Source organism: Pseudobutyrivibrio ruminis HUN009 (genome assembly GCF_000703005.1).
Classification (GTDB): Bacteria; Bacillota; Clostridia; order Lachnospirales; family Lachnospiraceae; genus Pseudobutyrivibrio; species Pseudobutyrivibrio ruminis_A.
In genome coordinates this window covers 1,410,344-1,468,014 of record NZ_JNLH01000001.1, presented here as the reverse complement: position 1 = coordinate 1,468,014, position 57,671 = coordinate 1,410,344, and the positions used below count along the sequence as shown (strand labels likewise).

General features: G+C 40.0%; 47 protein-coding genes (2 of these 47 running past the window's edge). 9 read left to right on the top strand and 38 right to left on the bottom strand.

The window, feature by feature from the left end:
- The 15 genes from chvE to BO15_RS0106605 form a co-directional block, all read right to left on the bottom strand.
- Positions 1-790: the 5' portion of a multiple monosaccharide ABC transporter substrate-binding protein gene (gene chvE, locus BO15_RS0106675; RefSeq protein WP_033153469.1), read on the bottom strand. It extends 344 nt beyond the left edge of the window; the window shows 790 of its 1,134 coding nt (coding positions 1-790); the start codon lies at positions 788-790; its stop codon lies off the left edge, out of view.
- Between the two features lie 171 nt (positions 791-961).
- A complete protein-coding gene (locus tag BO15_RS0106670) occupies positions 962-1,999 on the bottom strand; it encodes a sugar ABC transporter substrate-binding protein (protein ID WP_033154744.1) in 1,038 nt (345 codons plus the stop codon).
- 33 nt (positions 2,000-2,032) lie between these two features.
- Positions 2,033-3,625: a response regulator gene (locus BO15_RS0106665; RefSeq protein WP_033153467.1), complete on the bottom strand. Its 1,593-nt coding sequence runs from the start codon at positions 3,623-3,625 to the stop codon at positions 2,033-2,035.
- A gap of 5 nt (positions 3,626-3,630) precedes the next feature.
- The gene (locus tag BO15_RS0106660; protein ID WP_033153465.1) at positions 3,631-5,121 is read right to left on the bottom strand and encodes a sensor histidine kinase; all 1,491 of its coding nucleotides are present in this window, start codon (positions 5,119-5,121) and stop codon (positions 3,631-3,633) included.
- Positions 5,114-6,160, bottom strand: a complete 1,047-nt coding sequence (locus tag BO15_RS0106655; protein WP_033153462.1) for a sugar ABC transporter substrate-binding protein — start codon at positions 6,158-6,160, stop codon at positions 5,114-5,116. Before BO15_RS0106655 ends, BO15_RS0106660 begins: the two co-directional genes overlap by 8 nt.
- A gap of 42 nt (positions 6,161-6,202) precedes the next feature.
- Positions 6,203-7,213: a hypothetical protein gene (locus BO15_RS13145; RefSeq protein WP_052169811.1), complete on the bottom strand. Its 1,011-nt coding sequence runs from the start codon at positions 7,211-7,213 to the stop codon at positions 6,203-6,205.
- A 129-nt stretch (positions 7,214-7,342) separates the two neighbouring features.
- Positions 7,343-8,212, bottom strand: coding sequence for a CPBP family intramembrane glutamic endopeptidase (locus BO15_RS13140; RefSeq protein WP_052169810.1), 870 nt, complete (start codon positions 8,210-8,212; stop codon positions 7,343-7,345).
- A 26-nt stretch (positions 8,213-8,238) separates the two neighbouring features.
- A complete protein-coding gene (locus BO15_RS0106640; protein ID WP_033153459.1) occupies positions 8,239-10,695 on the bottom strand; it encodes a glycogen/starch/alpha-glucan phosphorylase in 2,457 nt (818 codons plus the stop codon).
- Between the two features lie 312 nt (positions 10,696-11,007).
- Positions 11,008-14,163, bottom strand: a complete 3,156-nt coding sequence (ileS, locus tag BO15_RS0106635) for an isoleucine--tRNA ligase (protein ID WP_033153457.1) — start codon at positions 14,161-14,163, stop codon at positions 11,008-11,010.
- A gap of 98 nt (positions 14,164-14,261) precedes the next feature.
- Entirely contained in the window at positions 14,262-14,825 is a 564-nt protein-coding gene (locus BO15_RS13135; protein WP_052169809.1) for a DUF4190 domain-containing protein, read from the bottom strand.
- A 123-nt stretch (positions 14,826-14,948) separates the two neighbouring features.
- Complete coding sequence (locus BO15_RS0106625; protein WP_033153455.1) at positions 14,949-15,752, bottom strand: enoyl-CoA hydratase-related protein; 804 nt, start codon at positions 15,750-15,752, stop codon at positions 14,949-14,951.
- A 79-nt stretch (positions 15,753-15,831) separates the two neighbouring features.
- Positions 15,832-18,414 carry an EAL domain-containing protein gene (locus tag BO15_RS0106620; RefSeq protein WP_033153453.1) on the bottom strand — a complete coding sequence of 861 codons (2,583 nt, stop codon included), beginning with the start codon at positions 18,412-18,414 and terminating at the stop codon, positions 15,832-15,834.
- Positions 18,414-19,085, bottom strand: coding sequence for a DUF6320 domain-containing protein (locus BO15_RS0106615; RefSeq protein WP_033153451.1), 672 nt, complete (start codon positions 19,083-19,085; stop codon positions 18,414-18,416). Before BO15_RS0106615 ends, BO15_RS0106620 begins: the two co-directional genes overlap by 1 nt.
- Positions 19,085-20,332 carry a hypothetical protein gene (locus BO15_RS0106610; protein ID WP_033153450.1) on the bottom strand — a complete coding sequence of 416 codons (1,248 nt, stop codon included), beginning with the start codon at positions 20,330-20,332 and terminating at the stop codon, positions 19,085-19,087. Before BO15_RS0106610 ends, BO15_RS0106615 begins: the two co-directional genes overlap by 1 nt.
- A gap of 67 nt (positions 20,333-20,399) precedes the next feature.
- Positions 20,400-21,314: an alpha/beta hydrolase gene (locus tag BO15_RS0106605; protein WP_033153448.1), complete on the bottom strand. Its 915-nt coding sequence runs from the start codon at positions 21,312-21,314 to the stop codon at positions 20,400-20,402.
- A 211-nt stretch (positions 21,315-21,525) separates the two neighbouring features.
- On the opposite strand from BO15_RS0106605, the gene BO15_RS13905 reads away from it, so the two are divergent.
- Positions 21,526-21,723, top strand: coding sequence for a YjfB family protein (locus BO15_RS13905; protein WP_033153446.1), 198 nt, complete (start codon positions 21,526-21,528; stop codon positions 21,721-21,723).
- 291 nt (positions 21,724-22,014) lie between these two features.
- Here BO15_RS13905 and BO15_RS0106595 read toward each other — a convergent pair whose 3' ends face one another.
- The 5 genes from BO15_RS0106595 to BO15_RS0106575 are packed head-to-tail and all read right to left on the bottom strand — an operon-like array spanning position 22,015 to position 27,036.
- Positions 22,015-23,082, bottom strand: a complete 1,068-nt coding sequence (locus BO15_RS0106595) for a GntR family transcriptional regulator (protein WP_033153444.1) — start codon at positions 23,080-23,082, stop codon at positions 22,015-22,017.
- Between the two features lie 2 nt (positions 23,083-23,084).
- Positions 23,085-24,299: an LL-diaminopimelate aminotransferase gene (locus BO15_RS0106590; protein ID WP_033153442.1), complete on the bottom strand. Its 1,215-nt coding sequence runs from the start codon at positions 24,297-24,299 to the stop codon at positions 23,085-23,087.
- A 23-nt stretch (positions 24,300-24,322) separates the two neighbouring features.
- Positions 24,323-25,111, bottom strand: a complete 789-nt coding sequence (gene hisA, locus BO15_RS0106585; protein ID WP_033153440.1) for a phosphoribosylformimino-5-aminoimidazole carboxamide ribotide isomerase — start codon at positions 25,109-25,111, stop codon at positions 24,323-24,325.
- A gap of 48 nt (positions 25,112-25,159) precedes the next feature.
- Positions 25,160-26,464 carry a M18 family aminopeptidase gene (locus BO15_RS0106580; protein ID WP_033153438.1) on the bottom strand — a complete coding sequence of 435 codons (1,305 nt, stop codon included), beginning with the start codon at positions 26,462-26,464 and terminating at the stop codon, positions 25,160-25,162.
- Positions 26,461-27,036 (bottom strand): flavin reductase family protein, encoded by a 576-nt coding sequence (locus BO15_RS0106575; RefSeq protein WP_033153436.1) that lies wholly within the window; start codon positions 27,034-27,036, stop codon positions 26,461-26,463. Before BO15_RS0106575 ends, BO15_RS0106580 begins: the two co-directional genes overlap by 4 nt.
- 145 nt (positions 27,037-27,181) lie before the next feature.
- Between BO15_RS0106575 and BO15_RS0106570 the strand changes: the two genes are divergently transcribed.
- Positions 27,182-27,832 carry a hypothetical protein gene (locus BO15_RS0106570; protein WP_033153434.1) on the top strand — a complete coding sequence of 217 codons (651 nt, stop codon included), beginning with the start codon at positions 27,182-27,184 and terminating at the stop codon, positions 27,830-27,832.
- Between the two features lie 41 nt (positions 27,833-27,873).
- On the opposite strand, the gene BO15_RS0106565 is transcribed toward BO15_RS0106570, so the two are convergent.
- Positions 27,874-28,764 carry an exonuclease domain-containing protein gene (locus BO15_RS0106565; RefSeq protein WP_033153432.1) on the bottom strand — a complete coding sequence of 297 codons (891 nt, stop codon included), beginning with the start codon at positions 28,762-28,764 and terminating at the stop codon, positions 27,874-27,876.
- A 317-nt stretch (positions 28,765-29,081) separates the two neighbouring features.
- Here BO15_RS0106565 and pflB point away from each other — a divergent pair, with 317 nt between their 5' ends.
- A complete protein-coding gene (pflB, locus tag BO15_RS0106560) occupies positions 29,082-31,340 on the top strand; it encodes a formate C-acetyltransferase (RefSeq protein ID WP_033153430.1) in 2,259 nt (752 codons plus the stop codon).
- Positions 31,340-32,074 carry a pyruvate formate-lyase-activating protein gene (gene pflA / locus BO15_RS0106555; protein ID WP_033153428.1) on the top strand — a complete coding sequence of 245 codons (735 nt, stop codon included), beginning with the start codon at positions 31,340-31,342 and terminating at the stop codon, positions 32,072-32,074. The genes pflB and pflA overlap by 1 nt, the downstream gene beginning before the upstream one ends.
- Positions 32,075-32,087: 13 nt before the next feature.
- Here the strand turns inward: pflA and BO15_RS12870 are convergent, their stop codons facing one another.
- The 12 genes from BO15_RS12870 to BO15_RS13685 form a co-directional block, all read right to left on the bottom strand.
- On the bottom strand, positions 32,088-33,710 hold the full coding sequence (locus BO15_RS12870) for a glycoside hydrolase family 13 protein (protein ID WP_052169808.1): 1,623 nt from the start codon (positions 33,708-33,710) through the stop codon (positions 32,088-32,090).
- 166 nt (positions 33,711-33,876) lie between these two features.
- Positions 33,877-34,581, bottom strand: a complete 705-nt coding sequence (locus BO15_RS0106545; RefSeq protein ID WP_033153427.1) for an adaptor protein MecA — start codon at positions 34,579-34,581, stop codon at positions 33,877-33,879.
- A 137-nt stretch (positions 34,582-34,718) separates the two neighbouring features.
- Complete coding sequence (locus BO15_RS0106540) at positions 34,719-35,627, bottom strand: dihydroorotate dehydrogenase (RefSeq protein ID WP_033153424.1); 909 nt, start codon at positions 35,625-35,627, stop codon at positions 34,719-34,721.
- Positions 35,627-36,391: a dihydroorotate dehydrogenase electron transfer subunit gene (locus BO15_RS0106535; protein ID WP_033153422.1), complete on the bottom strand. Its 765-nt coding sequence runs from the start codon at positions 36,389-36,391 to the stop codon at positions 35,627-35,629. Before BO15_RS0106535 ends, BO15_RS0106540 begins: the two co-directional genes overlap by 1 nt.
- Positions 36,392-36,415: 24 nt before the next feature.
- Complete coding sequence (pyrF, locus tag BO15_RS0106530) at positions 36,416-37,336, bottom strand: orotidine-5'-phosphate decarboxylase (protein WP_033153420.1); 921 nt, start codon at positions 37,334-37,336, stop codon at positions 36,416-36,418.
- Positions 37,317-38,603 (bottom strand): dihydroorotase, encoded by a 1,287-nt coding sequence (locus BO15_RS0106525; protein ID WP_033153418.1) that lies wholly within the window; start codon positions 38,601-38,603, stop codon positions 37,317-37,319. Before BO15_RS0106525 ends, pyrF begins: the two co-directional genes overlap by 20 nt.
- Before the next feature lie 88 nt (positions 38,604-38,691).
- A complete protein-coding gene (locus tag BO15_RS13130) occupies positions 38,692-42,684 on the bottom strand; it encodes a starch-binding protein (protein ID WP_052169807.1) in 3,993 nt (1,330 codons plus the stop codon).
- A gap of 225 nt (positions 42,685-42,909) precedes the next feature.
- Positions 42,910-44,232, bottom strand: coding sequence for an aspartate kinase (locus tag BO15_RS0106515; protein ID WP_033153416.1), 1,323 nt, complete (start codon positions 44,230-44,232; stop codon positions 42,910-42,912).
- 94 nt (positions 44,233-44,326) lie between these two features.
- Entirely contained in the window at positions 44,327-45,127 is an 801-nt protein-coding gene (locus BO15_RS0106510; protein ID WP_033153413.1) for an ABC transporter ATP-binding protein, read from the bottom strand.
- Positions 45,127-46,071: an ABC transporter permease gene (locus BO15_RS0106505; RefSeq protein ID WP_033153411.1), complete on the bottom strand. Its 945-nt coding sequence runs from the start codon at positions 46,069-46,071 to the stop codon at positions 45,127-45,129. Before BO15_RS0106505 ends, BO15_RS0106510 begins: the two co-directional genes overlap by 1 nt.
- On the bottom strand, positions 46,071-47,132 hold the full coding sequence (locus tag BO15_RS0106500) for an ABC transporter substrate-binding protein (protein WP_033153409.1): 1,062 nt from the start codon (positions 47,130-47,132) through the stop codon (positions 46,071-46,073). Before BO15_RS0106500 ends, BO15_RS0106505 begins: the two co-directional genes overlap by 1 nt.
- A gap of 139 nt (positions 47,133-47,271) precedes the next feature.
- Complete coding sequence (locus BO15_RS13685; RefSeq protein WP_167541216.1) at positions 47,272-47,409, bottom strand: hypothetical protein; 138 nt, start codon at positions 47,407-47,409, stop codon at positions 47,272-47,274.
- A 246-nt stretch (positions 47,410-47,655) separates the two neighbouring features.
- Between BO15_RS13685 and BO15_RS0106495 the strand changes: the two genes are divergently transcribed.
- Both BO15_RS0106495 and BO15_RS0106490 read left to right on the top strand, forming a co-directional pair.
- Positions 47,656-49,536 (top strand): OPT family oligopeptide transporter, encoded by a 1,881-nt coding sequence (locus BO15_RS0106495; protein ID WP_033153407.1) that lies wholly within the window; start codon positions 47,656-47,658, stop codon positions 49,534-49,536.
- Complete coding sequence (locus BO15_RS0106490; RefSeq protein WP_033153405.1) at positions 49,526-49,870, top strand: PqqD family protein; 345 nt, start codon at positions 49,526-49,528, stop codon at positions 49,868-49,870. Before BO15_RS0106495 ends, BO15_RS0106490 begins: the two co-directional genes overlap by 11 nt.
- A gap of 37 nt (positions 49,871-49,907) precedes the next feature.
- Here the strand turns inward: BO15_RS0106490 and BO15_RS0106485 are convergent, their stop codons facing one another.
- On the bottom strand, positions 49,908-51,632 hold the full coding sequence (locus tag BO15_RS0106485; protein WP_033153402.1) for a methyl-accepting chemotaxis protein: 1,725 nt from the start codon (positions 51,630-51,632) through the stop codon (positions 49,908-49,910).
- 230 nt (positions 51,633-51,862) lie between these two features.
- Between BO15_RS0106485 and BO15_RS0106480 the strand changes: the two genes are divergently transcribed.
- Entirely contained in the window at positions 51,863-52,252 is a 390-nt protein-coding gene (locus BO15_RS0106480) for a Fur family transcriptional regulator (protein ID WP_033153400.1), read from the top strand.
- A 28-nt stretch (positions 52,253-52,280) separates the two neighbouring features.
- On the top strand, positions 52,281-52,868 hold the full coding sequence (locus tag BO15_RS0106475; RefSeq protein WP_033153398.1) for an NADH peroxidase: 588 nt from the start codon (positions 52,281-52,283) through the stop codon (positions 52,866-52,868).
- A 157-nt stretch (positions 52,869-53,025) separates the two neighbouring features.
- On the opposite strand, the gene BO15_RS0106470 is transcribed toward BO15_RS0106475, so the two are convergent.
- A complete protein-coding gene (locus BO15_RS0106470) occupies positions 53,026-53,388 on the bottom strand; it encodes a hypothetical protein (RefSeq protein WP_033153396.1) in 363 nt (120 codons plus the stop codon).
- Positions 53,389-53,616: 228 nt separating this feature from the next.
- On the opposite strand from BO15_RS0106470, the gene BO15_RS0106465 reads away from it, so the two are divergent.
- The gene (locus BO15_RS0106465; RefSeq protein ID WP_033153394.1) at positions 53,617-55,437 is read left to right on the top strand and encodes a methyl-accepting chemotaxis protein; all 1,821 of its coding nucleotides are present in this window, start codon (positions 53,617-53,619) and stop codon (positions 55,435-55,437) included.
- On the opposite strand, the gene BO15_RS0106460 is transcribed toward BO15_RS0106465, so the two are convergent.
- The 3 genes in view from BO15_RS0106460 to BO15_RS0106450 are tightly spaced (at most 4 nt apart) and all read right to left on the bottom strand, a layout consistent with a single transcriptional unit that may run on beyond the window.
- Positions 55,385-56,725, bottom strand: coding sequence for an MATE family efflux transporter (locus BO15_RS0106460; protein ID WP_052169806.1), 1,341 nt, complete (start codon positions 56,723-56,725; stop codon positions 55,385-55,387). The two genes, BO15_RS0106465 and BO15_RS0106460, sit on opposite strands and share 53 nt — an antisense overlap.
- On the bottom strand, positions 56,703-57,173 hold the full coding sequence (locus BO15_RS0106455) for a J domain-containing protein (protein ID WP_033153393.1): 471 nt from the start codon (positions 57,171-57,173) through the stop codon (positions 56,703-56,705). Before BO15_RS0106455 ends, BO15_RS0106460 begins: the two co-directional genes overlap by 23 nt.
- A 4-nt stretch (positions 57,174-57,177) precedes the next feature.
- Positions 57,178-57,671: the 3' end of a bifunctional folylpolyglutamate synthase/dihydrofolate synthase gene (locus BO15_RS0106450; protein ID WP_033153391.1), read on the bottom strand. It continues 712 nt past the right edge of the window; the window shows 494 of its 1,206 coding nt (coding positions 713-1,206); its start codon lies beyond the right edge, outside the window; its stop codon occupies positions 57,178-57,180.

The following is a 57,671-nucleotide window of genomic DNA, read 5'->3' as shown; positions in this document are numbered from 1 at the left end:
CGTTAGAGCAGAGGCAAACATCAAGATCTTCGTTAGCGTAGTTAGAAGAAAGAATTGTCTCCATACGTGACTGAGCTGTTTCTGTAGCCCATGCTGGAGTAGCAACTTCTGCGAAATCTACCTGACCAGACTTAACAACAAGTGTACCATCATCGATGTATGGCTTAAGAAGATCCATAGCACCATCATAGAAGAAACCAGCATTGTTATCACCTGGGTCACCAGCTGTGATTTCCATTGTGAATGTATCTGATGTGTTCTCAAGATCAAGCTGATCAATGATGTACTGACCCTGAACCTGACCTACTTTGTAGTTATCGAATGTTGCATAGTATGAAACTGCATCTGAGTTCATAATCAAACGGTCATATGCGATAACTGGAATGTTCTTCTCAGCTGCCATATCCATAGCTTCACCAAGTGATGAACCTTCGATAGCTGCAACTACAAGAACGTTACATCCTGAGTTGATCATGTTTTCAATCTGTGAAACCTGAGTCTGAACATCGTTTGAAGCGTACTGAAGGTCTACTTCGTAGCCAGCTGCTTCAAGCTCTGACTGCATGTTAGCACCATCCTGATTCCATCTCTGGAGATCCTTTGTAGGCATTGCAACACCAACCTTTGTTCCTGTTGCTGCTGAAGCGCCATCATCTGTTGCCTCTGTAGTTGTAGCTGTATCCCCACCAGCTGCACCTGTGTCTGTTGTCTCTGTGCTAGTACCGCAACCTACAAACATTGAAGCTGCAAGAGCACCTGTCAAAAGTACACTTAATAACTTTCTCTTCATTCTTTGAAAACCTCCCTTTCATTTAGGTTTGTTTGTTACTATAGTTACGATACCATGAAGATGTCTGAAAATGGTTGTCACTTTCTTCACATTTTTGTCTAACTTTGTTCACACAATATAAAATGACTAGCACTTTTTTGTGCTAGTCATTTTTTGTCATGCAAAAATTTGCTATTCATTTTCATCAGATTCATTAGAGACATTCATGTAAACATCCTCTTTTGAGTGGAATCCGCTGTCTATAATCACTTCATCAATATTGTCTCTGGTCACTGCCACTGGCTCTGTAGCCACATAAGGGATGTCGTACTGCCCGTCACTTATTGTGGAATTCACATCAATATCTTCTCCACTGGCAAGCTGTACAGAAAGCTGAGCCGCCTGCTCGGCCAATTTGCTCACAGGCTTAAACACTGTCATAAGCTGTGTTCCTTCTACAACATGCTGACAAGCTGGTAAATCTGCATCCTGCCCTACCACCGGCTTTACCCCGGCAAGCTGGCATACCGCCAGCGCTCTGATTACAGATGTGGCTACATCGTCATTGCCACACATTATGGCGTCCGCTTCTTTTATAGTGTCTAAATTGTCGTAAACGTAGGCGCCACCTAACTCAGCCTTCCAGCCCTCACAATAATATGTGTCCAGGATTTCGATATCGTTTTCATTCATAACTGAATAGAATCCGTCGTTTACCATAGGCACGTTACCGTCTGTAAGTGGTCCACAAATCATTACAACACTCTTGGCTCCGGAATTTGCCAAAGCCTCCCCAAGCATTTGGCCTACCATATTGTTATCGAATGATATGTAAAGGTCTGTATCTGCATTTGGAATTATTCTGTCGTAGCAAACTACCGCAATATCTTTTTCTTTGGCGGTTTTGATTACATCTGTAAGGGCCTCTCCATCTACTGGAATTATAACCAGGCAATCCACTCCCTTATCAATCAGATATGTAATCTGCTCGATTTGTTTTTCCACATCACCGTTTGCATTCTGAACATTAACCGTCGCCCCTAAAGATGATGCTGTATCCACAAACACATCTCTATCCTTCTCCCAGCGCTCGATTACAAATGAATCAAAACATAAACCAATTTCAATACTGTCTTCCTTATTAGAAGAAGTATTAGCGCTATCTGCAGAACTACTAGCGCATCCTGAAAGCATCGCAAGGGATAGTGTCATCACCACTATCTTTTTCATATATCCTTTCATTCTTATTCACCCCAACAATTATTAGTTACATTTTGCGTAGTCCGTAGGTGTCTTTCCAGTATACTTTTTGAAGTTACGTGAAAAGTAGTTTGGATCCGGATATCCTACCTCCGCTGAAATCTCCTTCATAGACTTGCTTGTTGTCTTAAGCAGTTTTTTGGCTGCCTCGATACGTAGCTTTGTCAAATAGTCGATGAAGTTCTCACCTGTCTCCTCTTTAAAAACCTTTGAAAAATAATATGAACTGATATTAACCATTCGAGATATATCATCGAGAGTTAATTCCTTCATGTAGTTTTCATCTATGTATTGCCTTGCTTTATTAACAACACTCATGGACTGCTCTTCCTGCTTGTTTGCCACCCAAACAGCAGCAGCCTTCATCTTTTCAATAAACCAATGCTTTACTTCGTTTAATCCCCCAAGATTCAATAGCTCTGACAAATAATTTGCCCTGCTTTTAAACTCATATACACGGGCTGTCTTTTCATAAGAAAGATGCTCCGCCCATAGTACAAACTCCAAGCATTTCAAGCGTACACTGTCGTTATCATTTGCGTAGTTTTCTTCCATCCACTCGAAGAAGGCCTGGGATAGTGCCACCGTTTCATTTACATTTCCAAGGGATATTTCATTAAACAAGCGCTTTTCCAAATCCATTGGATAGCTTTCCTCGTACTGGCAAGCCACCGGCATATCATCTACGTGAGCTACATGGCTAGTGGTTGCTATCAGTACTGAGTTTGCTTCCTCGTAGGATTCTGCCATTCTGTCTAGTGGCTTTACCGAACCAAATCCAATTCGAAAATCCATATCGAATCTATCTGAAAGCTTTCGACATAGTGCTCTTGCACTTTCCACCACATTATTTCTTTCGTTATATGGCAATGTGCTACTGTCTGTTGGAATCAGGATTGGTATCTTATTTGACATTACCGCTCCCATAATTCCTTTTATATAGTCCTCTGTTATGGTGTGAATCTCTCGATATGATTTCTGGGCTTGGATAGAAACTGCTACAGCGCTGGTCATGTAGTTTCCCACCATCTCTCTACCAAATACCATGCAGGCCATGTATCCATATTCTGAATCGATTCCAAGCAAAGTTTTGTAGTTATCAATATCCTCTTTAAAGTATTCCTTAAAAAGTAAATCCTGAATCAATCCGTTTTCAATTATAGGTACGACAGTTTCAAGCTTTTCTCTAACTCGAAGGTCGTTGCTTCGCTTTGCTCGTTCACCATCAATTTGCCCCATGGCTTTGTTTAAAATGGTGATGATTCCATCTCTACTGACCGGCTTGTTTAGGTAATCCAAAACCCCCAGGGAAATCGCTTCCTTTGCATAATCGAATTTGTCATAAGCTGTCATAACTATAAATACGATATGATTGTTAGTCTTTCGTATTTCTCGCATGGCTTCGATACCATTAATGCCCGGCATCTGAATATCCATAAAGGCTATGTCTGGCTGATACTCCTCTGCAAGCTCTATAACCTGTCTACCGGTTTTGGCTGTTCGAATATCGCACTTGCTTCCATACTCCTTTTCTATTATGAATTTCAATGAATCGATGACTATTCCCTCGTCATCCGCCAACATTATTTTGTACATTACATTTATTCCTTCTCATAATCCTTCTTTGGAAGATAAAGAATTGTCTCCGTTCCCATCTTTTCTCCCTCAGATATAATATCTAACACATCCTCACTTTCGTAGAAGATGTTAAGACGCTCAATGCAGTTGTTTAATCCCACACCATTGGATGTGGATTTAGCAGGATTGCTCTTGTATGTGCCATCCAAAACCTGCTCAATTTTTTCCTGTGTCATGCCAATGCCATTGTCTTTGATGCTGACACATATATAATCACCCAGTTCATACACAGAAAGCTTGATTTTCTTCGTCCAATCAATATTTCTAAGGCCATAGTTGATACTGTTTTCAACAATAGGCTGTAGTATCATACTAGGAATCTTTACTCCAAGAAGTGACTCATCAATCTCCTTTGTAAACTGGATTTCCCCTGCGAATCTTACATTTATGATGTAAATGTAAATATCTACCAGCTCAATTTCCTCCCTCAAAGACACAACATCCTTGTTTTTTTTGATGTTGTATCTAAAGAAATCTGCCACTCTTTGAATGTAATTGCTGGTCCTGTCTGCCCCCTCCATCATGGCAAGCTGGGCACCAGCATTTAAAGTATTAAACAAAAAATGGGGATTAATCTGGGCCTGCAAGTATCGAAGCTCTGCATCCTTAATATGGTTTTCCATTATCAGCTCGTTTTCTTTAAGCCTTCGCTCCACTTCCATAGATTCACGAAGCTTTTCGATATAGTTCTTTATGGACACAACCATTTTGTTGAAGGCTTTTGTTACCACACCAACCTCATCATTGCTTTTAACAGGCAGAAGCTCTACATTGAAGTCTCCCTGCGACACGCTGTTGGCTGTGGCAGCCAACTTTATAAGTGGATCCGCAATAGTTGATGCGATAAGTACTACGAAAAACAGATTAGCTATACCAATTATTACAAGTGTTAAAATATTCAGCTCTTCAAGTGTTTGAAGGGCGGTCATCATAGCTCCATAGGATTTAGAGTTGTTGATGAACTGCTGATTGTTGAGGTTGGTAATGCTGGTATCTATATAGCCATATGTTCTGGCAGCCTCCTCGTAGATACTCTTATACTTTTCTACATTACCACCGCGTTTGCTTTCAACTGCCTGATTTGTAAGCTCCAGGTAGTTTTCCGACATATTTTTGATATTTCGCTCTAGGACTCTATTTTCATTATCATCCTTATTGTCATCCAAATTATCTACTAAATCAGAATACTCTTCTTCGTAAATATAGTACTGCTCCAAAGCATCACTTGTTTTGGTGTTCAGGTAGCCAGCTGTTGCATTCTGTAGCTTGTCCAAGCTCTCACTTAAATTATTCAGAGTATTATTGCTGGCGTAAATAGCATCCAGGGAATTCAGCATCTGAGCAGTACCTAAGTAAAGCATCATATTTACAAGAAACAGCAATACTGTAGGTATACAAAATGACATAATCATCTTTTGTCTAAGGGAGATAGTTTTTCGCTTAATTTTACTCATTTTCCACCTCCTCCATCGCCTGTTCGATGTTGGTGGCGTCGATTACATTTGCATCAACACTAATGTAATCAGATACATAACCTGCATCCCTATATTCGATAAATGCTTCCGCCGCAGATACACCTACACTCTGTGCATCCACATATACTGTGCTAAGAATTACCCCCTGTTTGATTCCAGTAAGAATTGTAGGTGAAACATTGCTTCCTAAAAGCATTATCTGGCCAACCTTATTGTAGTCAATCATAGCCTGATAGAAGCTTTCGGTGGATTCCTGGTCAAGACAGATTACAACTGGTGCCAAATCATTTTCCTTAAAGAGATTTTGGATATACTCCTCATTAGCAAATGCATCCTTGCTTTCAACAGTGCGCACTTCAAAATCCAGATTTCCATTTGGCAGTTCGCGGCCGTCCAAGGCTGACTGCATATTATTAACAAAGGCGCTCGCCTCTGTAGGATTGACTGTGTTTCCAGCCAGAACCATTACCTTCTTTTGCTTTGTCAGATTTTCTATCAAAGACTCTCCGTATAAGCTGGCGATGGTATAGCTATTAGCTCCTATATAGCTGACGCGATTTGCCATATCTATATCTGATTCTAATGTGAATACTGGAATATCTGCATGCTTTGCCTTTGCCACCATTTCGGCAGTCTCTGGGGAATCGTCTCCCTCTAAAAGAATAGCATCGCAATTTGATTCAATTGCCATTTCCATATACTCTGCTTTGGAATATGATTTGTCGATACTGGTAGAAAGCATATCTACATACACACCCTCTTCAGCGCCATATTCCTTGGCAGATTTATATACATCCTGCCAAAAGTCCGATGAATCATTTGAAGAAATCATAATCACATAGGAATCATACTGCTCGTACTCAGCCTCAGCCAGCAATTCCTTGGCTTCATCCATACGTTGCTGATAGATTCCTATACTGATAACCGTAGCTATAAACATAAAAGCAACAGCACAACCTGCTGCAATAGCAAGTGCACTGTTGCTCTTTAATCTTCTTTTGCCCCCGAATAATTTCATATCATTAAACCCACCTAAAATACTTAGGTCAATTATAGCAGATTAGGTGGCAAAATCAACGTGAGAAACTCCTCCGGCATGGCCATCTGACTCATGTAAAAAGATACCTGTCTCACGCATGGCAGCCATTGCTTTGTGCTCATCATCATGCTGTACAAAATCTGTTCTTACACGGCCAAGATATATAGCTCCCACATCAGACTGTTTTAATGTGTAAAGCTCCATATCTCCTTTCTCGTTCATGGTCCAAACTCTAAGCTTTTCAAAGATACTGTCGTTCTCATCAATCCATCCGTTACAATCCTCGTCAAATATTTCAAGTTCCTTAAAGCCGTCTCCTGTTATGGCACCAAATAGCTCTTTTCCGTCATTGATTTCTCCATCCTCATTTCTATCAAGTGCTAAGAAACCAGAACCAGCATCCAACTGATGAAGATTGTCTTTTTCCCCATCTCCATCCAAATCAAAATAGAATGGTTGATCAGATACCTTCGTTGGATTGTCATTAAGATTGACCACCAATGGGTCAATATATCTTACGAAGTTTTCCTCAACAGATTTAAACTCCTCCTTAAATGATTCTGACATTGCAAAACCATAATTAAAATTCAGATGCCTTCCATCTGCAGTAACTGCAGTACCTACAGCTGAGTAAGCCAGCTCTTGGCTTTCACTGTATTCGTAGTTGATTGTGGTTGTTTGATAATATCCCTCATTGCTTTTAAAGATTTCCTGCAGAATGTTTTTAAACTCAGAATTATCGTCAAATATCTTGCTCATCAGTATAGCTCTGAGCAAATAATGCATTGTCTGCATTCTAGTTTGCATGTTTGCAGCCACCGATTCCACAGAAGATTTTTCTCCTGCTTCCTGAACTTCCCCACTCTGGTTCAGCTCATAGTTTAGAGATGAGAGAAAGCCTTCTCCATCATCTTCTAGCACCACGTTTCCCAGTTTGATAGCTGGCTTAATGGTATTTTCGTACTCCACCTTCGTTGTTGCCACGAAAGTACTTTGTGCGGCCATTTTGACCTCAGAATTTTGAATTACCATGCTCTTTCCTCCTATAAATGAAACATAATTTATAAAGGGAAAGTCCGTTTTCCTTATCACAGTTTCTAGTAAAAAGAAAAACCAGGAAGGCGTGCCTTCCTGGTCCTGTGATTATTATCGTCCGTGTAATTATATATCGGCTGTAAACTCATTTTCCTTAACAGATGAAGCCCCTTTTCTGAGAAGAATTATTGAAACGTAAGTAACAACAAGGGAACCCAGCATCCACAAGAAGAATCCGATAACTGTATCGCCACCGTATGGCAAGAAATCTGAGCCATAGGTGCCAATCAAGTTGAATATCATATGGATAATAATTGTAACAAATATATTGTTGTATAAGTGCATTACATAGCCCATTCCAAGTCCAAGGACAAATGCATAGCAGCCTTGGATTGCATTCATATGGAAGGCACCAAAGAGGATTGCCTGTACAACTATTGCAAGATAGTATGGCATAACCTTTTTAGCTGCACTAAGTGTAACACCTCTAAAAATAAGCTCCTCGCATATTGGTGCAAGAATAACTGCATATATGCCCATTATAACCGTAAGGCTATCATCCAAACCAGCTGTCTCCATAAGCTCTTCATATTCCTCGAGCCATGATGGAAATGCACTAGCTAATGCTGATGTAAGGTACATGCTAACGTATTGCATGCCTAAGCAAAAGAGCAACACACCTGCTATTGTAGCTGGAACATTCTTCGATACCTCTGATAGCTTAGTATGCTTATCATCACTAAATATCTTCTTCTGCACGAATGTAAAAATAATGATTCCAGCAACAGCATATATGATATAAAGAACATTTGCTCCATCCGAAAGCATAGCATCTACAAGGGCGTTAACAAGCTCATCGTAGGTATTACCTTTAAATGTCGCAAGCACATAAGCAACGATAGCTTGAATTACGAATAAGCTGGCTCCAACCTGCAAAACAAATGCAAGAATACATGGAATAAATATCCAAGGTATATATTTTCTTTTGTCATTCATAGTCTGTAAACATTCCTTCTAGGCACTTATTTTAAATCAAGCTTATCCAAGTGCCAAATATCATCTACATACTCCTGGATTGTTCTATCAGATGAGAACTTGCCAACATGCGCTACGTTTTCAAGTGCCATCTTTGCCCATTTATATTTATCCTTGTAAGCCTCCTGAATCTTTTCATGAGTCTCACAGTAAGATGCAAAATCCTCTAGTACAAAGTATGTATCAGCCTTGGCTGTACACTGTGTGTTTAAAAGAGAATTGTAAAGTGGGCGGAACAATTCTGGATTATCAATACTGTAATTGCCATTTACAAGCTGCTGCAATACCTTTTGAATGTGATGATTTCCGTTCATAACATCTACTGGATTGTAGTCGTTATTCTTTTCGTGAGCAATTACCTCATCTGAGCTCATGCCGAAGATGAAAATATTCTCTCCTCCTAGCTCCTGATACATCTCTACATTAGCACCATCCATAGTACCGATTGTAACGGCACCATTAAGCATGAACTTCATGTTTCCAGTACCAGATGCTTCCTTTGAAGCTGTAGAAATCTGTTCTGAAACATCTGCTGCTGCAAATATCCATTCAGCATTTGATACACGATAATCTTCAATAAAGACAACCTTGATTTTGTCATCGATTGATTTATCGTTGTTGATTACCGCTGCTACATTGTTTATCAGCTTGATGATAAGCTTTGCATTTTCATAACCTGCAGAAGCCTTAGCACCAAAGATAAATGTAGTTGGATAGAAGTCCATCTCTGGATTTTCCTTAATCTGATTGTAGAGATACATTACATGAAGAATATTCAATAGCTGACGCTTGTATTCATGTAATCTCTTAACCTGGACATCAAAAATCGAATTAGGATCAACTTCGATTCCATTGTGTTCTAATATATATTTAGCCAGACGTTTTTTGTTATCGAGCTTGATGTCCATAAACTCGTCAAGAGATTTCTTGTCATCAACAAAGCTCTCTAACTTCTTCATCTGGGATAAATCTGTAATCCATCCACGACCAATTTTTTTGATTACCCAGTCTGAAAGCTTGTAATTACCATGCATCAAGAAACGACGCTGAGTAATACCATTGGTCTTGTTGTTGAATTTCTCTGGATACATTTCGTAGAAATCGTGAAGAGAAACATTCTTCAGGATTTCTGTATGAAGAGCTGCAACACCATTAACACTGTAGCTTGCGGCGATTGCCATGTGAGCCATCTTGACCTGATCATCTGCAAGGATAGCCATGCGATGAACTCTCTCCTCGTCACCTGGGAACTTAGCTCTAATTTCGTCACAGAATCTACGGTTGATTTCCTCAACGATCATAAAGACACGTGGAAGCAATCTCTTGAAGATATCCTGTGGCCATTTTTCAAGAGCCTCTGACATGATGGTGTGGTTTGTGTAAGCAACACAATGTGTTGTAATCTCCCAAGCCTCATCCCAGCCTAAGCCATGCACATCCATAAGAATACGCATAAGCTCCGCAACTGTCAGTGTTGGGTGAGTATCATTCATCTGGAATACAACCTTTTCAGGAAGCTTCTTGATATCCTTGTGATAGCGCAAATACTTTGCAAGAGCTCTCTGAATAGATGCAGATACAAAGAAGTACTGCTGCTTCAATCGAAGCTCCTTACCCTGAATATGATTGTCGTTTGGATAAAGAACCTCAGTAAGGTTTCTTGCAAGGTTCATATCCTCAACTGCTCTGTTATAGTCACCCTTTTCAAATGAGTCTAATCTAAACACTTCCTTTGGTTTGGCATCCCAAATCATAAGCGTGTTTACCATACCATTATCAAAACCAGTGACAGGCAAATCGTAAGGTGTAGCTATTACTGCGTTATACCCTTCATGAATATACTTTGTTGTGCCATCTGGCTGACTATCATAGCGAACCCATCCGCCAAATCTAACTTCAAATTCATACTCGGTACGCTGAAGCTCAAATGGATATCTAGTCTGAAGCCAATTATCTGGAACTTCCTTCTGATAACCATCCTCAATCTTCTGCTTGAACATACCATAATGATATCTAATACCGCAGCCATAAGCCGGATACTGTAAAGTTGCAAGAGAATCAAGGAAACATGCAGCAAGTCGACCAAGACCACCATTTCCAAGTGCTGGATCTGGCTCCTGGTCTTCTACTTCATTTATATCAACCCCTAATTCATCAAGGGCATCCATAACCTCTGTATATCCACGCATATTAATCATGTTGTTTCCAAGAAGTCGACCAATTAGAAACTCCATAGACATGTAATATACGCACTTAGGATCCTGCTTCACAAATTCCTTTTGAGTTGTGAGCCAATTATCAATTACCACGTCGTTGACAACTTCAGCGCAAGCTCTATAAATCTCCTCCTTAGTTGCCATCTCAAAGTCCTTACGAAACATGGTCTTGACGCGGTCTACTATCTCATGCTCAATCTCTCTTGTGCTTGGCATCTGTCTCTTCATATCTCAAAACCCCTCCTATTGGCAATCCGTATAAGCTGACCACAGCACTCCGTGCTCCCGCAGGCCACCTTCCATACCTTCGCTAGGCAACTTTCCGCTCGCTTTGCTTCGCGGCGCCCTCCTAGCTAGGCATGGAGCCTTCCTGCTCGCGCTTACCTAAGTTGTGCACAGCTTATACTTAGTTACAATACAGTTGCAATAGTTCGTAGACATCAAGCTATTATATTACTTTAGCGAGACGTGCTGTCGAGCGTAGTAATATAATGCTTGTAGTCGTAACGAACGAGCCATAACCTTGTGGCTAGCCTCAGCCTAGCGGCGTGTTACGGCGAGTGTTACCTTCTCACCATTGATGTTCCACTCTTTAACGAGGGAGCCTTCTGAACCCTCTGCGATTTCATCTGCGAGTACTTCTCCAGCAATGAGTTCCTTGTTCTTAGCGAAGATTTCGTTAGCCTTTGGTGTTCCGGCATACGCTACTGTGATGCGGTCCATAACCTCGAAGTCAGCTTCCTTACGCATTGTCTGAATCTTTGAAACGATTTCACGTACGAAACCTTCCTCAAGAAGCTCCTCTGTAAGGTTTGTATCAAGAACTACTGTTACGTAGTTGTCACCATCTGCAACGAAGCCTTCTGTCTGAGCCATAGAGATAAGTAAATCTTCCTCTGCAAGCTCGATTGATGGATCAACCTCAGGCAATTTAATAACCCCATTTGCCTTGAGCTCTGCATAAGCAGCATTTCCATCAAGAGATGAAAGAGCCTTCTGAATGCCACCTAAGAACTTGCCATACTTAGGTCCAACTGTACGAAGCTGTGGCTTGAATGAGTATGATGTGAATGCTGAAACATCCTCTGTGAATGTAGCCTTCTTAACGTTAAGCTCATCCTCAATGATGCTTACATACATTTCATCAAGCTCATGCTCAGCCTTGATATACATCTGACCGATTGGCTGACGGTTCTTGATGTTGGCTGTATTTCTACATGCACGACCGTGAACTACGATCTTTAAGAGCTCATCCATATCCTCCTCAAGCTTCTTGTCAATGAATGACTCATTAACTGTTGGGAAGTCGCAAAGGTGGATTGACTCTGGTGCATTCTTGTCTACTGAGCGAACCATGTTCTGGTAGATTTCCTCTGTCATGAAAGGAATCATAGGTGCTGCTGCAAGTGAGATATCCTTTAAGCATGTGTAAAGTGTCATGTAAGCATTAATCTTGTCCTGCTCCATGCCCTTTGCCCAGAATCTATCACGGCAACGACGAACATACCAGTTAGATAAGTCATCTACGAACTCATCAAGAGCTCTTGCTGCCTCTGGAATCTTGTATGAACCAAGGTTGTCATCAACAGCCTTGATTGCTGAGTTGAGACGAGAAAGAATCCACTTATCCATAACTGCAAGCTTGCTAAAGTCAAGCTCGTACTTTGTAGGATCAAACTCATCAATGTTTGCATATAAGATGTAGAATGCGTATGTGTTCCAAAGAGTTCCAAGGAACTTTCTCTGGCCTTCCATAACAGCATTTTCACCAAATCTCTTTGGAATCCATGGTGCTGAAGATGTGTAGAAGTACCATCTAATAGCATCTGCTCCCATTTTTTCAAGAGCATCAAATGGATCGACAGCGTTGCCCTTTGACTTAGACATCTTCTGTCCATTCTCATCCTGAACGTGACCAAGTACGATAACGTTCTCATATGGAGCCTTGTTGAAGAGAAGTGTTGATTCTGCCATAAGCGAATAGAACCATCCACGTGTTTGGTCAACAGCCTCTGAAATGAACTTGGCAGGGAACTGCTGCTCAAATACTTCCTTATTTTCGAATGGATAGTGATGCTGAGCAAATGGCATAGCACCTGAATCGAACCAGCAATCGATAACTTCTGGTACACGCTTCATTGTGCCCTTACACTCAGGACATGTGCATGTAACCTCGTCAATGTATGGACGGTGAAGCTCGATTGTCTCTGCATCAGCACGGCCTGAAAGCTCTGCTAATTCCTTACGGCTTCCGATTGAAATCTGCTTGCCACAATCTGGACACTCCCAGATGTTAAGTGGTGTTCCCCAGTAACGGTTACGAGAAATACCCCAGTCCTGAACGTTCTCAAGCCAATCCCCGAAACGTCCCTTACCAATTGATTCTGGAATCCAATTTACAGTGTTGTTATTTTTAATCAGGTCATCTTTAACTTCTGTCATCTTGATGAACCATGATTCTCTAGCATAGTAGATAAGTGGAGTGTCGCATCTCCAGCAATGTGGATACTCATGCTCAAACTTTGGTGCTTCGAAAAGCTTGCCTTCCTTATCAAGGTCCTTTAATACTTCAGGATCTGCCTTCTTTACAAAAAGACCTGCATAAGGAGTCTCCTTTGTCATCTCACCCTTGCCATCTACGAACTGAACAAATGGAAGATCATATTTACGTCCAACCTTTGCATCGTCCTCACCAAATGCAGGAGCGATATGTACGATACCAGTACCATCTGACATAGTAACGTATGTATCACATGTAACAAAGTGTGCCTTCTTATGCTGCTTTGTAGCTGCAACCCCAGCGCACTCGAAAAGTGGCTCGTACTCTTTGTACTCAAGGTCTGTACCCTTATATGTTTCAAGTACTTCGTATGCCTTCTCGCCTTCTTCAGCAAGCTTGCCTAATACCTTATCTGCAAGTGCTTCTGCAAGAATATATGTATATCCATCAGCTGCCTTTACGCGGATGTATGTCTCATCTGGGTTAACGCAAAGTGCAAGGTTTGATGGAAGTGTCCAAGGTGTTGTTGTCCAAGCAAGGAAATAAGCATCCTCACCTACGATTTTGAAACGAACGATTGCAGAACGTTCCTTAACTGTCTTGTATCCCTGTGCAACTTCCTGTGCAGAAAGTGGAGTACCACAACGAGGGCAATATGGAACTATTTTGAATCCCTTGTAAAGGAGCTTTTTGTCCCAGATAGTCTTAAGTGCCCACCACTCTGACTCAATGAAATTGTCATCGTATGTGATGTAAGGATTGTCCATGTCTGCCCAGAAACCTACTGTGCCAGAGAAATCCTCCCACATACCTTTATATTTCCATACAGATTCCTTACATTTCTTAATGAAAGGCTCCATACCGTATTCTTCGATTTGTTCTTTACCATTGAGTCCAAGAAGCTTTTCAACTTCAAGCTCTACTGGAAGTCCATGTGTATCCCAACCAGCCTTGCGAGGAACGAATTTGCCCTTCATAGTCTGATATCTAGGAATCATGTCCTTGATTGCACGAGTCTCAACATGACCAATGTGAGGCTTACCGTTTGCTGTTGGAGGTCCATCATAGAATGTGTATGTCTCTCCTTCTTTTCTTGAATCCATTGATTTCTGGAAGATATCGTTTTCTTCCCAGAACTTTTGCACCTGCTTCTCCCTTTCAACGAAGTTCAGGCTTGCGTCTACCTTGTTGTACATATAAAAGTAATTCCTTTCTAGAGGATATCCTTTCTCGTCAGATATCCCTTCTCTTATTTAAATATGCCAAAAAGTGCTAAAAGCACCTCTAACCAAAATTATAATGTATCATCGTTATCCAATGAATGGAGCTCGTCCTCTAAAAGTTGATTATCATCAAGATAATTGTCAAAGTAATCTTCATCGTACTCTTCGTAGTACTGAATGAGGTCTTCACTTGCGTCATAAATGTTTGCAATGTTTGCAATAATAAATCCATAGCAAGCTCCGCAAAGAACAACACTGAGAACTGATGTGATGATACCTGCAATTGCAAGGCCCTGGCTACCCTTCTGTCCCTTTGCCTGTGATAAATAAATGCAACCAAGAACTATTGAAACCAAAGCTAGTAAAATATTAAAGAATGATAAAAATAACAGCATAGCAATAATGCCTAACACCAGTGATGCTATAGCCAAGCCATTATCTGCCTTTTTAGGAGGCTGCTGATAATAGTATGCCTGCTGATTATATCCGTAGTTTTGATTGTTGTATTGATTATTGTACTGATTGTTGTACTGGTTATTGTACTGACTATTATTGTACTGATTGTTATATTGGTTGTTTGTATTCTGCTGTGATGACTGTTCATTTTCATCTTCAAACATGTAATCGTTACCCATATTATCTCCTAAATTATATAATTAACCTAATCTTAATTATGATAACTGTTTATGCCCTATTTTACAAGCAAAACCAAAAAAACCACCCTTTTTGCAAGGGTGGTAAAAAATCAATTAATTTTATTAGAAATCTGTAAGATTTGCAGCACGTCTCTCAAGGAATGCACCCATGCCCTCTGCCTTGTCGTGTGTAGAGCATGTAATACCAAAGAGATTAGCCTCCATCTCAACTGCATTCTTGATGTCCATGTCGTAACCATTGTTGATTGCAGCCTTTGCAATAGAAACAGCGTAGCTTCCCTTTGAAGCAATCTTCTTAGCCATTTCCTTAGCTGTGTTCATAAGCTCTTCCTTAGCAACAACCTTGTTTACAAGACCAATTCTGTATGCCTCGTTTGCATCGATTGAATCGCATGTGAAGATAAGCTCTTTAGCACGTCCCATACCAACAAGACGAGCGAGTCTCTGTGTGCCACCAAAACCTGGGATAATTCCAAGGCCTGTCTCTGGCTGACCAAATGTAGCATTGTCAGCTGCGATACGGATATCGCAAGCCATAGAGATTTCGCAACCACCGCCAAGTGCGAAGCCGTTAACAGCAGCAATTGTAACCTGTCTCATATTCATAAGCTTAAAGAATGGCACTGAAGCCTTCATACCAAATGCACGAGCCTCAGCTGCTGTGAAGTTAACCATCTCAGAGATGTCTGCACCAGCAACAAATGACTTGTATGGGTTATCCTTCTTATCAGGACCGCCTGTAAGAATAAGAACCTTTACATCGTCTCTTGCTTCGATTTCTGTTAATGCAACATTAAGCTCATCAAGAGTCTCACTGTTAAGTGCATTAAGTGCTGCTGGACGAGAGATAGTAAGTACCGCAATCTCATCAGCAACTTCAAGCTTTAAATTGTTAAATTTGCTCATAGTAATCCTCCTCTTTGTAGGGCATTCCCCTTCGATTTTTCATGATTACTATATTAGAGCATTGTTAAAGTTTTGTCAATCATTTTTGTTCCCTATTTTTAATTATTTCTTTCATCTTCTTTTTGTTCTCGTACATAGCCGAATTTGCTCTGTCAAAAACATCGGAAACAAATCTGTCCTCTGGACCAAATTTAGCCCAGCCAACAGCCATTGTCACGCCATCATTCTTGTCATTTCTTTTGTTGGACCTATCAATTTTGCTTAATCTATTTTCAAGCATTTCATAGTCTTTGCCTTGGGCTATGGCTACAAATTCATCACCACCCACTCTGTACACCGGGCTTCTTGAAAAAGCGTCACATAAAACCATACAACCTTCTCTTATGAAATCATCACCTGCCTGATGTCCCTGAGTATCGTTTACTTGTTTCAAGCCATTTAAATCACAGATAACAATAGCAAAATTCACCTTTACTCCGGCTTGTATCTGAGTATTTAAATGTTCCTCTTCATCTGCATAAGCTCGTTTGTTCTTTACTCCTGTAAGCTGATCTTTTGTAGCTCTTTCTTCAGCCTCAATGAGAGTATTTGCAAACTCACGCTCCTGAACAACCTGTTTTTCGATGTTCATAACACCTACAAGAAGTCGCGCTTCATTATCCTCTTGTATAAGGGTTGCTCTCAAACACCAATGAACCACCTGTTTTTCAACTATCACTCTATATTTGTATACAAAAATCCCATCCTCTTCTATTCTTTTAAGAACAGTTTTTTTATCAAAGACCTTTAAAAAGTCCTTAATGTCATCTGGATGTAAAGTGTGCCAAACATTTCGTGCAGTCTCCTCAAAGAAATCTTCACCCTTCATTGCCAGATTAAGCTTTTCATATTCTTTTGAGGAATTATAGCTGACATAATTATTAGTGACAGGATCAACAGAGTAGATGTTTATAAACTCGCCCGACAAAGCCATGATACGAGAATATGCCTTTCGTTCTTCCTTTATCTTTTCAAAGGTCTCTCTTTGCTTCATTTGAGCATCAACGTTGTTGATACCTATCAAAATAAAATCATCATCAGACCTAACCTTTACTGCCTTTAAATTGACATAGGTAGGCTTACCATCCACCAAACGCCTGTAGGTTATGGTAAAAGAATCGTTTTTCTTCAAGCTTTTTAATATATTGTCCCTGGTAAAGGATTTATTCATCATATCTACATCTTCTGAATATATTCTGCTGAAAAAACTGTTTAACGACTTATTAAAGAAATCAGCCCCTTTCTTTTCAACAGATACATCTCTATTAAGTCCATCTGGATTGTATTCCACAAACGCTCCGGTTCTCAAATTAACGTAGAAAAGGTTTATATAATCCTCTGATAATGCTCTTGCTATATAATTATATGTCAGTGTATCTGCCTCGTTAGCTTTATCTTCTATCTGAAGAACAGCAACTGCTACCGCTGCCACCTTGGTTACAGGATTAATCGCTACTCTTTGAAGCAACAATTGTACTGTTTTCTCTTTTTTTGTCCTATCATCAATTATTACTCTTTTACCATCTTTAGCACATTTGTATATCGCATTTACGGTATATATTCCCGCTGCCCCTTTTGTCCCTGTCTTTTTGTTGTAGCTTATCTTTCCATCTTTGATACCAAGATGACTTGACAAAAATTTTCTGAAAGCAATATTTTCTCTGACAGTTCTAAGTACATCTCCGTCAGATTCTATAATAGCTACTGGGAATGTATCAAAATAGTTATCTAAATCTCCATTCTTTCTGGCAAAAGAAATGTCATAGAGATTAATCTTTCCTATGGCTGCATAATACTCAGTTTCTTTAGGATTTTCGAAACCTATAGCCATTCCTTTTTCATATCTTTCAAAAACCTGGCTAACCGGAATTGGCTTGCAATAATAGAAGCCCTGAAGTCTACTACATCCAATTTCGTTTAAAAAATCCACCTGTTCTTTTGACTCAACGCCTTCTACAGCAGTTTCCATTCCAAGGGATATAGCCATTCTGACAAGTTCTGTCAGAATAATCTTTGCACTTTCACTGGTTGCAATTTGTCTTACAAAGAAAATATTAATTTTTAAAAGATCAAAATGCATCAATTGAAGAACAGCTGGCGCAGCATCTCCACTGCCATAATCGTCAAGCCAGATTTGGAATCCCAAATCTTGTAACTGTTCCAATTGAGAAAGAATAAAATCATTTCCAGGGTCAATGGAATCCTCTGAAACAGAAATAGCTATCATATGTTTGGAAACATTTGACTTTTCTACTCTGCTTGCAATTTCGTCTACCACATCACAGGTATAAAAATCCACCTGTGAAAAATTAACTGCCGTAGGAACAACAAAAAGACCTCGCTTCAGTTGCTCTTCCATTTTCTCAATTGTTCGTTCCAGCACAAACAGGTCCAGCAAGTGGACCTTGTTTACTGCCTCCACGGCAGGAACAAAATCGATTGGATTAAGCATCCCAAAGACAGGGTCTTCCCATCTAACAAGCGCTTCCTCGCCGCAGACTCTACCATTAGATGTACGAATAATTGGTTGAAAGTACACCTCTATCCACTGCTCAGCAAGCGCTCTGTCGATATTATCAACAATGTATTTACTTTTATTAAACTCTTCCCCGAATACTCCCATTAAACGTTTAGTCTCCTTTGGATTTCACCAACCACTTCACGTCCTTTGAATATTATTGCTCCAACAAAAAGGATTACACTGACTAACAAACAAATAATCCAAACCATTGGACAATCTCTTTCTGCAAAATAGAACACAATATAAGGCAAAATTCCAACTACTAAATTTGTAAGAAGATATACCATTGAGTTTCCATTTTTATCAAGCATTGCCAATACAAAATTTGCAATCAGAGTACCCATGATTACAATTGGTGCTACCCATTCGGCAATGACCCATAACTGACCAATATAATATGCTGTAACTCCCAGCATTCCCAAGACAATAAACACAAACAGCGTCATTATTCTTGATGAACTAATACCTTTTTTGAATAATCGCATGATGCCAAATTCAAAAACAATAAGCCACATGGCCACAATCAAACTCCAGTGTATATGAGCAAGCGCTGGCCAAAGCTTTACGCCAAAGAGAAAATCTACCCCTAAGCTCGCAATTACAATGGCCCAAATTATAAACAGCTGAACCTTGTAAAAAAATGATTGTAACTGAAGTGTAGTCTGCTTTGGAAAATATGGAGCCTCTGCTTCTCCATTTAACTTACTTTGGCATAGTGGACATTTTTTTAGGTTGCCACCTACCTCTATCTTACAATAAGGACAGTTCTTCATTATCGAATCACCTCCGTTGCATAAACTCTAATGTTGATTCCCTCGTCCGTCAGCCCGCGTACCAGATTCTTAACAACTCTGGTGTTGGAATAAGGTGATGATATTCCAAGTGACAAATCCCCATTGTAGCTAGACATTGTTGAAAATAGATTTCCTGAACTACAGAATGCACTATAGTTCTGAACCTTCTCTGCCACTTCCTTTGGTGGTTTCTGAACTCCCAAATTAGAAAGAACCATTGAAACCTTTTTATCTGTAATCTTTGAGCCGTATCGAACAACCCACTGCTTTATAAAAAGCGGAACTGCTCGAACTGGGGCTACATACTCCATGGTCTCAAAGTTATCCATCTGCTTTTTAATATTTTCTTCTGTAAGATTTGCTTTAAGCTTCTCATCGAATTCCTTAACCAAATCCTCAAATGAAATATCTTCATCAAAGACATGCGAAACATTAACATTGTTGAAGAAGTTTCTGGATGTATGACTTGGATAGTAATTTCTAAGGTTTACAGGCATCGACACATTTATAGGAGTCTTGCGCTTTCTAGGTGGCATATCCTCCATGATTGCCAGCATGAATCTGGCGCCGATGTAGCTTGTAAGGGATACCCCAAGCGCCTTTGCCTTTGGCAGCAGCTGCTCTGTAGGCATATGAACCTCGAAAAACTGAAGCTGATCGTATGGAAGCTTTAATCCACTTGGATGATATGCGTACTTAAGGGATGAACCTTTAAGTCCCATGCTTCCAAAGAACTGCTTGTAACTATCTTGATTCAAGTCATCCTCTGATGCTCCAGAGTGGATAGTTGTCTCCTCGTATATTCCTGGATATTTTAGCTTTAAATAATCCAAAACTATGATATTTAAAAACTCTAATGCACCTGTTCCATCAGAAATTGCATGGAACAAATCTAGATTAATTCTCTTGCCGTAATAAGTAACTCTGTAATGAAGCATTGGCCTGCCAGGAACATAAAGAATCGGACAAACTCTTCCATGTTCTTCTGTAACAACTGGCTGAATATCTGTGTCCTCCATATAGTGCCAGAAAATGCCTCGGCGAATTCTCACCTGAAACTGTGGTCTTATTTGAATTGCAGAAAGCACTGCTTCCTGAAGCAAATCTGGATCAATGTCCTCCCATAATGTACAGCTGACCCTAAGAGTTCGTGTATCTCTCTTAGCTGCCGTTGCCAAAAAAACCTTTGCAACATTGTCAACCTTATACCAATTATCTCTACTCATTCTCTCTTATCCTAACCCGCTGGTTACGGCTACAAGCCTACCAGCTCATTTAAATATTATAGTTTTTCTAATAGATTACACTTGTGACGAACCGTGATAGGCGCTTCATAGCTCGCCCAGCCATAGGCAGTGGCATCTGCTGATACACATGCCATCCATCTTTTTCGGTGTCCAGCATCACCTGTCCGCCAGCCTTGTGAATCTTTTTTGACAGCTGTGCGCTATCCTCATAAAGGATTTCGTTTTTGCCAACCATAATAAGAGTTGGTGGAAAATCCTTGAAGTCTCCATATAATGGACTGTACCTAGCGTCAGCTCTGTCCGCCTCTGCACCTATGTAAGCATCCCTTACTCCCTCCACATAATCCTTTGTAAGGATTGGATCCTTATCTTTGCAGGATTCGTAAGATGAAGATGTAGCTGTCATATCTGTCCATGGGCTAAACAATAATAATGATTTAGGCCCAATTCTTCCTTCTGATATAAGCTTTTGTGTCATACACAATACAAGATTCCCTCCTGCTGAATCTCCTGCAAGAAGGATTTGTTTTGCACCATAACCTTGCTGCACAAGATGATTCCATACAACCATTCCATCATCTAATGCTGCTGGATATTTGTTTTCAGGGGCGAGTCTATACTCGAACGAGACTACAGAAAAGCCTGTGGATATAGCCAATTTTGCTGCAAGAATCCTTGCATAACCAAGACCGCCGCAGGTATATCCACCGCCATGAGCATATAAAATTATATAGTTTGGATTATGGGCCAAATCTGGTTTAACCCATTCACAAGAAACGCCCTCTGCAATAAAGCTTTCTACAGTGAATCCGTCATTTGGCGTTGCAAGCTTGCTAGCCAATTCCATGGAAGATCTTTGCTTTTTCAAATCCTCCTGGGTAAGTGACTTTCCACCGATAGAGTTGACTGCTTTGATTGCTTTCATCAAAGGATCGTTTAAATTGATTTTTAGTATAGCCATGCTTCCCCTCATTTTGTAACTATTCTCATTATAATTATTCTTTTTTCATTTTTCTACAGTGCACATAAAAACTACACTTATTTCTCACACTTGTTCACATTTCACAGTTTGTTCACATATTGGTCACAATTTGGCACCAAATAGGTTTAAGCAAATGATACACTTATAGAGAAATGAAAAAAGATTCAGTCTTTTTTAGGGGAGGCGCCATATGGATATAGCCGAAATTTCTATGAGTCTAAGTCAAAATCAGTTAATGTCTGCAGTGGGGACTGCTATGCTCGGTAAGACATTAGATCTCGTAGAAGGACAGGGTCAGGCGCTAGCACAGAGTATGAGTATGAATACTCCTTCACTAGAGAGCTTGGTCTATCCCACTTCCGGCACCATGATAGATGTGCGCGTATGAGTTAATTTAATGTATTTGGTGTTTTTATTAAAGCTGGTACGATGGTACCAGCTATTTGTTTGCAGAGTATTTAGTTACATGCATTAACATATTTCTATTATTTCACACCAGCGGTTAGCAATTCACAAATACTATTTTTATTTTGCATTCTTTATTCACATATTTTCCATTGTTCGTTCAGAAATTGATTGTATTATAATTACATCGCAAGACAGAAGCGATGAACCATTTTTTTCATAACATTATTCTCCCTTTTTAAAAAAGACGCCCCGCCGGCGTCTTTTTTACTGCTTAAAAACAAGATTTTCTTTCTATTACTTTTGGCTCCAATAATATGTGAGCTTCTTTTTTTGAAATGCTTCCATCGATAAGCCCAAGAAGCGTCTGGGCTGCTTTCTTCCCAAGCTCTTCCTGGGGATGTGCAATGGTGGTAATTCCTTTACTGTGAGCAAGCAAGGAATTGTCAAAGCCCGTCACTGATATGTCATGAGGAACATTTCTGCCTATGTTGGTCAAGCCCTTAATTACATCTGCAGCAATCTCATCGTTGTAGCAAACCACTCCATGACAAGGAATTCCATTTTCAAAAATTCTGAGAAGCCCTTCCATCGGCTTTGTAGTTTTGTCCTTTGTGTGATACCACACAACTAAATCCGGATCATAGGCTACACCTGCAGAAGCCAACGCTTTTACATATCCCTTGTGTCGGAGAATGCCTTGAATATCATCCGCCTTAAAAATACCAGCAATCTGGCGATGTCCAAGGTTAAGCAAATGTTCTGTAATAAGCTTACCGCCTTCCACATCGTCAAGCATTACATAAGGCCTATCCATCATAGCCTCGTAACAACCCTGAATAAACACATAAGGGATTCCCATGGCATCCATTTGTTCATATAAAACCTGATGTTGGCAGCTAATGGCACTTTGGCTAGGTTCAATAATCATGCCATCGATGTTTTTTGATAAAAGCTCCTCCATACACCAGGCCTCACCCTTGCGGGAATTATTGGTAGTCTTAAGAAGGATACTATAACCATTTTCATCAAGCACCTGATTGATGCCCTGGATTACCCTCGGGAAAATATAATCCGACATGTAAGTTGAAACCACAGCAATATTCTTGCTGTGGCCTCTTTTTATTTTAGGACGTGCAACAAAAGTTCCGCTTCCATGACGTGCATAAAGATAGCCCTCAGATATAAGCTGACCAATAGCCTTGCGCACGGTCTGTCTACTAACGCCATACTTTGCAGCCAACTCGTTTTCCGATGCAATCTTTTCATCCACCCCATATTTGCCGGAATTGATTGCCTTTTTTATATCTTTAATTATTAGTTCATACTTAGTATTAACCATATTTATAAGTTTTTGATTCGCTCAATAGCTCTAACTGTATTTTCAGCTGAACCAAATGCAGTAAGTCTGAAGTAGCCCTCACCTGATGGTCCAAAGCCAGCACCTGGTGTTCCAACAATCTGAACATTCTCAAGAAGATAATCAAAGAAATCCCATGATGTCATATTGTCAGGTGTTTTTAACCAAATATAAGGAGCGTTAACTCCGCCATATACCTGATATCCAGCATCCTTAAGACCAGTGTAGATTGTCTTTGCATTATTCATGTAGAAGCTAACCTGCTGCTTGATTTGGGCCTGACCTTCTGCTGAATAAACTGCCTCACCTGCTCGCTGGATGATGTAAGGAGCGCCGTTGAACTTTGTTCCATGACGACGAGCCCACATGCCATTAAGCGAAATTCCATCATAAACAAGATCCTTTGGCACTACTGTGTAGCCCAAACGAACGCCAGTAAAGCCTGCATTCTTCGAGAATGAATGAATCTCGATTGCACATGTCTTTGCACCAGTACATTCATAGATAGAGTGAGGAACATCCTCCTCTGAAATATATGCTTCGTATGCCGCATCAAAAATGATTAGGCATTTATTTTTATTTGCATAATCAACCCAAAGCTGAAGCTGACCCTTTGTAAGAGTTGTACCTGTTGGATTGTTTGGAAGACAAAGATAAATTACATCTGGTGTCTCCTTTGGAAATTCTGGAACAAAATTATTTTCAGCTGTTGTAGGCATGTAGATAAGGTCTGACCATTTACCAAGAGTGGCATCGTATGTACCACATCGACCTGCCATAACATTTGAATCTACATATACTGGGTAAACAGGATCGCAAACTGCGATTTTAACATCTGCTGCAAATAACTCCTGTATATCAGCTGAATCTGATTTAGCACCATCTGAAACAAAAATCTCATCTGATGAAATATCACAACCTCTGCTCTGATAATCGTTTTTTGCAATAGTTTCGCGAAGGAATGGATATCCCAAATCAGGAGCATAGCCATGGAAGGTTTTAGCGTCTCCCATTTCATCAACTGCACTGTGAAGCGCGTTAATCATAGCTGGTGCAATTGGTTGAGTAACATCGCCAATACCAAGTCTGATAATATCTGCATTTGGATTAGCTTCTTGGTATGCAGCTACTTTTTTAGCAATTGTAGAGAATAGATAGCTGCCAGGGAGTTTTTGAAAATTAGTGTTTACTTTAAACATGAGTACCTTCCTTTGTTGCCTAATTACCTAGTTACAATTCGTTTCACTATTCGTTCGTAGGATAAATCTCCGCCGAATAAATCCAGGCATGAGCCTACTGTGAAATCCATATTATTATCAGATAGATAGCTAATGAGCTCTATGTCGCCATAATCCGATACTCCGCCTGCATATGTAATTGGAACACGTTTGTAACGAGATAAAAATCCAACTAAATCTCTATCAATGCCATTTTGTCTTCCCTCCACATCTGCTGCATGAATCAAGAACTCATCGCAGTATTTTGCAAGTCTATCAAGGAAATTGTATGTAATAACTTCCTTTGAAACCTTCTGCCATCTGTCTGTAACAATGACATATTTATCATCTATTCTGGTACAAGATAAATCCAGAACCAAATGCTCTCTTCCTACAGCCTCTGATATACGTTTCAATGCATCAAAGTCAACTCTTCCATCATTAAAAACATAAGAGGTGACAATTACATGGCTAGCTCCTGCAGTTATAAATTCTTTTGCGTTTTTATCATCTACTCCGCCGCCATATTGCATTCCTCCAGGGAATGCTTTAAGAGCTTTAAGCGCTTCTTCTTTAGATGCGTCGTACTCTGGTGTACCTTTCATATTCAGATTGATGATGTGTCCGCCTCTAAGATTATCCGACTTATAAAGATTTGCAAAAAAATCTGCACCTTTATCTGCCACAAAATTCTCCTTTGGCTGACCATCCAATTTCCCCAAATCTGAAATAGTTGAACCAACAATTTGCTTTACCTTACCGTTGTGAATGTCAATGCATGGTCTGAATTTCATCTCATTTTCCCCCAAGTGTCAATATAAATGTGTCAAAGCCTTCAAAAATTAATCTAAAGTATAATCTGAGCCTGAAACATTTTCAATGACTGTTTCGTAAAATTTCGTAGCAATTTTAAGCAAATATTCGGTATCTTTCACACCTGCTGTTTCATATGGTGAATGCATAGCAAGCTGAGCTAATCCAATATCAACACCATTGATTGAAACATGGGCGTTTGAAATGTTGCCAAGTGTTGAGCCACCAGCTACATCTGAACGGTTTACAAATGTCTGATATGGAACCTTTGCCTTGTTGCACATTTCTGTGAAGATACCAAAAGCTAAACCATCTGTCATGTATTTCTGATTTGCATTGAACTTAATTACAACACCCTCGTTCATATAAACTTTGTTTGTTGGGTCACTCTTTTCTGCATAGTTTGGATGTAATGCATGAGCATTATCTGCTGAAACCATGAATGAATTAGCAATTGCTGTAAGAAGGCTAGAATTGTTGCCACCCATAGCCTCATTGATGCGAACCAAAGTATCATATAAGAAAGTTGAATCTGCACCCTGCTTTGTGCCACTTCCAACCTCTTCATTATCAAATGTTACGTGAATCTGAGCAGCTGTAGCAGAATTCTTTGCTGCAAGAAGTCCCATCATTGAGCTGTATGAGCACTGAAGGTCATCAAGTCTTCTGATTGAAATGAATTCCTCGTCTGCACCCCAAACTTTACCTGGCTCTCTGTTGTAAAGGAATAGGTCAGATCCTAAGATTTCATCTTCCTTAACTGAAAGCTCTGCTGCAACAAGCTTTTTAAGATTAAAGTTTTCATCCATAGATACAAGTGGAAGTAAATCCTTCTGTGGATTGTATTTGTAGCCATCGTTTGCTTCTCTGTTCATGTGGATTGCAAGTGAAGGAAGCATACAAAGGTCTCTGTCAAAATCGATAAGCTTTGTTTCGATACCATTTTTGCTTCTGACAATAACACGACCAGCAATTGAAAGTGGTCTGTCGAACCAAGGAGCCATAAGCATTCCGCCATACTTTTCTGTGTTAAGCTTTACATAGTGGCCCTCTTTCATTTCTGGCTGCTCTTTGATTCTGAATGTTGGTGAATCGCTGTGTGAAGCCATAATCATAAAGCTCTTAAGAGAATCCTTAGGCATTCTAAATGCAAGAATTGATGAGCCATTTCTTGTAACGAAATAGTTCTTGCCAAGCTCGATTTTCCACTCTTTTGCTTCGTTTAACTCTACGAAACCAGCATCTAAAAATCTCTGTCTTTCGTTTGCCACTACGTGGAACTGAGATGGGCTCTCCTCTATAAATTCAAATAATCCTTTTACTGTTTTGTTCATTTTTTCTTTCCTTCTTTCTTTATTGAATATCCAAAGGTACCCTTTGGATTAGTAAGACCAAAATATGTGCCATGGCAGTATGCCAATGGGTCTGATTCTTCAAGTTGGAACTTTCCTGTTTCATTCATATATTTCTCATCTGCGTGCACAGCAAGAACATCTGCAACGAACATAGTATGGCTACCATATTCATGCGCTTCTCGGACTCTACATTCGATGTTGACTGGCGATTCAACCAGCATAGGGACATTGACTTCATCTGCCATTTCCTTGTGAAGGCCGCAAGCTTCAAACTTGTCTACATCCCTACCGCTTTTGACACCACAGAAATCTGTAGCAAATGCAAGCTCCTCTGTAGTCAAGTTGATTACAAATTCACCTGTCTCTTTTATCATATTGTATGAGTATCTGCTAGGCCTAACTGAAATGTATGCCATAGGAGGATTGGTACAAACTGTTCCTGTCCATGCAACAGTAAACACATTATCATTCCCTTCCTTATCTCGGCATGTAATCATTACAGCTGGAAGTGGATAAATCATATTGCCTGCTTTCCACCTTTGTTTTCCCATAAAAATCTCCTTACAAATATAGAATCAGTCGTTTATTAATATACTCCAATTTTCCCCTGATTCCTAGTGATTTACATTTTTTAATTGTTATGCTAGACTCACTTCTATAAATAATAATTCACATTTTTGAGACAGGGAGTAAAACATGCGTAAGAAACTGGCATTTATTCTTTCCACAGTTATTATTGCTGCTACCACACTTACAGGTTGTGGAGAAAAGAATATTTCAGGAGAATATACTTCAACAGTCAATGTTGTAGACCTAGTAGACCCAGAAACAACCACTTATATGGCTGAAATGGGAATAGATATCAGCTCACTCACTCTAGGAGTTAAGCTTTCACTTGATGAGGAACACAACTACACAATGGAGCTTGATCCTTCAAATTTCAAAACCGAGTTTTCCGATATTGTCACAAACAACATGACAGCAATCCTTGATAATATTCTTGCTGCTGAAGGACTTTCCAGGGCTGAGCTTACAAATGAGCGTGCCCAGTTCATGGGATATGAATCTGCAGATGCTTTCATTACAGACTTAACAAATCAAATGACAGCTTCACTTACATCTTCCATGGATTCACTTGATCAAAAGTTTAAAGATGAAACCATTACTGGAACATACGAAGTCACAAAAGATTCCGTTATCTTTATAACAAGTGGCGATAACAACGAAATAGAGTTAGGCACTGCCACCCTTGCAGAAGATGGCACTATCACAGTTAGTGCAACAACCGATACCGGCACAGAGCTATCTCTTACATTCAATTCTACATCAACCGAAAAAGATAAATAAAAAATAAGCTGATGCCAAATCAATAGCATCAGCTTTTATTTTTACATATTTTTTTCTTCCATCATCTCTGAGAATGTACCCATGTATACATTCCCCTGACCAAGTAAGAATCCTAAATCATCCATAAATGCTTTTGTCTTTGGATTCTCGTGGAAGCCTTTGCTCTTTAATTCTTCCAAGAAATCATTGCCTATCTTAGAATCGATGATTAGCTCATCATCCTCTTCCACATCGCCAAAGCTTCTATTTTTAACGTATTCGCCTCTGAACTTTTTATATTCAGCTGCTCGTACCCCATCGTACTTCATCTTATCCTGTTCAATGATTCTGATGCAGTTAAGCATATCTTCAGCATCTGCAAGTGCGTTATGCTCCACATGACCGCCAAGTCCACAGATTGTTTTCATATCTGCCAGAGAAAGATTAGCATCTAAGCCTCCAGTAACATCCAAGCTGACTTCTTTTTGAATATTATCAAAAGTGCTTATAAACTTTGCAACACTTCTCTTGAGAGGCTTTTCCAGATTTCTAGATTCGTAGTCCCTTTGAAAACTGTTTTTATCTCCACCCCAAACACAGATTTTTCCAACCTGGAACTTTCGTATGCGGGTGATAAGCTCAGTCATAACGTCCTCATAGGCTGGGGCGTCCTCTAAATCTTCATTTGTAAGACCTGTGAGCTCAGTAATAAGTGACGGTAATTTATGGCCAGGTCTTAGCTGAACTGTTGAGTAGAATCTATCAAGCTCCTCATGGGCTGGATTTGTAATAATTACGCCCACTGAAATAACATCCTCGATGGAACTCTTTTTATATCTCGCGCTAAGATATTCCGCATCAAGGAATGCCTGATTCTTGCCTTTGTATCCTGCAGGAGCAGTCTGACTAGGCCCTTTTACTTTGTTTTTTGTACTTGTATTATTTGTAGCCAAATTTATCTCCAAACTTTGTAAATTAATGTGAATTCATTGTACCAAAAAAAACTCTACTATACAAAACGGCATCTATTATTAGTTACGTACAATATGTTTTTGTAGAAATACACCGAAAAAATGTTTTTATTTGAGTACATTGTGAATTTTTTATCACTCCTATGGTATATTATTAAAGGCTAGAATGTTAGACGCAACTAACTGTCCGATTTGTGGCTAATATAACCCCACTAGCCGGCGTTTGTAAGGCTTCCACCTAGCTTACAAACAGAACTATAAATTTTTATATTTTTATAAACAGAAAGGGAAACAAATCAATGGCAAATCATGATTTCGCACAATGGAATGGTTTCGTCGGTCGCGTTTGGAAAGATAACGTTAACGTACGTGACTTCATCCAGAACAACTACACTCCTTATGATGGAGATGAGTCTTTCTTAGCAGGTCCTACAGATGCTACTAACACACTTTGGGGTAAGCTTCAGGAACTTCAGGCAGCTGAGCGTGCTAAGGGCGGCGTTTTAGACATGGAGACAGAAATTGTTTCTTCTCTTACTTCTTATGGTCCAGGTTACATCTCAGAGGATACAAAGGATCTTGAAAAGATCGTTGGTCTTCAGACAGACAAGCCTCTTAAGAGAGCTTTCATGCCATACGGTGGTATTAAAATGGCTGAGCAGTCTTGCAGAATGTACGGTTATGAGCCAAGCGAGAAGCTTCACGAAATCTTTACTGTTTATCACAAGACACACAATCAGGGAGTTTTCGATATCTACACACCAGAGATTTTGAAAGCTCGTCACAATAAAATTCTTACAGGTCTTCCTGATACATACGGCCGTGGTCGTATCGTAGGCGATTACAGAAGAGTTGCTCTTTACGGTATCGATTACCTTATCGAAAAGAAACAGATTGACTTTGCAAACACAAATCGTCAGGGTATGAGACGTTATGACTTCCAGCTTCGCGAGGAAATCACAGACCAGATCAATGCTCTTAAGGGCATGAAGGAAATGGCTGCTTCTTACGGCTTTGATATTTCTAAGCCAGCTGCAAACGCTAAGGAGGCTGCTCAGTGGTTATACTTCGGTTACCTTGCAGCTATCAAGACTCAGAACGGCGCTGCTATGTCAGTAGGCCGTGTTTCTACATTCCTTGATATCTACATGACACGTGACCTTGCAAATGGTGTTATCACAGAGTCTGAGGCACAGGAAATCATTGATCACTTTACAATGAAGTGCCGTATGGTTAAGTTTGCACGTATCGAGTCTTACAACCAGTTATTCTCAGGTGACCCAGTTTGGGCAACTCTTGAAGTTGGTGGTATCGGTCTTGATGGACGCCACCAGGTTACAAAGACTTGCTACAGATTCCTTCACACACTTGAAAACATGGGACCTTCACCAGAGCCAAACCTTACAGTTATGTACTCTAGCCGTCTTCCTGAAAACTTCAAGAAGTACGCTGCAAAGATTTCTGTAAACACATCTTCTATCCAGTATGAGAACGATGATGTTATGAGAGTTACATGGGGCGATGATTACTCAATCTGCTGCTGTGTATCTGCTACAGAGACAGGTAAGGAGCTTCAGTTCTTCGGTGCTCGTGCAAACCTTGCTAAGTGTCTTCTTTACGCTATCAACGGTGGTATTGATGAGAAGTCACATGAGCAGGTTGGTCCTGAGTACACACCTATCACATCTGAGTACCTTGATTACGATGAGGTTATGCACAAGTTTGATCAGATGATGGATTGGTTAGCTCACATGTATGTTGGAGCACTCAACATGATTCACTACATGCACGATAAGTACTACTATGAAGTTTGCCAGATGGCACTTATTGATACACACGTACGCCGTTCATTTGCTACAGGTATCGCTGGTTTCTCACACTGTGTAGATTCACTTTCAGCTATCAAGTACGCAAAGGTTAAGGCTATCCGTGATGAGGACGGAATCACAAAGGATTTCGAAATCGAGGGTGACTTCCCACGTTACGGTAACGATGATGACAGAGCTGATGAGATTGCTGTATGGCTTCTTAGAACATTCATGACTAAGCTTCGTCACATCCACACATACAGAGATTCAGAGCCTACAACTTCTATCCTTACAATTACATCAAACGTTGTATATGGTAAGGCTACAGGTGCTCTTCCAGACGGAAGACCAGCAGGCGAGCCACTTTCACCTGGTGCTAACCCAGCATATGGTGCAGAGAAGAACGGTCTTGTTGCTTCACTTAACTCAGTTGCTAAGCTTCCATATGAAGAAGCACTTGACGGAATCTCTAATACACAGACAATCAACCCAGGTGCCCTCGGACACTCAGAGGAAGAGCGTGTTAACAACCTTGTTAACGTACTTGACGGATACTTCGATCAGGGTGCTCATCACCTCAACGTTAACGTATTCGGCAAAGAAAAGCTTATCGATGCTATGGAGCATCCAGAGAAGCCAGAGTACGCTAACTTCACAATCCGTGTATCTGGATACGCTGTTAAGTTCATCGACTTAACAAAAGAGCAGCAGCTCGACGTTATTGCACGTACTTGCCACGAGGCACTATAATGCGTGAAATTCTTGGTTATATAAATAAATTTGAGAGCTTCGGGGCCGTTGATGGCCCTGGAGTTCGTTATATAATATTCTTAAATGGATGCAAGATGCGCTGTGCTTTTTGCCACAACCCAGAGACATGGGCTGAGCATCAGGGTGAGCAGTATACTGCAGATCAGGTCCTTGAAAAAGCTCTTCGCTACAAGCCTTACTGGAAAAAGGATGGAGGAATTACTGTCAGTGGCGGCGAGCCACTTCTTCAGATTGATTTTGTATTGGATTTATTTAAGAAAGCCAAAGCAATGGGTATCACCACTTGTATTGATACTGCCGGCCAGCCATTCACTCATGAAGAGCCATTTTATAGCAAATGGAAGGAGCTAATGAGCGTAACTGACACTGTTATGCTTGATATCAAAAACATCGATCCTGAGGAGCATAAGAAGCTCACAGGGGTACCTAATGATAATATCCTTCAGATGGCCCGAGAAATATCTGATATGGGTGTGAGAATTTGGATTAGACATGTACTTGTTCCTGGTGGAAGCGATAATGATGAACTGTTACATCGTACACGTGAATTTATTGATACACTTAAAACTGTAGAGCGTGTAGAGGTTCTTCCATACCACAGTCTGGGAGTTCCAAAGTATGCTGAGCTAGGCATACCATATCGCCTTGAAGGCGTAGAATCACCAACCCCAGAAAGAATAAAAAATGCAAAAGAAATCCTAGGTGCAAACTAGCACCTAGGATTTTTTAATATATCGTATATGCGATAGGACTTGTAATCTTAAGGGTCTTTGTTTTACCCTTGTAACTTCTAATTACATTTATTGCATTATCATCTTCTACTATTGATATTTCTCCCAGTTGCAATACCGGATTCTTTTTCAAAGCAATTAAACCCTTTACTTTTTTCAAGAAATCCATATCCCACTCTTTTCTGTCCCAATTAAAGCAACGACGACAATCAGGGTCATGATTGCCTTCCATAGCCTGCTCAGTTCCATAGTACAGACAAGGTGCACCTGGCATAAACATAGTCAATGCCATTGCTGTTTCCAATTTCTTTTTATCTTTGCCTATAGCAGTAAAGAAACGGGTTGTATCATGTGAATCAAGCAAATTCAGCATCATATAGTTTACTTGCTTCATGTTACGCATCAAAATTCCATTTAGATGCTGGACGGTTTTTGCCTCATCACATATTCCTTTTGCAAAATAATCAAGGCAGATTTTAGTAAAAGCATAATTCATAATGCTATCCTGTTGGTCACCTTGCAAAGCTGGGTATGCATCATGCCAGTTTTCTCCAATGATTACGGCATCATTCTTTTTCGCTTTTACCGCTTTTCTAAACATTCTCCAAAAATCATGGGATACCTCATCTGCAACATCAAGTCGCCAGCCGTCAATATCAGCTACATCAATCCAGTAAGTCGCAATATCCAACAAATATTTTTGCACATCAGGATTCGCTGTGTTAAGTTTTGGCATGGACTTTGAATATGCAAAGCATTCGTAATTACGATTATCTACGTCTGCCTTATCTCCATCAATAATGAACCAATCGTGATACTTTGATTTACGTCCATTTTTTACTACATCCTGAAACTGCTCCATCTTTGTGCTGCAATGATTAAAAACTGCATCCAGCACAAGTCTAATACCCCTGGCATGAGCTTCCTTTACCAGTTCTATCAAATCCTCCGTCGTACCAAACTGTGGATCTATGGTTTTATAGTCAATAATATCGTACTTGTGATTTGATTCCGATAAAAATATAGGCGTTAAATATATTCCTGAAATGCCCAAATCCTTAAGATAATCAAGTCTCTTTATAATTCCTCGAAGATCGCCTCCAGCATGGCTTTTAGGGGTAGGTTTATCACCCCATCTCATATCAATGTAGGACATGTCCTTATTTTCATTTCCAATACAGAATCTATCTACAAAAATTTGATAGAATACCGATTCTGGCATCCACTTTACAAGCGGCATAACATCATTTGCATTGATGTATGGCAACTGGAAGAAATTGTAGAAGCAATCCTCATAATTATAGCTTTCTGTAAGCCCATCCTCGCTGTAATAGTACGCCTTTCCATTCTCTTCTAACTGAAAGATATAGACAAAACGAACATCCTCAATTTTTAGCTGTATTTCATAATATGCAAAGATTTCGTCTTTATATTTAAGAGGGACATCCACTGTATATCTCTCTTTTTGATAGTTGTATTTTACGCCATAAATTACTTTTATTTTTAGTCCGTTCTCAGCATCTTCTCTTGCTGTTCTAAATCTTAAAACTATTTCCTCTCTTGATAATGGAAAACAATATCTTGATTCTGGTACGTGAAATAATGCCTGTCTGTTCATGAAACTCCCTTACACCTGCTCCTTTTAATAAAATCTCCTTCTAATAGTTTATCTATAAATGGCGATTTATCAACAGGTTACGCTGTTAACTAAACGCTAATACTCCACATATTTTTCCAACAAAAAATAGTCAGGAGATGAACTCCTGACTATTTCTATTTTAGTATTAAATTTGTGATAAAACATTTACGCAATCTTCGCAAATCAAATCGCCGTGCTCTAATAGAAATGCTCCATCAAAGCTTTCTGTAAACATCTGATTTGCAAACTCTGCTATAACTAAAATCACTGCTGAAATCTGTCTACGTGTAAGCTCAAAATTCAGCTTGATATAGTAGTCATCTCCGTAGCGATACAAAGTACTCTTCATTCCATCGTACTTTGGAAGATGCTTGCAAAGTAAAATTGCTGAATCTAAATCATCAAGTATTGCCCAAAGTGGAGTATCCAGATACTGAGCTGTTACCTCATCACTTTCATCTGTAATAGCCTTTGCAGGCTGTACTGGAACATCAGCTGTGCTAGCCGAAATTGCAGCACTCTGAGGTGTTTTCGTAGTTGAAAGCGTCTCCTGTAAACCTGTGAGATGCTTTTTCAATTCTTCAATTGCTGTAGCCAGTCCTGTGCTTGAATCTGGAGATATAAGTAATGCAACATCACCCTGTGGCATCACTGTCATTTGAACGCTGTACGCCTTTGCATGAGTCTCAATTCCGAGGGTCTCACAGGCTTCAGCAAGAATATCCCTAATAAAGCTCTGGGTCTTTTCCTGGTCACTGACGAAATCACCAAGCTCCATGCCGTTCTGTTCCATTTCTTCTTTTGTGATGACACATCTAATCTTGTCCTCACCTATCTTCTTGAACTTCATCAGCTCCCCTCCTTTCAAATTGTGGACGTAAATAAAGTTTAGCAAATGAATTTGAAAGTGTCACGGAAAAATCTGAGTATATTGTGAGAAATTTCCGTGAACAATGTAACCATTCAATTTTTATGTGTAGCAAAACCTTATTTCACTATGCCTATTATATCATTGATATCCTCAATACCCTTCCTCTCCATGTATTCCTTCATTCCGCCAAGTATATCAAGTGTTGCTGTAGGATTATAGAAATTAGCTGTTCCAATTGAAACGGCAGTTGCCCCCGCAAGCATCATTTCAATTGCATCTTCCCATGTTGATATTCCACCCATTCCTATAATTGGAATTGAAACTGTAGAAGCACACTCGTAGACCATACGAACAGCTATAGGATGAACAGCAGGACCTGACATACCACCGGTCTTGTTTGCCAGTACAAAGCTTTGACGTTCAACATCGATTTTCATCCCTGTAAGAGTATTAATAAGGGAAATGGCATCTGCTCCCCCAGCTTCTGCAGCTTTTGCCATAACTTTGATGTCTGTAACGTTTGGAGAAAGCTTCATGACGATTGGCTGCTTTGCATGAGTTTTCACAAGTCTTGTGATTTCCTCTACTGCCTTAGGATCCTGACCAAAAGCGATTCCGCCCTCTTTAACGTTAGGACAAGAGATGTTGATTTCTAGCATATCAACTCGCTTTTCATCTGCCAATCTATCTACCACTTCAATATATTCTTCGGCTGAATGACCGCAAACATTAACCACTACCTTTGCATCTTTGTACTGTTCAAGGAATTTTAAATCTCTTTTGCAGAACACCTCAACCCCAGGATTTTGTAGGCCAATGGCATTAAGCATGCCCGATTTAACCTCGGCAATTCTCGGTGTTGGATTGCCTGGCCATGGCACATTAGCAACCCCCTTTGTAACAACTGCACCAAGCTTATTTAAATCTACAAATTCTGAGTACTCCATACCTGAACCAAAGGTTCCTGAAGCTTCCATAATAGGATTCTGAAATTCTACTCCTGCAATAGTAACCTTTGTATTCATTACAATTCCACCTCCGTAGATAAGAAAACTGGACCATCTTTGCAGACTCTTTTATTTTTAACATGACTATGATCATCTACTTCTTTAGACTGGCATACGCATCCCAAGCATGCACCAACGCCACAAGCCATTCTCTCTTCCATGGAAACATAGCACTTGATACCTTTTTCAAGGGCATACTGTGCAACGCCTCTAAGCATTGGCTTTGGGCCGCAAGCATAGATAACATCTGCAGTCAAATCATTTTCCTTCATTGCATCCACAACTGTACCATGCACTCCAACTGAACCATCATCAGTGGCAATAATCACATCTGCTGCTGCATCAATGAATTCATCAGCAAGGAATAAATCATCGTTGCGATATCCCATTACTGCTGTAACAGAGCCCTTCAACTTCTTTGCAAGCTCTAACATTGGAGGCACACCAATTCCACCACCAACTACAATAGCTTTTTCTCCCTCAAGTGGAAAACCATTTCCAAGAGGGCCAAGGATTTCTACAGTGTCCCCAGCCTGAAGCTTAGAAAACTCTGTTGTACCTTCACCTACAACTCTAAATACCACTCGAAGAGTATTTTTTAACTCATTGATTTCGCAGATGCTGATTGGACGAGGTAACAGCTTACTCTTATCATTTGAAAATATATTTATGAACTGACCAGGGACTGCATATTTAGTTGCATTTGTCTCAAGTTCAAGGCTATATACACCTTCTGCCAGTTTTTTCTGGGCTACTACTGTAGCTCTTTCTTTTATTTTCATATTTTATTAAACTCCTTACTTAACTTACTTAAGGGCTCCGCGGATATCAGCGAGCATATCCTCTACAGCTGCTCTACTTGCTCCTGCAAAGTTCTCTTCCCCATACTTCGCATATTTCTCCTGCTGGTATGCTGCGATGATGCCACGGCTTGAGTTTACAATAGCGCCAAGGCCATCCTCATTGAAGAAGTTTACAAGGTCAGCCCCCTTACCGCCCTGTGCACCATAGCCTGGCACAAGGATATATGTGTGAGGCATAAGCTTACGAAGCTTTGCGCCCATCTCTGGATAAGTAGCACCAACTACCGCACCTACATTTGAGTAGTTGCCCTCACGAGTGTCTGCACCCCACTCTTCGATTTTCTCAGCCATGTGCTCGTAAAGTGGTCTACCATCGATAAGTCTATCCTGGAATTCTCCTGATGATGGATTGGATGTCTTACAAAGTACAAAGATTCCCTTGTCCTCTTCCTTACAAACATCTACAAAAGGCTTTACACCATCTGTTCCAAGATATGGGTTTACTGTAGCCATGTCAGCATCAAAGCCCTGATACTTGTACTCGCCCACCTGAACTGAACCAAGGTGGCCAAGAGCATATGCTGTAGATGTGGAGCCAATGTCACCACGTTTGATATCTGCAATAACGATAAGACCAAGTTCCTTTGCATAATCAATTGTCTTTTTGTAAGCAATCATACCTGGGATGCCGTAGCTTTCATACATAGCAATCTGTGGCTTTACTGCTGGAATCAAATCTGCAGTGGCATCCATAATCTGTCTGTTGTAGTCAAACATAGCCTCGCCTACTGCCTCAAGTGTCTGGCCGCATTCACCTATCCACTTATCAACAAGTGACTTTGGCATAAGCTTCATTGTTGGGTCTAAACCTACAACTATTGGCGCGTTCTTTTCCTGAATCTGGTTAATTAGCTTCTGAATCATATACAACATTACCTCCAAATATAGTTTTTACAACTTTTCCCTGTACCTTTCGATTCTCATAAGGCATATTCTTTGACTTGCCAACAAAGTCGGCAGCATGAATTTCATATTCGATAGTTGGATCAAAGATTGTGATATCTGCTACTTTACTAACAGATATATCTCCCAAATCCTGTCTACCAAGGATTCTAGCTGGATTGCTACTCATATATGCAGCCATTGTAAGTGGTGTGATAAGACCGGATAACACAAGTTCTGTGTATGCAAGGCTGGCTGATGTTTCAAGACCAACTATTCCAAATGGTGATGCAAAGCCCTTGGCTTTTTCTTCTGCTGTGTGTGGAGCGTGGTCTGTAGATATTACCTCAAATACGCCCTCCGCAAGGCCACGTCTCAGTGCCTCTCTATCTTCAGCTGTACGAACTGGTGGATTCATTTTATAGTTACCGTCCCCTGGGACGATATCGTCTTCTGTAAGTGTAAAATGATGAGGACAAACTTCGCCAGATACCTTAATTCCTCTAGCCTTTGCCTCTTTAAGAATGTCATAGCTTTCCTTTGTGGAGCAATGACAAAGATGAAGTGTAGCCCCTGTTTCTTCTGCAAGCATAATGTCACGGGCCTCAATGATGTTTTCTACTGCGTTGCTGATTCCCTTTTCTCCCATGGAATCGGATTTTGTTCCCATGTTCATAACGCCGCCCTGAACAAGATTGATATCCTCACAATGAGCAAGAACCGGAACATTTTTCTTTGCTACGATTTTCATAGCATCTCGGTACAAACCAGAATCCATAACAGATTTACCATCCTCTGAAATAGCTGGGATGCCGGCATTAATCATACCATCCAAATCAGAAAGCTCCTTGCCTTCCATTCCCTTTGTAACTGAACCAACCTGAAGCACTCTACATAGGCCAACTTCCTTGCCCTTATCATGGACATAATTTACAAGATCTGGATTATCAACCACTGGCTTTGTATTCGGCATTGCAAGAACAGTTGTAACGCCACCTCTTGCTGCGGCCTTTGAACCTGTCTCAATATCTTCCTTAGCAGTCTGCCCCGGATCTCTGAAATGAACGTGCATATCGATAAGCCCCGGGAACACATAGCATCCCTTAGCATCGATTACCGTATCAGAAAAAACGGGAACAATTTCAGCCTCAATAGCTGAAATACTGTTCCCGTCTATCTTAATATCTAATATTTCGTCTGTGTTTGTAGGTGGATTCAAAACCCTTCCGTTTTTTATTATAAGGCTCATATTGTACCTTCCTTCCTAAACTGTAGGTAGTATACCATATTGAGCCTTTTGAGGAAACAAAAAATTCACCCATTAATGCACTTATATATTATTTTTTCTTAATGAAAATTCTGGCTATTCCTCCCTGAGATATCACAAAAGCTCCACCACCGGCAAATGCTATCATCACTACTATTAGTACTATAACAACTGCAGTATTTCCACTTTCTGTTTCAGTAGCTGCTGCTGGTGTTTCTGCATCCTGAATGCTCTGAGAATCTGTGTTGCTATCAGCTTCCTCTGTAGTTGCAGTTAAAGCTGTAGTATTAGAATCATCTGAGGTTGTATCCTTTGTTGATTCCTTAGTAGCATTTGATGCAGTCTTTTTAACTGTAGTCTTCTCATTAGAAGTTTCTGACTCAGAGTCTGCAGTAGCTATATTGTCTGTAGTTGTAGTATCTGTAGCAGCTGTTTCATCTGTGCTTGTAGAAGCACTTACACTTGTTGATGAGGTTGAGCTACTTGTTGTATTTGAGCTTGCCTGGCTTGAGCTTGATGATGAACTTGTCTGGCCGGTACTTGTAGAGCTCTCATTATTAGAAGTGTTATTCTCTTCCTTATTGTCATCTGTGGCCTCTGTTGTCTTTCCAAGCTCTTTATCTGATGGACGACTAGTTGTTACTACAGTCTCCGCGTCGTCAATCTGCTGATGAATTCCATTATCGTTAATAATTAGCTTTAATGTGTAGCCTGTTGCACCTACTACATACACATTATTACTTGCTATAGTTAACCCCTCATCTTCTGCTTCATCCTCTTGAGTATCTGCATCCTCATCTTCTGCTTCTTCCTCTTGAGCATCAGCATCCTCATCTACTGCTTCTTCCTGTTGAGCAACAGCATCCTCATCTACTTCTTCATCAAATTCTTCATCACTACTCTCTTCTGGCAACTCTTCTTCAATATCTTCGTTGTCTTCATCTACCTCTGTTGGTTCTTCCTCTTCTACATCTTCTTCATCTTCAGACAACTTTTCGCTCTCCCCGCGCATATTCCAGTATTCCTCTGGAATATCTACATAGTGCCAACCTTTTCCAATGTGAGTCATCTTGGTTCCTGGCCAATCTCCTAAAGGTAATAAGCCTGCACTAGTTCCATCAGCCTGTTTCAGCCATGCATACATATATACATCGCTATCCCAATCTGAGCTAAGCTGATAGTACACACGAACCATGCCATCAGCAACTTCCGTCTCTTCCTCTACATCTTTATATGTAACATCATCATCGTCATCATCTTCTTCTGTGGTCTTTCCAACTAGCTCCATAACCTCATCTTTAGAAGAAAATGCATCAGTGCTTCTTGATGCAAAGTAAAGCTTTGTCTTATCTGTCATTACATTGTCAGCTAACTGTGTTCCATTACCATTATTGAAGATTAAGTGTAAATCAGTGTTTTCAATTGCTTCTGTTAATACATTAGCAGCGTACCAATTATCGCCAATAAATGTCATCTGGGTACCTGGCCAATCTCCAATGCAATTGTTGTAATTGCCTCCCCAAGCATATACATATACATCATCCCACTGATTTTCATCGTAGAAATATACTAGAGTGTATCCATCCTCTTCTTCAACTTCTTCAGCTTCTCGCTCAGATGCTGCCTTGGCAGCCGCCTCAGCCTCTTTCTTAGAGCCATAGGCATTGCTGCCCCAGAAGTAAACATTTTTAATACTTGTAACCTTTAAATCACCAGTCTGACCACCATTTCCCATGTCATTAAAAATGATATTGAAGTCATCACCTGGTGCCGCGTTGATGGTCATCTTCCACCAATCATCGCCATCATAGGTTGCCTTCTCGCCTGGCCAATCCCCAAGGCTTACTGCACCCCATGTATAAACTCCAACTGTCTCCCAGCCCTTTGTGTTATAGAAGTACACAGTAGTCTTATCCGGATAAATTCCAGTAGCATCCATAGCCTCATCCTTTGAACTGTAAAGACCTACTGTAAGATTTCCATTACTGCTACCACCATCTAAAGCGATATATGTCTTTGTCTTATCGGAAATCTTTATATCTACAGTCTGTGCGCCAGAGCCGTTATTAAATATGATAGAGAAATCATCATCGCTCATAAGCTTGACATCAACTCTCCACCAATAGTCTCCCTCACTTTTAGCTGTAGCTCCTGGCCATCCTCCAAAAATCTGTGCACCACCATCCAGCCAAGCATAGGCTTTAACTGTTGACCATTCCTCTGTGTTATAGAAATACACTGATGTGGTTACAACGCCAATTGCCTTTTCTGCCTCAGCCTTTGTCATGTAGCAATTGCTGTTTTCTCCAGTCAAATATTTTCCTGAAGTACTTGTAATTGAAAACTTATCTGATTTGCTTGTTCCATCTGTAAATACTACTTCGAATTCTTCCGATGGAATGGTAACTTTCCACCAACCATCACCAGTGCTATCACAATCATAAGTATTACCATCAACAATAGCGCTAACAGTAGACCACTGTTTTGAGTTAAAGAAGAATAGCGTGGAATACTCCCCATCAGTTGCTTCATCAAGAACAACAACTGACTTAGCTGAAATTTTTCCGGAGATCACGCCATCCTGGACTGTAAAGATACCATCTTCACCTTCTACAGAATTGACGTAAGTGCCATCTGCAAGATTTGTCTCTGACTCTAAATCAAATGATTCATCAGAGCCATTGATTATAACTGCTCCCTTTGTGCCTCTCTCAACCATGAGAACAGAATTATTTCCATTTGGATTTCTAAGGTATTCATCCTCACCTGTCATGGCAGTTCTAAACTTATTAACTGCAACAACCTGAGGATCTTTATATAAATCTGAACCTGCTGCGCCTAGAACATTATCTCCCCATGGATTTTCAGCAGAGCTATTATTTGGTCGGCTGAAAAACAGTGGTGTTCCAGCCTCTCTTGAAGCAATTATAGCCCAACCAAGGATTACCTCTGTGTCATCAACTGTGTTATAAGATTTGTCATTTATGTAGTTGTCGTGTGATTCAACCCAGGTAACAAGCTTGTCTGAATCGGCTGTATAGGTTGTTCCTGTAGTTGTATCATCGCTAATTCCATAGCTTTCTAGTTTGCTTGCAGAAAGTGAACCTGATGAAACAGCACTTCTGATTTTAGCACCATAGTTGCTTGCTGTAGTTCCACCAAGCATATCCTGATATGCTGCGAGTCTGTCTGTATCGCCCTGAAGAACTTCTCCATATACAAACAAATCATCATAATCTACATTATCTAAATCATCGATATATGATTTCATATTTGGATAAAAATCATTTCTATCCTCTTGACCTGCATAAGTTTCTGGAACTCCATCATCTGGAAGTGCAATATGCTTTGCAGTATCAATTCTGAATCCATCAGCACCGCAATTAATACAATCTGCTAAGAACTGATAGAAATATGCCTGGAAAGCGTCACTTTCTGTATCAACATCTGGCAAACCGCCCATTGGGTCATAAACAACTGACACTCTATCACTGTAATCAATATTTCTTGTTACATCTGAGCCATTGATGTGATAAAGATTAGTTACATCATCGTAGCTTGCGCCTACAGCATCAAGATAATCCTGGCTGATTTCTGAGAATAAAGGTGTTGTATGATTTGGATCAATATCAACTATTACAGCGATTCCATATTCATCGGCTGTTTCGCACATAGCCTTAAACTCATCCCTTGTGCCAAGCTGGTAGTTTCCAATAACCCAATCAGTAGGCTGATAATGGTAATACCACTTACCAGAATCACTATACAAAGTAAGACCTGGCTCTGTAGACAGGCAATCATTAATAGGTGATGTTTGGACAGCTGTATATCCTGCAGCTGCAATATCTGCCATATTCTCCTTGATAGTATTAAAATTCCAACAAAATGCGTGAAGAATAGCTCCGTCGTGAACCGACTCTCTGCTGACCTTTGATGCGGCCTGAACTGTGTTTAGGCCATTTTCTGATAGCATTGCTAGATTTGCACCAGGTAATCCTAGTAACATAGCAAAAGCAATGCAGACTGTGACAATTCGTTTTGTCACCTTCCCCATTCTTTTCATGAATAGAACCTCCCTTTCCATTACATTCTTTGAATCCTTAGTCGGCCTAATAACTAAAGCTCCAAAATTGAAACATTATTAAGTTGTTGCGCAATTGGTTGCGCATCTTGATTATTGGGGATTTTTTCAATCCCCAATAACAAGAATATAAGACAATTTAATTGTTTAGTCAATAATGAAAATAGAGTTTTTTGATATTAATAAGATTTTATAAAATATGTCAGATTATAACTTTGTAGTTACAAAAATATCGTAGATAGCTTTAACTGCTGCTTCAAAATCTGCATTTTCCACACCAATTATGATATTAAGCTCTGAAGAACCCTGATCAATCATGCGAACATTTACATGAGCATGGCTAAGTGCTGCAAAGATTCTGCCGGCAGTACCACGAGTGTTTTTCATACCACGACCTACAACTGCGATAAGTGCAAGGTCGGATTCGATTTCGATTGAATCTGGTGAACAGTTTCTGTGAATAGCTGAAACAACAGCCTGCTCCTTATTGATGAACTCATCCTCGTGAACAACTACAGTCATAGTATCGATACCTGAAGGCATATGCTCGATACAAATTCCATTGTCCTCAAACGCCTGAAGAGCCTTTCTACAGAAACCTACCTCAGAGTTCATAAGTGACTTAGTAATAAGAACTGTACAGAAGCCCTTCTTACCAGCAATACCTGTGATGACATATTCATTGCGCTGTCCAGTGCTTTCTACAATCCATGTACCTTCGTCATCTGGCTTGTTTGTGTTCTTGATATTGATAGGAATACCTGCTGAGCGAACTGGGAAAATAGCATCTTCATGGAGAACTGAAGCACCCATGTATGAAAGCTCGCGAAGCTCACGATATGTGATTGTCTGCATTGCAACTGGATTCTTTACAATACGAGGGTCGCAAATCAAGAAACCTGAAACATCAGTCCAGTTCTCATATACATCAACCTTTGCAGCACCTGCAACGATTGAGCCAGTAACATCAGAACCACCGCGTGAGAAAGTCTTAACTTTGCCATCTTTACCGCATCCGTAGAAGCCTGGAATAACAGCATGTGGATGTTCCTCAAGGGCCTTTGACATTGTCTTTTCTGTTTTATATGCGTTAAGCTGTCCTTCTTCGTTGAAGAAAATAACATCCTTTGCATCGATGAAATCATAGCCTAAATATTCTGCCATAATCTTGCCGTTAAGGAACTCTCCACGGCTTGCTAAATAGTCTAATGAAAGGTCTTCTTTAATATCAGCGGCAATCTTTTTGAAATCCTCATCAAGAGAAAAGCCTTTTAAGTCCAGACCTGTAATGATTTCATCGTATCTCGCCTTAATTGCTGCAAGGTTTTCTGTAACATCCTTGCCTGCCTTTGCTGCTTCATAAGTAGCAATAAGCATATCTGTAACTTTTGTATCCTTGCTGTTTCTCTTTCCTGGTGCAGATGGAACTACAAATACCCTGTTTTCGTCTGCGCGGATGATGTCCCCAACCTTCTTAAACTGACCTGCATCAGCTAATGAACTTCCGCCAAATTTAACTACCTTTTTCATTATTATTTCCTCTTCCTGTTTTATATAGATATAGCTCGGTTATAATATAATACTAAAATACTTTAGTGATTTAAAGTGGTAACTTGCATAAAAGTTATGAAAGTAAAACCCTATCATTGTCTAATTCTTCCCCAGCTCCAGTTTTGAACTTCTCCAAAAGGTCTGCAACTGTAAGCTTTGAACGTTCCTCTCCAGAGGTGTCAAAGACAATGTGTCCTGCATTCATCATCAGGGTACGATTTCCAACCTCAAGTGCCTGATGCATGTTGTGAGTAACCATCAGACAAGTTATTCCCTGTTCCTTAACAATAGATTTTGTAAGGTCCAAAACCTTTTCTGCTGTGGCTGGGTCAAGGGCCGCGGTGTGCTCATCTAATAGCAATAGCTTTGGAGTAACAAATGTAGCCATTAAAAGTGTAAGAGCTTGTCTTTGTCCACCTGAAAGCAAACCAACCGGCTGTTTCATTCTATCCTCTAGTCCCATTCCAAGCAAGGATAATTGTTCTCTAAATCGAGATTTATCTTTTGCACTGATACGAGAAAAGAGTTTTCCTGAAGAATGAGAAGCACGAAGATATGCCAAAGCCATGTTTTCTTCGATGGTCATATTTGGAGCAGTTCCCTTTAAAGGGTCCTGGAAAAGATGGCCGATGACTCTGCTTCGCATATATTCCTTTTTGAAAGTGATATCCTCATCGTCCAAATAGATATTGCCTTCATCAACAATAAATGTGCCGGCAATGGCATTAAACATTGTTGATTTACCTGCTCCGTTTGAACCAACGATTGTAGCAAAATCTCCATCTTTCAGCTCTAAAGAAAGATTTGTGAGTGCAGCCTTTTCATTAACTGTACCAGGGTTGAAGGTTTTAGAGATATTATCAATTTTTAGCATTACTTTACCTCCCCCCTAGCACTTCCTCTATAGTTTGCAAACTCTCTCTTTTTAAGGGCAACCTTTTTCCTTACATAAGGAGCCGCAATAGCAATAGCAACAATAAGTGCTGATACAAGCTTTAATGCCTCTGCTGGTACAGAAAGACGGAGCGCTATTGCAACAATAAAACGATAAAGCACAGATCCTAAAATAGTACCTAAAATTCTACGAAGCATACTTCCCTTATTTCCAATCAAAGTTTGACCAATGATAAGTGAAGCAAGGGCTATTGTCACCATTCCTGTTCCAATATTAATGTCTGCTGACTTTTGATACTGAGCAATCAATGCTCCAGAAAGGCCAGTAAGTGAGTTTGCAAGACAAAGTCCAACTGTGATTGTAAATGTAGGATTGATAGATGAAGATTTGACCATATCTGCATTGTCACCTGTGGCACGAATCGACATACCTAAAGTGGTACCTAAAAACCACCATAAAATAGAAGATATCACTGCCACAATAAGGGCCACCAAAATGACCTTATACCAGTCTCCAATAAAGGTGCTACCAAGAGTATCCTTTCCTATGGAAAATAAAGTATCGCATCCAAAGAGGTTTGCTATAGAGGAAAATCCCATAACAGCAATATTTATTGTGTATAAGCCGGTATTGACAATGATACCAGCAAGAATTGATTCTACTCCAAGCTTTGTCTGCAAAAATGCTGTAACAAAACCCGCCATTGCACCTGCCACCATGGCAGCAAATAGTGCAAGAAATGGATGTCCAGCTAAAGTGACCATGGCACCAACCGCACAGCCTAATGTGAAACATCCATCTGTTGTCAAATCTGCAATATTAAGTATTGTAAAAGAAATAAAAAGTGCCAAAGCAACTAGGGCGTATATACACCCTAGTTCTAAAGCACTTTGAAAAATCGACACTGTAAAAATACTAGACATTAATCAAATTCCTCCGCTGTCTGCACTTCAACTAATCCATCGCACATATCGCGAAGCTTATCATAATCTAGATTAAGAGCTGCTGCTGTTTCAGTGTTAACAGTAGCTGTTCCATTATCAAGAGTCTTAACTGGAAGTGTTGCTGGATCTTTACCCTCTACAAGAATTTCTGCAACCATGTTTGCAGTCTCCTGTCCAAGTGTCGCATAGTTTACACCATAGCCAAGGTAAGCACCATTAAGAGCGAATGAATCAGCACCACAGTAATGTGGGATTCCAGCTTCAATAAACTTCTCATAGATTCCAAGCTCTGCTGTCATGATAGTGTTGTCAGTTGGTGTGAAAACAGCTTCTACACCTTCTGCAACAAGTGCATCTGCAGCAAGCATAACTTCATCATTAGTGTTTCCTGTCTTTTCAACATATTCAATACCAGCAGCCTCAAGGTACTTCTTTGCATCCTTGATTGGTCCTGCTGATGAATCCTGCCCCTTATCATAAAGTAAACCTACTTTATTCAAGTCTCTATTCTGTGCAAGCATTAAGTCTAGAACTGCTTCTGTGTTTAATGCGTCTGATGTACCTGTAACATTTGCACCTGGTGCGTCATTGCTCTCTACAAGGCCTGCTGCCTCTGGATCTGATACAGCTGCAAATACCACTGGAATCTGATTATCCTCTGTTGCTGCCTGGCAAATCATTGCTGTAGGAGTAGCGATTGGTACAATCACATCAACCTCGTCATTGATAAGCTCAGTAACAATCTGGTTGATTGTGGTTGAATCTGCATTGCCATTATAATAGTAGTCTTCGTACTCAAATGTGCATCCGTTTTCCTTGGCAAGCAAATCAAGCTGTGACTCAAGGTTGGCTACAATCTGATTTAAAGAAGCATCGTCTACATACTGAACAATACCAACCTTATAAACCTGCCCCTCAGCTCCGGCTGCAGTTTCCTCTTCTTTGATAGTCTCATTATTATCTGAAGATGCACCACAACCAACTAGCATTGCAGTAGCCATAACCATACTTAACATCATAGATAAGACTTTCTTTTTCATATATCTCTTCTCCTTTACCCAAAACTTATCATGTGATTCATTCTATCATATTACTTTAGCAAGTTAAAGTGTAGAATTACAACAATCCCAAAACAAAAAAAGACCGATGGATAATTCCATCGGTCCAGGCATTTCGGATCTATTTTGTAGTAACGCTGACAACCTTTAAGGTGTTACGTGCAACGAATACTGTTTTAACTCCTTTTTGAAGTAAGTCCTCTGCTCTTCTGTACAAATCTTCAGGACTTGTGCAAGTAATAATTTCACCAATAGCCATTTTCTCATGCCTCCCCGTCTATAAATTTCTCGTCTATATAGCGAACTTCTATATAATAGTCTCGCAACTTTATTTTGTCTACGGGCATTTTGTGAACAATTTGTGAACTTTTCTTGCTAAAACGTTTAAGATAAAAGGTTTACCGGTTGCACTTTAGCACTTTAACACTTTAATACATCAATTTGCATTCACTTTAAAGTGAATATATAATGTAAAAACTGTTGTTATTAAAGGAGATAAAATATTATGAATCAGGAATTCAAACCTTACGTTCCTGCAGACAAAGTAACTCCAGAGATGACTCCTACTTCTATTATTATGGGTCTTCTTCTTGCTGTTATCTTCGGTGCAGCGAACGCTTACTTGGGACTTAGAGTTGGTATGACAGTATCCGCTTCTATCCCAGCAGCTGTTATTTCTATGGCAGTTATCCGTGTTATCTTAAAGAAGGACTCAATCCTTGAAAGTAACATGGTACAGACTATCGGTTCAGCCGGTGAGTCTCTTGCTGCAGGTGCAATCTTTACAATGCCTGCACTTTTCCTTTGGGCAAAGGAAGGCGTTATGGAAACACCTTCACTTGTTACAATCACTGTAATCGCGTTATTCGGTGGTTTACTTGGAGTATTCTTCATGGTTCCACTTCGTAGCGCACTTATCGTTCAGGAGCATGGTGTTCTCCCTTATCCAGAAGGAACTGCTTGTGCAGAGGTTCTTCTTGCAGGAGAAGAGGGTGGCTCATCTGCTAAGTCCGTTTTCATTGGTATGGGAATCGGTGCTGTGGTAAAGCTCCTTGTAGATGGATTCTGTGCTATCCAGGGTGTTGTTACTATCAAGCTTGATGCTTTAAAGACAGAGCTTTCTGCAGAAGTTTATCCAGCTCTTGTTTCAGTTGGTTATATCTGCGGTCCTCGTATTTCAGCTTACATGTTCGCCGGTGGTGTAATCGGATGGTTCGTTCTTATTCCAGCCATCGTTACATTTGGTGGTGACATCGTTATGTACCCAGCTAGCGTTTCTGTTGCAGAGCTTTATGCTACTGGCGGCGCTTCAGCTATCTGGGCAAGCTACATTAAATACATTGGTGCAGGTGCCGTTGCTTCTGCTGGTATCATCAGCCTTATCAAGACACTTCCACTTATCGTTAAGACATTTATGGATTCTATCAAGAGCATCAAGAATGCTGGTACTACTACAAACGAGAGAACTGCTCTTGATATGGACATAAGATTTGTACTTGGTGCTATCGTAGTACTTATCCTTGCTATCTGGCTTGTACCTGCTGTACCAGTTTCATTACTTGGTGCTATTATCATCGTAGTATTCGGTTTCTTCTTCAGTGCCGTTTCTTCACGTATGGTTGGTCTTGTAGGTAGCTCAAACAACCCTGTTTCAGGTATGACAATTGCTACTATCCTTATCGCTACAATCTGCTTAAAGGTTGCTGGTGATACAGGTGCTCACGGTATGCAGGGTGCTATCGCAATCGGTTCTATCATCTGTATCGCAGCTTGTATGGCTGGTGATACTTCACAGGATCTTAAGACAGGTTACATTCTTGGTGCTACACCTAAGAAGCAGCAGTACGGTGAAATCATGGGTACTATCGCAGCAGCTCTTGCAATCGGTGGTGTTATGATTCTTCTTAACTCTGCTTATGGCTTCGGTACAGATGCTCTTGCGGCTCCACAGGCTACAATGATGAAGATGATTATCGAAGGTGTTATGAATGGAAACCTTCCATGGGCACTTATCTTTATCGGTGCTTTCATCTCAATCGCTATTGAAATTCTTGGAATTGGTGCACTTCCAGTTGCTATCGGTCTTTACCTTCCACTTGAGCTTTCAGCTACAATCATGCTCGGTGGTCTTGTAAGACTTTTCGCAGACAAGAAGTATGGTGCAGAGAAGGACGAAAGCGGAAAGGGTATCCTCTTCTGTTCAGGACTTATCGCTGGTGAAGGTATCGTAGGTGTATTACTTGCTATCTTCGCTGTAGTAGGCCTTCTCGACAAGATGAACCTTTCAAGCGTTATCCCATCAGGTAACGTTCAGGCATTCATCCTTTTAGCTCTTGTAGTTGCTGCAGTTTGGTATGCTGCTAATGGAAAGAAAAATGAGAAATAATAAATCAGACAACTTTTTAGATTATGTATTTGAAATTAAAAATGGACTTACCTGGACCACAGATGAATCAGGCGAAGTTATTGTTGATATGGAAAACACAGGCATAACAAATCGTATTGCTCAAAAGTTTTTCCACAAGCCAGCTATCTCCCACATTCATCTTGAAGGAATGGGTAGCTACATATTCACTTGTATTGATGGCAAGAAATCTGTTTACGAAATTGGACAGCTTGTCAAAGAAAAATACGGAGAAGAAGCTGAGCCACTTTATGAACGACTTAGCGTATACATGAACAATCTAAAAAACGTAGGATATATTACACTTAAAGCATAAAGAAATCCCGAATCCATTTGGATTCGGGATTATTTTTTTAATCTATTGAGAAGTAACTAATCTTTTCATATAATTGCTTAGCTAAATCCTTGAGGGACTCAGAAGCATTTGTAATAACCTCAAATGTTTCATTAAGATTATCCATAGAATTTTTCGTCTCAGTTGAAGAAGCTGCATTCTGTTCCGAAATAGCTGAAAGGTTCTCAATAATTTCTACCAGGTTAGCCTTTGCAGCATCCAGATTATCAATTCTAGAAGAAATCTCCTTTGCATTGATTGATACGCTTTCAACACCTTCCTGCATCTTCTCCATATTCTGTTTTGTCTCATCCAACTGATCAGACTGTTGAGCCAAATCTGTATTCATTCGCTCGATAGTAGCAATTGAATTCTGAGATTCAGTTGTAAGCTCACCTATAATTGCATTAATCTGCTCTGCTGTCTCAGCTGACTGAGATGCAAGCTTTCCAATTTCATCTGCAACAACAGCAAATCCTTTTCCAGACTCTCCTGCACGAGCGGCCTCAATGGAAGCGTTAAGAGCCAGCAAATTAGTTTGAGATGCAATATCTGTAATTAACTTAGAAGATTCTGCTATATTTTGTACAGATGCGTTGGTGTTTCTAATCTGCTCATCAATTACCTTCATTGAATCCATAACATTTGAATTCTGCATAACCAAAACATCAAGAGCTTTCATAGAGCTAGAGCATGCATCCTTCATATCATCTGTATTTGTATTAAGTGTAGTTACATTCTCTGTGATTGTTTCAATATCGACACCGATTTCGCTAACATTCTCTGCTGAGCTTTGTACACTTTCAGCCTGACTAACAGCACCTGTAGAAATATCATTGACTGCTGATGTTACCAAGTTAGATGCATTTGAAGCATCCTCCGCTGAATTAGCTAAATCATCTCCCGATGATGTAACTTCACCAGAAAGTCTTACGCTAGTTCCAATAATATCAAGAAGCTTGTTCCGCAAATTGCTGATGCTTTCTGCAATGGTTCCAAGCTCATCTCCTCGTTTAATAAGAACTTCAGGAACCTCCTCTGTAAGATTGCCTTCCTCTACCGCTATAATAGAATCAGCAATCATATTCATTGCCTTTGTGCCCTTCTTTGAGGATGTTATTCCTACAACTAATAATGTGATGCAGACAACTATGTTTACAAGAACTACGATTCCTGAAACTCTATAGATAGTTGCATTTATAGAAGATGCATCACGACCTACAAACATCATACCTACTATTGTTCCATCGTCATTTGCTAATGGTGAATAGTAAACATAATAGTTAGTTCCTTGAATTGTAACATTAGGTTTATAAAGAGCTTTTCCACCTTTTATAACCTGATCTACCATCTCCTGCGATGCTTGAGTATTTGTAAAGTACTCATCTGTGCCCTCTTTTTTAATAGTGGTTATTACTCTAGTGTCTCCATAAAATACAGTGTAATCAAGATTAGTCTGAGCTTTTAATTCCTCCATTGTAGCTAGATACTCTTCATAAACAGGCTCCTCGCCCTTCATGATAGTTGTACCATCCGTACCATCCCAACTCCAATCTCCGTCCCACATTTTTGTAAATTCGCTATCTGCAATTGTAACAGCTGTATGTAGTTCCTCTTCTGTCATATCCAAATATGTGGTGCGTATTTCTGTAATACCTATGATAGAAAGAAGAATACATCCTATACCTGCCGCAATTATAGAAATTGCAACTACCCTACCAATTAGTTTACCTTTCCTATTCATGCTTTTACCCCTCAATATTTATGATGTATATTTATACTCGTTTCGATTATCATAGCACCCAATTACGAAAAAACAGTGAAACTACAAGGGATTTTTTTAGACTAACTATGATTAGCTTTATAAAATAGTAATTATTACTATTTTTATATTGACTTTTCACACTTACATGATATTATATAGATAATCATTATTGATTTTGCCAATCTGGTTTTAAAAGGCAGGTTCATTTTATGAATTATAGTAAACAAAGAGAATCCATAAAAGAATATTTAATGTCTACCAAGGAACACCCTACAGCAGATGTTATTTATCAGCATGTTAGGGAGGAAAATCCAAAAATCAGTCTTGGTACGGTTTATAGAAATCTCACTCTTCTTGTAGAATTAGGAGAGGTACGAAAGATTTCGACTGGCGATGGAACCGACCACTTTGATGCTGATACTTCAGCTCACAGCCACTACTTCTGTAGATGCTGCCACAGACTGATGGATGTAGATGTTACTCCTAGTGTAGAACAAATTCTTGCTGCATCTAGCGCTGGAATTGGCACAGTGGAACAAGCATCACTACTGTTTACTGGTGTTTGCAAGGACTGTGTAATTAATAATGAAACAAAATAACAATGGTTAATGTGAAAGGAGTCTAATTATGGCAAAATATGTTTGTTCTGTATGCGGTTATGTTTATGAAGGAGAGAATCCACCAGAGGAGTGCCCTATCTGCCATGCAAAGAGCGATAAGTTTAAGAAGGTTGAAGGCGAGCTTACACTTGCTGCTGAGCACGAATTTGGCGTATATGCTTCTACAGTAAAAAATAATCCTGAGATTTCTGATGAAGATAAGAAATATATTTTCGAGCAGCTCAAGTCTAACTTTGAAGGCGAGTGCTCAGAAGTTGGTATGTACCTTTGCATGGCTCGTGTAGCTCATAGAGAAGGTTATCCTGAAATTGGTTTATATTGGGAAAAAGCTGCTTTTGAAGAAGCTGAGCATGCAGCTAAGTTTGCAGAATTGCTTGGTTCTGACTTAGAAGTTAATATGACAGATTCTACAAAGAAGAATCTTGCTTGGCGTGTAGATTGTGAATACGGTGCTACATCTGGTAAGTTTGATCTTGCAAAATGTGCAAAGAAGAACAACCTTGATGCAATCCACGATACAGTACACGAAATGGCTCGCGACGAAGCTCGTCACGGTAAGGCACTCGAAGGTCTCCTCAAGCGCTACTTTGGATAGAGGCTAGCCATTATTGTATATAAAAAACAGCCTGTTACGGCTACAAGCCTACTGATTTCTCCGCTCGATGGAATATCTCGCTTGAGAAATAGTAGAGCTTGTTGCCTACAGGCTGTTTTATTTTACACTGTGTGTACCTTACCTACCACTCTTACGGTTAGGAATAAAGACGACGTACATTGCTCTCCACAATGTTTTCAGCTTTAATTTCGAAGTCTCCGTTGAGGAATGATTCAAGCTGTCCCTTAGTGTTGATTGTCTTGCCATTTACTAAGATGATAAATGGCTTCTGGCCATCTGCATTAAGAGTCATTCTGTAATCAACTCTATCTAATGCATACTCAATGCTCATCTCATATGAATCGAAATAGCATCTTGTATTTCCTAATGTGTGATCAGATGTAATCCAGTACTCTTCTACTAAGTTGATTTCTGGTTCAACCTGAGTCATCTTTATAAATTTTTCATTACTCTCTTCGCGTAATAATTTGTACTCTTTATTAAGTGTTGTAAGTTCCATATTTCACCTCTCAATAAAACCTAGTTAAAATATATCATCACCTAAACCTAGAGAACTTTATCATGATTATTGTTATATGTCAACAATTTTTTCACATAATTTTTGTTAATATAACCTATTTTCTAAAAAAGGTTATAAAATGCAACAAAAATGCCGAAAAACATAGTAAAATGTAGCTACTCACTAGAATATTATGTACACAATTGTGAAAAGGAGAATTAATGTATTATGGAAAAAAAGTCTAGGGCTGGATTCAGCCTCAATGCACTATTACTCTCAATGGTGCTTCCCCTTATTGTTGCTTTATTAATCAGTAATCTTGTAAGCGGATACCGCCAATCCGAAATCATGCTACAGGATGAGAAGGTCTATTTCGACACACTGTATTCAATAAGCAACCTTCTTACAAATGCGGATCGTGATTTTTACCAGGCACAATTGGCAGGAACTCAATACAATGCATATGAACGTTACGTAGATAACGCTACAGCAAAGCGCTACCTCGATGAGGTTGAGGAGAACAATGCGGAAGTTCTCGAGCGCGTTAACGAGGCTGTAGAACTTGCCAAAACAAACGACTATCTATGGAATCAGGTAACATCTGAAAATGGCAACACAATGTCTACTCTCTACGATGATTTCAACACAAACTATGCTCTATGGGAGAAAGACTATGACTTTGTTACCGGTCAAGGTGATTTCATTACTTGGATTAATCACTTTTCAGCAGCCCGCAATGCTTTATCAGAAATGAGCGATATTGTTGAGATTTGGGCTGAACAGGAAAGAGAATATACTCATTCAAATGTAACTATCGCAATCCTTGTAACACTTGGTATATTTGTCGTGATTTCACTCATACTTTTACTCTTCTCAATTTTTATAATCATGACTATCAATAAAAACCTTAAAAATATCCGAGCTTCTGTTGACATAATCTCTGGCGGAGATTTCGTCACAAAGATACGTCCTAACTCATTTATCCGTGATTTTAACGCCATTGGCAACTCACTTGAGTCAATGCGTCACGATTTGAGAAACGCTCTTGTAAAGGTAATCAGCCACGCTCAGGACGTCAATACAAAGGCAGAAATTGCAAAGGACAACCTTTCTGCATCTCAGCAAACAACAAACAACATCAATTCAGCTGTTTATGATATTGCCGAAAGTGCTACCGCTATGGCACAGGATGTTAGCAATGCTTCTGCTATCACAATGGAAATTGGTGAAGCTGTTGATAAGGTTCTTGAATCAGCCAACAACAACCTTGAAAACGGCCAGATGGTATATGATAAATCTTCTAAGTTAAAAGAGATGCTTGAACAGATAAAAATTCAGGATCAAAACACAGATACAGTTGCTGGCGAGGTTTCTGATTCAGTGGGAGAGACAGCAAATGTTGTATCTCAGATTTCTGCTGCCGCAGAAGGCATCATCAATATTTCAAGCCAGACAAATCTTCTTGCCCTCAACGCTTCTATCGAAGCTGCACGAGCAGGAGAAGCCGGCCGTGGATTTGCCGTTGTTGCAGATAACATCAAAAACCTTGCAGAGGAAACAAATACACTTGCAGGGGAAATAACAGGCATGTTATCAACAATCACACACTATTCTGAGAATAATAAACAGCTTGCTGAAGAAATAAAAGCAGCAACCACAACTGAGGCTGCTGCTCTTGAAGAAATGAGCGTATCATTTGACGAAATGCTTAACCTGCTTCAGGAAACCGAAGCTGGTAATAATCAGATTGTTGACCTTGTAAAGAATGTGGACACTGGTAAACAGAATATTCTTCAGTCTGTAGATTCTCTGTCTTCTATTTCACAGGAGAATGCTGCATCTACTGAAGAAACCAGTGCATCTCTATCACAGCTTGATGAATCAATGACAGCTGTTGTAGAACAGGCAAACGAACTTCAGGCTATTGCTGAAGCACTCACTGAAAATGTTCGATTCTTCCAGGTAGAATTACCTCCAGAAGAACTCAAGGTGACAACTATTCAGAGAAATGATCGACCTGTTTCCAAAGGCGAGGGAGCGGCAGTGTAAGCAAGGTTGCCTTGATTACATTGTCAGCAATCATACAAGTCCAAACATAAACCAGTCCCTGGTTGAAGAAATGAATTCCAAGGTATGTGGCAAGTATTCTTACAAGCCACATACCACCGAATTCAATTACAAATGGATACTTGGTTTTACCAAGACCATAATAAATACCTTCTGATATAACATACATTCCATAAAAAGGTTCACTAAATGCCACCATCTTAAGAACTGTGGCCCCCAGTGCAATAACGCTGGCATCTGTTGTGAAAAATCCCATCAAAGTTTCAGCAAAAATGAATAACAAAATACCACTCAGCGTCATAACTGCAAGTGTACAAACTATACTACTTACACAAACAGCATGATACTTTTCATGGTTCTGCTCGCCATAGGCAATACCAACCATTGTATTTGCTGCAGATTTAAATCCATATCCACCTATGTAGAACAGCTCCTCTGCTCCAACAGCAATGCTGTGAGCTGCAAAAATGATTGTACCCATATGTGATACCAAACCTGCAAAAACTACATAGCCTGATGTAGATGCAACGTTTATCAGCAGAATTGGAAGTGACAGCTTCCACATCTTTTGTGTAATTTCTTGGTCTTTCTCAAAAAGATTTCCCTTAAATGACAACAATGGATTCTTGAAGAATACAATCAATGTAAGAATTCCACCTAAGGCTGCTGATATACAGGTAGCATATGCAGCTCCATCTACTCCAAGACCTAACATGTATATGAATATATAATCCAACACAAGGTTTACAGCATTAATAGAAATACTTATAACCATTGGTGTCTTTGTATCTTTTGTTGCTCTGATTGCAGAGGCCAAAATATACTGCACTGACTTTAAAATTACTGGTACAGATATCCAGAAAAAGTATCTTGTAGCGGCAGGCCTGATAGCTTCCTCTGCGCCCATCCAAGTGGCAACAAATGGAGATAATGCCAAACAGATAACCTCTAAAACAGTACCTACCCCCAGTGCAAATACTAAGCTTCGCTTAGCTACAAGCTTTATCTTGTGCTCTTCTCCTGCTCCAATTGCCTGGGCAATAAGAGTCATGGCAGCAACACCAAAAGCATATGGCATGCTACCTACTAGCCAGGTGATTGTGGTAGAGGTAGATACAGCTGCAGTGGCATTGGCCCCAAGACGGCCTACCATGGCAGTATCCACATACTGCATTAAGACAGATAAAATCTGCTCAAGCATAGTTGGTAATGCAACTACAACTACCGACCAAAATATATTTTCTTTTTTATTCTTTATTACTTCCTTCATCTTTTTCTAAACCATTAGCCCATACCATGGACTGTATTGCTCGTGCAATGCGGATAGCATCTATGGCATCCATTGCACGTTTATAATCTTCATCCTGTTTCTTTATCTTGGCAGAATAATCCTTTTGTTTTTGCTCAAATTCCTCTGCCTTGCGCTGCTTTTGCTTAGCAGCTTTCCTTTGGAAAGCAGTATAGTCTGCATTGCTAGCTGTTGAGCGTTTGCTTGTCTTGCCAAGGACTTTGCTGTGAACAAGAGCCTTGCCATCATTGTCCGCCTGAAGGTACTTGTATGCCTCTACGATTTTGTTGTAGGCAGTTGCATCTGAGCTTCCAGTGGCATCCGGATGGAATCTCTTAACCAAATCCTTATATGCATTTTTTATCTGAGCCTCTGTAGCGTTTGGAGCCAATCCAAGCTGCTGTAAAGCCTCTTGTCTAGTTCTAAACATATTCTCATCCTTTCATGCCAAGCACTTCACCTATAAAATACAATGAACCAAATGCAACAATCTTTTCATCCTGCAAGAGTGCCTGATTTAAGGCATCCTGATAGGAATCACAGGATTTTGCATCTATACCAAGCTTTCCTATAGCATCTGCCAATTCCTTGGCTTGTAATGCTCTGTCTGACTCAACCGTAACTGTATAAATTCTTTGGGCAATTGGCTCCATAATTTTTGCCATAGACAAATAATCCTTGTCTGCCATTACTGCCATTATAAATGATATTTTTTCCTTTGGAAATTCTGCATACAAACTATCATACAATGCCTGTACTCCAGATGGATTGTGGGCGCCGTCCACCATTATAAAAGGATGTTCAGATATGATTTGCATCCTTCCCGGCCAAACTGCTTTTGCAAGTCCTGAATCAATGTTCTGATTATTAATGCAATCACCAAGATATTTTACAGTCTCTACGGCTACCGAGGCATTTTTTCTCTGAT

What these genes read in the sequence shown, in the direction of transcription:
- BO15_RS13135 (WP_052169809.1), bottom strand. Translation starts at nt 14,825, where the DNA reads ATGGGTAACGATTACATGTTTGAAGATGAAAATGAACAGTCATCACAG.
- BO15_RS0106605 (WP_033153448.1), bottom strand. Translation starts at nt 21,314, where the DNA reads ATGGCTATACTAAAAATCAATTTAAACGATCCTTTGATGAAAGCAATC.
- BO15_RS0106505 (WP_033153411.1), bottom strand. Translation starts at nt 46,071, where the DNA reads ATGTCTAGTATTTTTACAGTGTCGATTTTTCAAAGTGCTTTAGAACTA.
- BO15_RS0106580 (WP_033153438.1), bottom strand. Translation starts at nt 26,464, where the DNA reads ATGAACAAAACAGTAAAAGGATTATTTGAATTTATAGAGGAGAGCCCA.
- BO15_RS0106590 (WP_033153442.1), bottom strand. Translation starts at nt 24,299, where the DNA reads ATGTTTAAAGTAAACACTAATTTTCAAAAACTCCCTGGCAGCTATCTA.
- hisA (WP_033153440.1), bottom strand. Translation starts at nt 25,111, where the DNA reads ATGAAATTCAGACCATGCATTGACATTCACAACGGTAAGGTAAAGCAA.
- BO15_RS0106670 (WP_033154744.1), bottom strand. Translation starts at nt 1,999, where the DNA reads ATGAAAAAGATAGTGGTGATGACACTATCCCTTGCGATGCTTTCAGGA.
- BO15_RS13140 (WP_052169810.1), bottom strand. Translation starts at nt 8,212, where the DNA reads ATGAATGACAAAAGAAAATATATACCTTGGATATTTATTCCATGTATT.
- BO15_RS0106660 (WP_033153465.1), bottom strand. Translation starts at nt 5,121, where the DNA reads ATGAGTAAAATTAAGCGAAAAACTATCTCCCTTAGACAAAAGATGATT.
- BO15_RS13905 (WP_033153446.1), top strand. Translation starts at nt 21,526, where the DNA reads ATGGATATAGCCGAAATTTCTATGAGTCTAAGTCAAAATCAGTTAATG.
- BO15_RS0106595 (WP_033153444.1), bottom strand. Translation starts at nt 23,082, where the DNA reads ATGGTTAATACTAAGTATGAACTAATAATTAAAGATATAAAAAAGGCA.
- BO15_RS0106540 (WP_033153424.1), bottom strand. Translation starts at nt 35,627, where the DNA reads ATGAATACAAAGGTTACTATTGCAGGAGTAGAATTTCAGAATCCTATT.
- BO15_RS13145 (WP_052169811.1), bottom strand. Translation starts at nt 7,213, where the DNA reads ATGGTAATTCAAAATTCTGAGGTCAAAATGGCCGCACAAAGTACTTTC.
- BO15_RS0106620 (WP_033153453.1), bottom strand. Translation starts at nt 18,414, where the DNA reads ATGGGAGTATTCGGGGAAGAGTTTAATAAAAGTAAATACATTGTTGAT.
- BO15_RS0106625 (WP_033153455.1), bottom strand. Translation starts at nt 15,752, where the DNA reads ATGAGCAAATTTAACAATTTAAAGCTTGAAGTTGCTGATGAGATTGCG.
- BO15_RS0106535 (WP_033153422.1), bottom strand. Translation starts at nt 36,391, where the DNA reads ATGAAAATAAAAGAAAGAGCTACAGTAGTAGCCCAGAAAAAACTGGCA.
- BO15_RS0106495 (WP_033153407.1), top strand. Translation starts at nt 47,656, where the DNA reads ATGAATCAGGAATTCAAACCTTACGTTCCTGCAGACAAAGTAACTCCA.
- BO15_RS0106480 (WP_033153400.1), top strand. Translation starts at nt 51,863, where the DNA reads ATGAATTATAGTAAACAAAGAGAATCCATAAAAGAATATTTAATGTCT.
- BO15_RS0106475 (WP_033153398.1), top strand. Translation starts at nt 52,281, where the DNA reads ATGGCAAAATATGTTTGTTCTGTATGCGGTTATGTTTATGAAGGAGAG.
- BO15_RS0106640 (WP_033153459.1), bottom strand. Translation starts at nt 10,695, where the DNA reads ATGAAGAGACAGATGCCAAGCACAAGAGAGATTGAGCATGAGATAGTA.
- pflB (WP_033153430.1), top strand. Translation starts at nt 29,082, where the DNA reads ATGGCAAATCATGATTTCGCACAATGGAATGGTTTCGTCGGTCGCGTT.
- BO15_RS12870 (WP_052169808.1), bottom strand. Translation starts at nt 33,710, where the DNA reads ATGAACAGACAGGCATTATTTCACGTACCAGAATCAAGATATTGTTTT.
- BO15_RS0106655 (WP_033153462.1), bottom strand. Translation starts at nt 6,160, where the DNA reads ATGAAATTATTCGGGGGCAAAAGAAGATTAAAGAGCAACAGTGCACTT.
- BO15_RS0106575 (WP_033153436.1), bottom strand. Translation starts at nt 27,036, where the DNA reads ATGGGAAAACAAAGGTGGAAAGCAGGCAATATGATTTATCCACTTCCA.
- BO15_RS0106570 (WP_033153434.1), top strand. Translation starts at nt 27,182, where the DNA reads ATGCGTAAGAAACTGGCATTTATTCTTTCCACAGTTATTATTGCTGCT.
- BO15_RS0106465 (WP_033153394.1), top strand. Translation starts at nt 53,617, where the DNA reads ATGGAAAAAAAGTCTAGGGCTGGATTCAGCCTCAATGCACTATTACTC.
- BO15_RS13685 (WP_167541216.1), bottom strand. Translation starts at nt 47,409, where the DNA reads ATGGCTATTGGTGAAATTATTACTTGCACAAGTCCTGAAGATTTGTAC.
- ileS (WP_033153457.1), bottom strand. Translation starts at nt 14,163, where the DNA reads ATGTACAACAAGGTAGACGCAAGCCTGAACTTCGTTGAAAGGGAGAAG.
- BO15_RS0106485 (WP_033153402.1), bottom strand. Translation starts at nt 51,632, where the DNA reads ATGAATAGGAAAGGTAAACTAATTGGTAGGGTAGTTGCAATTTCTATA.
- BO15_RS0106470 (WP_033153396.1), bottom strand. Translation starts at nt 53,388, where the DNA reads ATGGAACTTACAACACTTAATAAAGAGTACAAATTATTACGCGAAGAG.
- BO15_RS0106460 (WP_052169806.1), bottom strand. Translation starts at nt 56,725, where the DNA reads ATGAAGGAAGTAATAAAGAATAAAAAAGAAAATATATTTTGGTCGGTA.
- BO15_RS0106665 (WP_033153467.1), bottom strand. Translation starts at nt 3,625, where the DNA reads ATGTACAAAATAATGTTGGCGGATGACGAGGGAATAGTCATCGATTCA.
- BO15_RS0106525 (WP_033153418.1), bottom strand. Translation starts at nt 38,603, where the DNA reads ATGAGCCTTATAATAAAAAACGGAAGGGTTTTGAATCCACCTACAAAC.
- BO15_RS0106500 (WP_033153409.1), bottom strand. Translation starts at nt 47,132, where the DNA reads ATGAAAAAGAAAGTCTTATCTATGATGTTAAGTATGGTTATGGCTACT.
- BO15_RS0106455 (WP_033153393.1), bottom strand. Translation starts at nt 57,173, where the DNA reads ATGTTTAGAACTAGACAAGAGGCTTTACAGCAGCTTGGATTGGCTCCA.
- pyrF (WP_033153420.1), bottom strand. Translation starts at nt 37,336, where the DNA reads ATGATTCAGAAGCTAATTAACCAGATTCAGGAAAAGAACGCGCCAATA.
- BO15_RS0106515 (WP_033153416.1), bottom strand. Translation starts at nt 44,232, where the DNA reads ATGAAAAAGGTAGTTAAATTTGGCGGAAGTTCATTAGCTGATGCAGGT.
- BO15_RS0106510 (WP_033153413.1), bottom strand. Translation starts at nt 45,127, where the DNA reads ATGCTAAAAATTGATAATATCTCTAAAACCTTCAACCCTGGTACAGTT.
- BO15_RS13130 (WP_052169807.1), bottom strand. Translation starts at nt 42,684, where the DNA reads ATGAAAAGAATGGGGAAGGTGACAAAACGAATTGTCACAGTCTGCATT.
- pflA (WP_033153428.1), top strand. Translation starts at nt 31,340, where the DNA reads ATGCGTGAAATTCTTGGTTATATAAATAAATTTGAGAGCTTCGGGGCC.
- BO15_RS0106545 (WP_033153427.1), bottom strand. Translation starts at nt 34,581, where the DNA reads ATGAAGTTCAAGAAGATAGGTGAGGACAAGATTAGATGTGTCATCACA.
- BO15_RS0106610 (WP_033153450.1), bottom strand. Translation starts at nt 20,332, where the DNA reads ATGAGTAGAGATAATTGGTATAAGGTTGACAATGTTGCAAAGGTTTTT.
- BO15_RS0106490 (WP_033153405.1), top strand. Translation starts at nt 49,526, where the DNA reads ATGAGAAATAATAAATCAGACAACTTTTTAGATTATGTATTTGAAATT.
- BO15_RS0106615 (WP_033153451.1), bottom strand. Translation starts at nt 19,085, where the DNA reads ATGAAGAACTGTCCTTATTGTAAGATAGAGGTAGGTGGCAACCTAAAA.